General features: G+C 63.1%; 46 protein-coding genes, 1 pseudogene and 1 riboswitch. Of the genes and pseudogenes, 26 read left to right on the forward strand and 21 right to left on the reverse strand.

Annotation, left to right across the window (positions count from 1 at the left end):
* Nucleotides 1-213 precede the first annotated feature (213 nt).
* Nucleotides 214-879 carry a hypothetical protein gene (locus NKH43_RS30250; RefSeq protein ID WP_502896311.1) on the reverse strand — a complete coding sequence of 222 codons (666 nt, stop codon included), beginning with the start codon at nucleotides 877-879 and terminating at the stop codon, nucleotides 214-216.
* 874 nt (nucleotides 880-1,753) lie between these two features.
* Here NKH43_RS30250 and glmM point away from each other — a divergent pair.
* From glmM to serA, 5 genes are all read left to right on the forward strand, one after another.
* The gene (glmM, locus tag NKH43_RS30255) at nucleotides 1,754-3,106 is read left to right on the forward strand and encodes a phosphoglucosamine mutase (protein WP_352494163.1); all 1,353 of its coding nucleotides are present in this window, start codon (nucleotides 1,754-1,756) and stop codon (nucleotides 3,104-3,106) included.
* A gap of 226 nt (nucleotides 3,107-3,332) precedes the next feature.
* Nucleotides 3,333-4,175 (forward strand): outer membrane protein, encoded by an 843-nt coding sequence (locus NKH43_RS30260; protein ID WP_352861257.1) that lies wholly within the window; start codon nucleotides 3,333-3,335, stop codon nucleotides 4,173-4,175.
* A gap of 235 nt (nucleotides 4,176-4,410) precedes the next feature.
* Nucleotides 4,411-5,160, forward strand: coding sequence for an outer membrane protein (locus tag NKH43_RS30265; protein WP_352861258.1), 750 nt, complete (start codon nucleotides 4,411-4,413; stop codon nucleotides 5,158-5,160).
* Nucleotides 5,161-5,348: 188 nt separating this feature from the next.
* The gene (locus NKH43_RS30270; RefSeq protein WP_352861260.1) at nucleotides 5,349-6,524 is read left to right on the forward strand and encodes a phosphoserine transaminase; all 1,176 of its coding nucleotides are present in this window, start codon (nucleotides 5,349-5,351) and stop codon (nucleotides 6,522-6,524) included.
* Nucleotides 6,525-6,712: 188 nt separating this feature from the next.
* On the forward strand, nucleotides 6,713-8,311 hold the full coding sequence (gene serA, locus NKH43_RS30275; protein ID WP_352480909.1) for a phosphoglycerate dehydrogenase: 1,599 nt from the start codon (nucleotides 6,713-6,715) through the stop codon (nucleotides 8,309-8,311).
* An 84-nt stretch (nucleotides 8,312-8,395) separates the two neighbouring features.
* On the opposite strand, the gene NKH43_RS30280 is transcribed toward serA, so the two are convergent.
* On the reverse strand, nucleotides 8,396-9,298 hold the full coding sequence (locus NKH43_RS30280) for a DMT family transporter (protein WP_352547151.1): 903 nt from the start codon (nucleotides 9,296-9,298) through the stop codon (nucleotides 8,396-8,398).
* Nucleotides 9,299-9,514: 216 nt separating this feature from the next.
* Here NKH43_RS30280 and NKH43_RS30285 point away from each other — a divergent pair, with 216 nt between their 5' ends.
* Nucleotides 9,515-10,813, forward strand: a complete 1,299-nt coding sequence (locus tag NKH43_RS30285; protein WP_023680654.1) for an adenylosuccinate synthase — start codon at nucleotides 9,515-9,517, stop codon at nucleotides 10,811-10,813.
* 74 nt (nucleotides 10,814-10,887) lie between these two features.
* Nucleotides 10,888-12,594, forward strand: coding sequence for a hypothetical protein (locus NKH43_RS30290; RefSeq protein ID WP_352861262.1), 1,707 nt, complete (start codon nucleotides 10,888-10,890; stop codon nucleotides 12,592-12,594).
* 32 nt (nucleotides 12,595-12,626) lie between these two features.
* Here the strand turns inward: NKH43_RS30290 and NKH43_RS30295 are convergent, their stop codons facing one another.
* From NKH43_RS30295 to NKH43_RS30310, 4 genes are all read right to left on the reverse strand, one after another.
* Nucleotides 12,627-12,926, reverse strand: a complete 300-nt coding sequence (locus NKH43_RS30295; RefSeq protein ID WP_023721029.1) for a CcdB family protein — start codon at nucleotides 12,924-12,926, stop codon at nucleotides 12,627-12,629.
* Nucleotides 12,926-13,108, reverse strand: a complete 183-nt coding sequence (locus NKH43_RS30300) for a type II toxin-antitoxin system CcdA family antitoxin (RefSeq protein ID WP_502900341.1) — start codon at nucleotides 13,106-13,108, stop codon at nucleotides 12,926-12,928. The genes NKH43_RS30295 and NKH43_RS30300 overlap by 1 nt, the downstream gene beginning before the upstream one ends.
* Before the next feature lie 117 nt (nucleotides 13,109-13,225).
* Complete coding sequence (locus NKH43_RS30305; protein WP_352861265.1) at nucleotides 13,226-15,049, reverse strand: ABC-F family ATP-binding cassette domain-containing protein; 1,824 nt, start codon at nucleotides 15,047-15,049, stop codon at nucleotides 13,226-13,228.
* Between the two features lies 1 nt (nucleotide 15,050).
* Complete coding sequence (locus NKH43_RS30310) at nucleotides 15,051-15,695, reverse strand: thiamine diphosphokinase (protein ID WP_023721026.1); 645 nt, start codon at nucleotides 15,693-15,695, stop codon at nucleotides 15,051-15,053.
* Nucleotides 15,696-15,822: 127 nt separating this feature from the next.
* A riboswitch (TPP riboswitch) is annotated at nucleotides 15,823-15,937 on the forward strand.
* Nucleotides 15,938-15,980: 43 nt separating this feature from the next.
* Between NKH43_RS30310 and thiB the strand changes: the two genes are divergently transcribed.
* The 4 genes from thiB to NKH43_RS30330 all read left to right on the forward strand — a co-directional run bounded on the left by thiB (nucleotide 15,981) and on the right by NKH43_RS30330 (nucleotide 21,359).
* Entirely contained in the window at nucleotides 15,981-16,994 is a 1,014-nt protein-coding gene (thiB, locus tag NKH43_RS30315) for a thiamine ABC transporter substrate binding subunit (protein WP_352861267.1), read from the forward strand.
* 233 nt (nucleotides 16,995-17,227) lie between these two features.
* The gene (gene thiP / locus NKH43_RS30320; protein WP_352861269.1) at nucleotides 17,228-18,847 is read left to right on the forward strand and encodes a thiamine/thiamine pyrophosphate ABC transporter permease; all 1,620 of its coding nucleotides are present in this window, start codon (nucleotides 17,228-17,230) and stop codon (nucleotides 18,845-18,847) included.
* Complete coding sequence (thiQ, locus tag NKH43_RS30325; RefSeq protein ID WP_023721024.1) at nucleotides 18,844-19,635, forward strand: thiamine ABC transporter ATP-binding protein; 792 nt, start codon at nucleotides 18,844-18,846, stop codon at nucleotides 19,633-19,635. The genes thiP and thiQ overlap by 4 nt, the downstream gene beginning before the upstream one ends.
* A gap of 317 nt (nucleotides 19,636-19,952) precedes the next feature.
* Nucleotides 19,953-21,359 carry a M48 family metalloprotease gene (locus tag NKH43_RS30330; protein ID WP_502906523.1) on the forward strand — a complete coding sequence of 469 codons (1,407 nt, stop codon included), beginning with the start codon at nucleotides 19,953-19,955 and terminating at the stop codon, nucleotides 21,357-21,359.
* Nucleotides 21,360-21,372: 13 nt separating this feature from the next.
* Here the strand turns inward: NKH43_RS30330 and NKH43_RS30335 are convergent, their stop codons facing one another.
* A complete protein-coding gene (locus NKH43_RS30335; protein WP_031194549.1) occupies nucleotides 21,373-22,230 on the reverse strand; it encodes an RNA polymerase factor sigma-32 in 858 nt (285 codons plus the stop codon).
* Nucleotides 22,231-22,558: 328 nt separating this feature from the next.
* On the opposite strand from NKH43_RS30335, the gene NKH43_RS30340 reads away from it, so the two are divergent.
* The 3 genes from NKH43_RS30340 (at nucleotide 22,559) to NKH43_RS30350 (ending at nucleotide 24,904) form a co-directional block, all read left to right on the forward strand.
* On the forward strand, nucleotides 22,559-23,332 hold the full coding sequence (locus NKH43_RS30340; protein WP_352861273.1) for an amino acid ABC transporter substrate-binding protein: 774 nt from the start codon (nucleotides 22,559-22,561) through the stop codon (nucleotides 23,330-23,332).
* Between the two features lie 121 nt (nucleotides 23,333-23,453).
* The gene (locus tag NKH43_RS30345) at nucleotides 23,454-24,134 is read left to right on the forward strand and encodes an ABC transporter permease subunit (RefSeq protein ID WP_352861275.1); all 681 of its coding nucleotides are present in this window, start codon (nucleotides 23,454-23,456) and stop codon (nucleotides 24,132-24,134) included.
* A complete protein-coding gene (locus NKH43_RS30350) occupies nucleotides 24,131-24,904 on the forward strand; it encodes an amino acid ABC transporter ATP-binding protein (RefSeq protein WP_352861277.1) in 774 nt (257 codons plus the stop codon). Before NKH43_RS30345 ends, NKH43_RS30350 begins: the two co-directional genes overlap by 4 nt.
* A gap of 75 nt (nucleotides 24,905-24,979) precedes the next feature.
* On the opposite strand, the gene NKH43_RS30355 is transcribed toward NKH43_RS30350, so the two are convergent.
* The 7 genes from NKH43_RS30355 to NKH43_RS30385 all read right to left on the reverse strand — a co-directional run bounded on the left by NKH43_RS30355 (nucleotide 24,980) and on the right by NKH43_RS30385 (nucleotide 32,976).
* Nucleotides 24,980-25,561: a CarD family transcriptional regulator gene (locus tag NKH43_RS30355; RefSeq protein WP_006327799.1), complete on the reverse strand. Its 582-nt coding sequence runs from the start codon at nucleotides 25,559-25,561 to the stop codon at nucleotides 24,980-24,982.
* A gap of 367 nt (nucleotides 25,562-25,928) precedes the next feature.
* On the reverse strand, nucleotides 25,929-26,267 hold the full coding sequence (fdxA, locus tag NKH43_RS30360) for a ferredoxin FdxA (RefSeq protein WP_023721018.1): 339 nt from the start codon (nucleotides 26,265-26,267) through the stop codon (nucleotides 25,929-25,931).
* A 148-nt stretch (nucleotides 26,268-26,415) separates the two neighbouring features.
* Complete coding sequence (locus NKH43_RS30365; protein ID WP_023721017.1) at nucleotides 26,416-26,802, reverse strand: RNA-binding S4 domain-containing protein; 387 nt, start codon at nucleotides 26,800-26,802, stop codon at nucleotides 26,416-26,418.
* Nucleotides 26,803-26,814: 12 nt separating this feature from the next.
* A complete protein-coding gene (locus NKH43_RS30370; protein WP_352861279.1) occupies nucleotides 26,815-30,231 on the reverse strand; it encodes a helicase-related protein in 3,417 nt (1,138 codons plus the stop codon).
* A 398-nt stretch (nucleotides 30,232-30,629) separates the two neighbouring features.
* Entirely contained in the window at nucleotides 30,630-30,929 is a 300-nt protein-coding gene (locus NKH43_RS30375; protein WP_352480898.1) for a hypothetical protein, read from the reverse strand.
* A gap of 32 nt (nucleotides 30,930-30,961) precedes the next feature.
* A complete protein-coding gene (gene phbB / locus NKH43_RS30380; protein ID WP_023721015.1) occupies nucleotides 30,962-31,687 on the reverse strand; it encodes an acetoacetyl-CoA reductase in 726 nt (241 codons plus the stop codon).
* A gap of 104 nt (nucleotides 31,688-31,791) precedes the next feature.
* Complete coding sequence (locus NKH43_RS30385; protein ID WP_352480897.1) at nucleotides 31,792-32,976, reverse strand: acetyl-CoA C-acetyltransferase; 1,185 nt, start codon at nucleotides 32,974-32,976, stop codon at nucleotides 31,792-31,794.
* A gap of 278 nt (nucleotides 32,977-33,254) precedes the next feature.
* Here NKH43_RS30385 and phaR point away from each other — a divergent pair, with 278 nt between their 5' ends.
* Nucleotides 33,255-33,863 carry a polyhydroxyalkanoate synthesis repressor PhaR gene (phaR, locus tag NKH43_RS30390; RefSeq protein WP_023721013.1) on the forward strand — a complete coding sequence of 203 codons (609 nt, stop codon included), beginning with the start codon at nucleotides 33,255-33,257 and terminating at the stop codon, nucleotides 33,861-33,863.
* A gap of 127 nt (nucleotides 33,864-33,990) precedes the next feature.
* On the opposite strand, the gene NKH43_RS30395 is transcribed toward phaR, so the two are convergent.
* On the reverse strand, nucleotides 33,991-34,437 hold the full coding sequence (locus tag NKH43_RS30395; RefSeq protein WP_023721012.1) for a hypothetical protein: 447 nt from the start codon (nucleotides 34,435-34,437) through the stop codon (nucleotides 33,991-33,993).
* A 101-nt stretch (nucleotides 34,438-34,538) separates the two neighbouring features.
* Between NKH43_RS30395 and NKH43_RS30400 the strand changes: the two genes are divergently transcribed.
* On the forward strand, nucleotides 34,539-35,192 hold the full coding sequence (locus NKH43_RS30400; protein ID WP_352494173.1) for a TetR/AcrR family transcriptional regulator: 654 nt from the start codon (nucleotides 34,539-34,541) through the stop codon (nucleotides 35,190-35,192).
* A 42-nt stretch (nucleotides 35,193-35,234) separates the two neighbouring features.
* Here the strand turns inward: NKH43_RS30400 and NKH43_RS30405 are convergent, their stop codons facing one another.
* On the reverse strand, nucleotides 35,235-36,383 hold the full coding sequence (locus NKH43_RS30405; RefSeq protein ID WP_023721010.1) for a citrate synthase: 1,149 nt from the start codon (nucleotides 36,381-36,383) through the stop codon (nucleotides 35,235-35,237).
* A 91-nt stretch (nucleotides 36,384-36,474) separates the two neighbouring features.
* On the opposite strand from NKH43_RS30405, the gene NKH43_RS30410 reads away from it, so the two are divergent.
* The 6 genes from NKH43_RS30410 (at nucleotide 36,475) to NKH43_RS30435 (ending at nucleotide 44,730) form a co-directional block, all read left to right on the forward strand.
* The gene (locus NKH43_RS30410) at nucleotides 36,475-37,563 is read left to right on the forward strand and encodes a citrate synthase/methylcitrate synthase (protein WP_352480894.1); all 1,089 of its coding nucleotides are present in this window, start codon (nucleotides 36,475-36,477) and stop codon (nucleotides 37,561-37,563) included.
* Between the two features lie 201 nt (nucleotides 37,564-37,764).
* The gene (locus NKH43_RS30415; protein WP_023721008.1) at nucleotides 37,765-38,547 is read left to right on the forward strand and encodes a 3-hydroxybutyrate dehydrogenase; all 783 of its coding nucleotides are present in this window, start codon (nucleotides 37,765-37,767) and stop codon (nucleotides 38,545-38,547) included.
* A 26-nt stretch (nucleotides 38,548-38,573) separates the two neighbouring features.
* On the forward strand, nucleotides 38,574-39,704 hold the full coding sequence (locus tag NKH43_RS30420; RefSeq protein WP_352861293.1) for a patatin-like phospholipase family protein: 1,131 nt from the start codon (nucleotides 38,574-38,576) through the stop codon (nucleotides 39,702-39,704).
* A 377-nt stretch (nucleotides 39,705-40,081) separates the two neighbouring features.
* Nucleotides 40,082-41,293 carry an efflux RND transporter periplasmic adaptor subunit gene (locus tag NKH43_RS30425; RefSeq protein ID WP_352861281.1) on the forward strand — a complete coding sequence of 404 codons (1,212 nt, stop codon included), beginning with the start codon at nucleotides 40,082-40,084 and terminating at the stop codon, nucleotides 41,291-41,293.
* Nucleotides 41,294-41,295: 2 nt separating this feature from the next.
* A complete protein-coding gene (locus NKH43_RS30430) occupies nucleotides 41,296-44,472 on the forward strand; it encodes an efflux RND transporter permease subunit (RefSeq protein WP_352861282.1) in 3,177 nt (1,058 codons plus the stop codon).
* A 99-nt stretch (nucleotides 44,473-44,571) separates the two neighbouring features.
* Nucleotides 44,572-44,730: a DUF3309 family protein gene (locus tag NKH43_RS30435; RefSeq protein WP_023678456.1), complete on the forward strand. Its 159-nt coding sequence runs from the start codon at nucleotides 44,572-44,574 to the stop codon at nucleotides 44,728-44,730.
* A gap of 37 nt (nucleotides 44,731-44,767) precedes the next feature.
* On the opposite strand, the pseudogene NKH43_RS30440 reads toward NKH43_RS30435, so the two are convergent.
* Nucleotides 44,768-45,746, reverse strand: a pseudogene (locus tag NKH43_RS30440) (SDR family oxidoreductase).
* Between the two features lie 97 nt (nucleotides 45,747-45,843).
* Here NKH43_RS30440 and NKH43_RS30445 point away from each other — a divergent pair.
* Complete coding sequence (locus NKH43_RS30445; protein WP_352861286.1) at nucleotides 45,844-46,755, forward strand: LysR family transcriptional regulator; 912 nt, start codon at nucleotides 45,844-45,846, stop codon at nucleotides 46,753-46,755.
* Here NKH43_RS30445 and NKH43_RS30450 read toward each other — a convergent pair.
* The 4 genes from NKH43_RS30450 to NKH43_RS30465 all read right to left on the reverse strand — a co-directional run bounded on the left by NKH43_RS30450 (nucleotide 46,713) and on the right by NKH43_RS30465 (nucleotide 49,822).
* Nucleotides 46,713-47,894, reverse strand: coding sequence for an MFS transporter (locus NKH43_RS30450; protein WP_352861288.1), 1,182 nt, complete (start codon nucleotides 47,892-47,894; stop codon nucleotides 46,713-46,715). The two genes, NKH43_RS30445 and NKH43_RS30450, sit on opposite strands and share 43 nt — an antisense overlap.
* A gap of 169 nt (nucleotides 47,895-48,063) precedes the next feature.
* Nucleotides 48,064-48,525 (reverse strand): cupin domain-containing protein, encoded by a 462-nt coding sequence (locus tag NKH43_RS30455; protein ID WP_352861289.1) that lies wholly within the window; start codon nucleotides 48,523-48,525, stop codon nucleotides 48,064-48,066.
* Between the two features lie 165 nt (nucleotides 48,526-48,690).
* Complete coding sequence (locus NKH43_RS30460; protein WP_023721000.1) at nucleotides 48,691-48,999, reverse strand: DUF1244 domain-containing protein; 309 nt, start codon at nucleotides 48,997-48,999, stop codon at nucleotides 48,691-48,693.
* 25 nt (nucleotides 49,000-49,024) lie between these two features.
* Nucleotides 49,025-49,822 carry an N-formylglutamate amidohydrolase gene (locus NKH43_RS30465; RefSeq protein WP_352861291.1) on the reverse strand — a complete coding sequence of 266 codons (798 nt, stop codon included), beginning with the start codon at nucleotides 49,820-49,822 and terminating at the stop codon, nucleotides 49,025-49,027.
* 286 nt (nucleotides 49,823-50,108) lie between these two features.
* On the opposite strand from NKH43_RS30465, the gene NKH43_RS30470 reads away from it, so the two are divergent.
* The 3 genes from NKH43_RS30470 (at nucleotide 50,109) to NKH43_RS30480 (ending at nucleotide 53,280) form a co-directional block, all read left to right on the forward strand.
* Nucleotides 50,109-50,555, forward strand: a complete 447-nt coding sequence (locus NKH43_RS30470) for a DUF1036 domain-containing protein (RefSeq protein WP_245278666.1) — start codon at nucleotides 50,109-50,111, stop codon at nucleotides 50,553-50,555.
* Complete coding sequence (gene pyk, locus NKH43_RS30475) at nucleotides 50,552-51,982, forward strand: pyruvate kinase (RefSeq protein ID WP_352494178.1); 1,431 nt, start codon at nucleotides 50,552-50,554, stop codon at nucleotides 51,980-51,982. Before NKH43_RS30470 ends, pyk begins: the two co-directional genes overlap by 4 nt.
* A 215-nt stretch (nucleotides 51,983-52,197) precedes the next feature.
* Nucleotides 52,198-53,280 (forward strand): NAD(P)H-dependent flavin oxidoreductase, encoded by a 1,083-nt coding sequence (locus NKH43_RS30480; RefSeq protein WP_352494179.1) that lies wholly within the window; start codon nucleotides 52,198-52,200, stop codon nucleotides 53,278-53,280.
* The last annotated feature ends 83 nt before the right edge of the window (nucleotides 53,281-53,363 follow it).

Consider the following 53,363-nt stretch of genomic DNA (forward strand, 5'->3'; position numbering starts at 1 on the left):
ATCGTCCGGGACCAAAAACCATGGCAAACAGCTTGACAGCCAAGACAGTCGCTCTGTCCTGCCGGACATCTCCCCCACGAGGGGGAAGATCGCTAGAGCGGCGGCCGACTGCGCGCGGATGCCGCCTCTTCTGAACGCGCGGCAGCATGCAGCAACAAAAAAGCCCGCGAACCTTGCGGCTCGCGGGCTCATGTCGTCGGATGATGGCGCTGGTCAGCTCTTCAGCTTGGCGTTGCAGAGGCTGTAGAAGCCGCCGCCCTTCTGGATCCACCTGAGGCCGCCCAGCGTGTTGGCGTCCTTGTTGGCGTAATACAGGTCGAGGCAGGTGTGCATGCGGCCCTTGGCCGGGGTCTCGGTAGCGTATTTCTTGGAGATCGCCGTCGGGAATTTCACGCCCTGGGGGGCGGTGATGGTCGGCGCTTGCGGATCGCCGGTGTACTTCGCATCGGGAGCCGGCAGGGTGTCGTCGTCGTCGGCTGCGCCGGCGCCGCATTGGCTCTTGCGGAAGTCGTTCCACTTCATGCCGTTCAAAGTATTCCCGGACTTGGCGGCCTGATATTTGGCGCTGCAATCAGCCATGCTGAGGCCTTTGCCGGTATCGGTCGCGGCAGCTGTCGTCGCCTTGGCAGGTGCCGCGGCAGGTTGTGCCGCTGCAGTTGCGCCGGCGGCGCATTCACTCTTGCGGAAATCGTTCCATTTCATGCCGTTGAGCGTGCCGGCAGCCTTGGCGGCCTGGTATTTGGTGCTGCATTCCTTGGCCGTCAGGCCCGGCGCAGCGTCGTCGGCGGTGGCTGCCGCAGCCTTGGTCGTGGCGGCGGGTTGTGCGGCTGCCGTCGCGTCGGCGGCGCACTGGGTCTTGCGGAAATCGTTCCACTTCATGCCGTTCAGCGTGCCGGCGGCTTTTGCCGCCTGGTACTTGGTGCTGCACTCCTTCGCCGTCAGCCCAGGCGCCGCATCGTCGCCGGCGGCTGCCTTGGTGGTGTCGGCGGCCTTGGCCGTGGCTTTGGCTGGGGCGGGATCGGTCGTAGCGGCGGTGGCATCGGTGCCGCATTGGGCCTTGCGGAACTGGTTCCAGTTCTGCCCGCCAAGCGTTCCCGCATCCTTGGCCGCGTTATACTTGGTGCTGCACTCGGCCATGGTCAGCGCATTGGCAGGCGCCGCCAGGAATAAGGTCGCGACGGCAAGGCCCGTCAAAGTGGCAAGTCGATGGATGAGCATGCGTTTTCTCCCTATGGCGGTTCATGATATGTCCCAGTGCAGCAATAGCGCTCAACGGCTGGTTGCGCCAGATGCTAAGTAGCGTAGAGACAATTTAGAAGTGCATTCTTTTCTTTAAGGTGATGAATTCGTTGCCGGGACTGTTTCCCAGCCAAGTTCGTCCGGGTGCATTGCACGGAGAGCGCGCATATGGCTCGTTCCCAGCGAGTACACTGCGTCGCATGACAGCCAGTCAAATCGGCGGGTGCGACGGACCTGAGCCTATCTCTGTCTGAAGCAGCGCGATGCGGATTCGGGTTCAAGGCCACACTGTCACAAACCAAAGGATCCAGATGAGGTTTGAGGCTGACGTTTCTGATGCTGCTGCCGCAACAAGGGCTCGAAACTTGAAAATCAACACACTAGCGTGACGCAAAACACACAAGACAACAATTTTCTAAGGATTGGTCGTCCATAATCATACAATGTGATGACAGAGCTCGGCCGATTTTATGGCATGAGATGCTCGGAAAGAACCATCGGGAAGCTGGCTAGCATGGCAGGACATTATTTCGGTACGGACGGTATTCGTGGGCGCGCCAACAAGTTTCCAATGACGGCGGAGGTCGCCATGAGGGTCGGCATGGCCGCCGGCCTCTCGTTCCAGCGCGGCAGCCACCGCCACCGCGTCGTGCTCGGCAAGGATACCAGGCTTTCCGGCTACATGATCGAGAACGCGATGGTGTCCGGCCTGTGCGCCGCCGGCATGGATGTCTTCCTGCTCGGCCCGATCCCGACGCCGGCGGTTGCAATGCTGGTGCGCTCGCTGCGCGCCGATATAGGGGTGATGATCTCTGCCTCGCACAACCCCTATTACGACAATGGCATCAAGCTGTTCGGCCCCGATGGCTACAAGCTGTCCGATGAGATCGAGGAGCGTATCGAGGGGATGCTCGACAAGGATATCGAACTGGCGCTTGCCGATTCTGATGGGCTCGGCCGCGCCAAACGCGTCGACGGCGTGCATGACCGCTATATCGAATTCGCCAAGCGCACGCTGCCGCGCTCGATGTCGCTGTCGGGCCTGCGCATCGTCGTCGATTGCGCCAATGGCGCCGCCTACAAGGTGGCGCCCGACGCGCTATGGGAACTCGGCGCCGAGGTCGTTGCCATCAATGTCGAGCCCAACGGCTTCAACATCAACAAGGAATGCGGCTCGACTCATCCGGCCGGCCTGCAAAAGAAGGTGCACGAGGTGCGCGCCGATATCGGCATAGCGCTCGACGGCGATGCCGACCGCGTCGTCATTGTCGACGAGAACGGCGCGATCGTCGATGGCGACCAGATCATGGCGCTGATCGCCGAATCCTGGCACCAGAGCGGGCGGCTGGCCGGCGGCGGGGTCGTCTCGACGGTGATGTCCAATCTCGGCCTCGAACGCTTCCTCGGCGACATGAACCTGCAGTTGCATCGCACCAAGGTCGGCGACCGCTATGTCGTCGAGCACATGCGTGCCCATGGGCTCAATGTCGGCGGCGAACAGTCGGGCCACATCGTGCTGTCCGATTTCTCGACCACCGGCGACGGCCTCGTCTCGGCGCTCCAGGTGCTCGCCTGCATCAAGCGGCAGAACCGGCCGGTCAGCGAATTGTCGAAGAAGTTCGAGCCGGTGCCGCAGCTGTTGAAGAACGTGCATATTTCCGGCGGCAAGCCGCTGGAGGAGGCGCCGGTCAAGGCAGCGATCGAAGATGCGCGCCATCGCCTCGGCAAGGCCGGGCGCTTGGTCATCCGGCCATCCGGCACGGAGCCGCTCATCCGTGTCATGGCGGAGGGCGACGACCCGCAGCTTGTCGAGTCCGTGGTCAACGACATCGTCGAGGTCATTTCGGAAACGCGCAGCGCCGCCTGATCTCCCTCCAATATCAGTTCAAAAAGCCCGCCTTGCCGGCGGGCTTTTTGTTGGATCGCCTGTCAGTCCTGCAACAGCAACGGCCGCCAGAATCCTCGGATTTTAGAGGTTCGTGGTTAATCGATACGGTTAAACGCCTTTTAACCTTTCCGATTCATTATCCACAACTGAGGTCAATCATATTTCGGGCGCGTTCGCCGTTCGAGGGTTCTCAGGGGTGATAAGCATGTTCAACACAGCAAGAATGGCTCTCCTGGCCGCGCTGTTTGCCGGCGTCGGGCCGGCATTCGCCGCCGATTTCGTCGAGCCGCCGGTGGTCGAGGAGGCGCCGCCACCGATCGCCTACGAGCCGCCGGCCGAGTATGGCGGCTGGTATATCCGCGGCGATATCGACTATCACTGGTCGAAGTTTCGCGGTGGCGACTATATCACCTACGGTGTAGCGCCCCAGAATCCCGGCAAGTTCGATACAGGCAAGCTGGATGGCGCCTTCTCGGCCGGTGGCGGTGTTGGTTACCAGATCGACGAGCATTTCCGTACCGATCTCACCTTGGACTGGATGAGCAAATCCAAATTCCGCGGCTCGACCAACGGCTTCTGCGGCGTATTACAAACCCCTTGCACATCCGTCGACACCTCGTCCTATTCGGCGCTGCTGCTCTTGGCCAACGCCTATGTCGACATCGGCACCTGGCATGGCGTCACGCCTTATGTCGGCGCCGGCATCGGCGGCGCCTGGGTCAAATGGGATGATCTGCACAACGTCGACGATGACGGCGAGTTCGAGCATCATGGCGGTAAAGGCTGGCGTTTTGCATATGCTGCCATGGCGGGCGCATCCTACTGCCTGACCGACCGCGTCAAGCTCGATGTCGGCTACCGCTTCAGCCACATCAATGGCGGCAAGATGTTCGACTATGCTTCAGATAGCAATGTCGGCCCAGGCTATGACCGAGGCATCAACGTGCACGAAGTGCGCGGCGGCCTGCGCTACCAGTTCGGCAGGTCGGACTGTGCTCCGCCCCCGGAGCCCTATGTTCCGGAACCCGAGCCTGTCTACACGAAGTAGTCGCTTCGAAATCGAGGAATTCGTCGACCGCCCGGCTTAAGTCGGGCGGTTTTCGTTTGGCTGCCTAAAGATGCCGCGGCGCTCTGTAATACCGTCCAGCCCGAAGAGCGAAAGCCGCTCAAATCAACCGCTAACGCCTTGTTATCCTTAACCTGCACTTAACCACTATGGTTAACAATGCTTCCTGAAACGGCGCGTGCGATCGCGAATGCGCCAAGTTCGGGAGCCGGGGACCATGACATTCAAATCGCCTGTAGTGCTGGCGCTTGCAGCAATCGTCCTGATGCCGCTCACGCCGGCGCTTGGCGCCGACTACGATCCGCCGGTCTATGTCGACCAGGCGCCGGATTATGTGCCGGTCGAGGTTGGCTCGGGATGGTATCTGCGCGGCGATGTCTCCTATCTGGTGCAGAAGAGCTTCAAGGATGAGGATTTCGCCTTCACGCCCGCGAGGTTCGACGAAAAGGAAGATCCCATCTTCGCCAGCATTGGCTTCGGCTACCATTTCAATGACTATCTGCGCGCCGATCTCAATGTCGGCTATCTTCCCGGCAACAAGATCGACGTCGGCTATAACGACGGAACGACCGTGGCATCGGCGACCCTGAAGAACTATGCCTTCTCAGGCATACTCAATGGCTATGTCGACCTTGGCACCTATGTCGGAATCACACCTTATCTCGGCGCTGGTATCGGTGTCGTCCAGAGCAAGCGTCGCCTCTCGGCGAGCTACTTCACCGACAATGCAAACCCCGCCGACGATTTCGTCCTGCGTGACAACAAGACCCAATACTCCTTCGCCTACACGCTGAATGCCGGCCTTGCCTACCAAGTGTCCAAGAACGTCTCAGTCGATCTGGGCTATCAGTATTTTTCCGCGCCAGACGCCGAATATGTGACTGCCGAGAGCCTGACTTCTTTTCCGATCCGCAAAGGAATCAACAATCATCAAGTCAAAGTCGGACTACGCTACGATCTCTGGTAGGCTCGATCGAAGCCGAGGCGTTAACAATGGCGGGTCGTAGGCCCGCCGTTTGCTTTTTCGCTCCGGGCGCTGGCAATATCCTGACAGCGACGAAAACTTTCCCCTTGACGCCGAAAGCCTGAACGCATATCGCCGTCCGTGGGCCACCCCTCCCCAACGAGGGGCCACTATCTGGAAGGATAGCCACGATGACGACGCAGACGAAGCCCGGACTCCGTCCGGCAAATCCCAATTTTTCCTCAGGTCCCTGTGCAAAACGTCCCGGCTGGTCGGTCGCGGCGCTCAAAAATGCCGCGCTCGGACGCTCGCATCGCGCCAAGATCGGCAAGACCAAGCTCGAACAAGCGATCGAGCTGACGCGGGAAAATCTGCAGGTTCCGGCAGACTATCGCATCGGCATCGTGCCGGCCTCGGACACCGGCGCGGTCGAAATGGCGCTGTGGTCGCTGCTCGGCGAACGCGGCGTCGACATGGTCGCCTGGGAGAGCTTCGGCTCCGGCTGGGTCACCGATGTGGTCAAACAGCTGAGGTTAGCCGATGTGCGCAGGTTAGAGGCCGACTACGGCGCGCTGCCCGACCTGACGAAAATCGACTTCGACCGCGACGTGGTCTTCACCTGGAACGGCACGACGTCGGGCGTGCGCGTGCCGAACGGCGATTTCATCCCGGCCACCCGCAAGGGCCTGACCATTTGCGACGCTACTTCGGCGGCCTTTGCGCAAAAGCTCGATTTCCGGAAACTCGACGTCGTTACCTTCTCCTGGCAGAAGGTGCTGGGCGGTGAGGGCGCGCATGGCATGTTGATCCTCAGCCCGCGCGCCGTCGAACGGCTGGAAACTTACAAGCCGGCCTGGCCACTGCCGAAGATCTTCCGCCTCACTTCCGGCGGTAAGCTGATCGAGGGCATCTTCAAGGGCGAGACTATCAACACGCCGTCGATGCTGTGCGTCGAGGACTATCTCGACGCGCTGCATTGGGCGAAGTCGATCGGCGGCCTCGATGGGCTGATCGCCCGTGCCGACGCCAATGCCGCCGTGCTCGATGGCTTTGTCAGGAAATCTTCCTGGCTCGGCCATCTTGCAGCCGACCCGGCGACGCGCTCGAACACTTCGGTCTGCCTTTCCTTCACCGATCCGGATGTCGCTGCACTCGACGCCGACGGACAGGCTGCGTTCGCCAAGGCAATTGTCTCGGCGCTCGACAAGGAAGGCGTCGCCTATGACATCGGCGCCTATCGCGATGCCCCGCCCGGCCTGCGCATCTGGTGCGGCGCGACGGTCGAGGCCTCCGACCTCGAGGCGCTGCTGCCTTGGCTGGACTGGGCCTTTGCGGCGCAAAAGGCGTCGCTGAAGGCAGCCGCCTGATCCCTCTCCCTCGAGGGGAGGGTGGCCCGAAGGGCCGGGTGGGGTCGCCTCCACCCGCTCAAGGACACGAGCTCAACGATCCACCATCCAGAAAGATTCGGCCGCATCCGGCCGCACCGACCCCACCCCGGCGCTTCGCGCCGACCCTCCCCTCAAGGAGGGACGCCAATCGCAAAGGACCAAGCCAAATGCCTCGCGTTCTCGTCTCGGATAAACTTTCCACCACCGCCGTGCAGATCTTCAGGGATCGCGGCATCGACGTCGACTATTTGCCGGATCTCGGCAAGGATAAGGAAAAACTGCTCGAGGTGATCGACCAGTATGATGGGCTGGCCATCCGCTCGGCGACAAAGGTCACGGAGAAGCTGATCAACGCCGCGACCAGGCTGAAGGTCGTGGGCCGCGCCGGCATCGGCGTCGACAATGTCGACATCCCGGCGGCGAGCCGCAAGGGCATCATCGTGATGAACACGCCCTTCGGCAATTCGATCACCACTGCCGAGCATGCGATCGCCATGATCTTCGCGCTGGCCCGCCAGATACCGGAGGCCAACGCCTCGACCCATGCCGGCAAATGGGAAAAGAACCGCTTCATGGGTGTCGAGATCACCGGCAAGACGCTGGGCATCATCGGCTGCGGCAATATTGGCTCGATCGTCGCTACGCGCGGCGTCGGCCTGAAGATGCATGTCATCGCCTTCGATCCGTTCCTGTCGGACAGCCGCGCCGAGGAGCTCGGCGTCGAAAAGGTCGAGCTCGACGAGCTGTTCGCCCGCGCCGACTTCATCACGCTGCACACACCGCTCACCGACAAGACGCGCAACATCATCGATGCCGCGGCGATCGCCAAAATGAAGACCGGTGTGCGCATCATCAATTGCGCGCGTGGCGGGCTGGTCGTCGAGGCCGACCTGATCGCGGCACTGAAAAGCGGCAAGGTGGCAGGCGCCGGCATCGACGTGTTCGAGGTCGAACCGGCGGAGTATAATGAACTGTTCGGCATGGAGAATGTCGTGGCGACGCCGCATCTCGGCGCGTCGACCACCGAAGCGCAGGAGAATGTCGCCCTTCATGTCGCCGAGCAGATGTCCGACTATCTGATCAAGGGCGCCGTTTCCAACGCCATCAACATGCCGTCGATCACCGCCGAAGAGGCGCCGCGGCTGAAACCTTTCGTCAAGCTTGCCGAAGTGCTCGGCGCCTTTGTCGGCCAGGTCACCGAGGATCCAATCAAGGAGGTCGAGATACTGTTCGACGGCTCGACCGCGACGATGAACACGCGCGCGCTGATCAGCGCCACCCTTGCCGGGCTGATCCGGCCGCAGGTCTCCGACGTCAACATGGTGTCGGCGCCGATCATGGTGAAGGAGCGCGGCATCATCGTCGCCGAGGTCAAGCGCGACAAATCCGGCGTGTTCGACGGCTATATCAAGCTCACGGTCAAGACCGAGCATAGGACACGCTCGATCGCCGGCACCTGCTTCTCGGATGGCAAACCGCGCTTCATCCAGATCAAGGGCATCAATCTCGACGCCGAGGTCGGCCAGCACATGCTCTACACGACGAATGCCGATGCGCCTGGGATCATCGGCCTGCTCGGCACGGTCTGCGGCGAGAACGGCGTCAACATCGCCAATTTCCAGCTCGGCCGCAACCGGCCGGGCGGCGATGCCATCGCATTGCTCTATCTCGATGCGCCGTTCCCGGAAAAGGTGTTGGCGCAGGTGCGCTCGCACAAGTCGATCGACTCGGCCAAGCGGCTGCACTTCGACGTCGGCGTGGCCTGAAATTCGGTCGCCCCGTGTGCAGCAGCACGCGGGGCGCTTCCACGGTCGTTGATGGACCGCAGTGAAACGTCGCGGCAAGCGACTTCATTCAGCGGCGGATATCGCCGTCTTCCGTCCGCTGTATTCGGCGAGGCCGATGCCGCCGAGCACCAGCGCGAGCGCCAGCGCCTGATAGAGCTGGAATGTCTCGCCGACGATCAGCACCGACAGCAGCGTACCGAAGATCGGCACCAGGTTGATGAACAGGCCGGCACGGTTGGCGCCGATCAGCTCGTTGCCCCTGATATAGAAGATCTGCGATATGACCGAGGCACCGATGGCGGTATAGAACGCGACCGCCCAGCCGCGTGCATCGGGGACGATGACCTTGCCGGCGGCAATCTCCCACAGGAAGAAAGGCAGCGATGTGATGAGTGCGGCAACCGACAGCGCCAGCATCAGGCTCTGCCAGCGGATGACTGGCTTCAGCCGCAACCCCACCGAATAGAACGAGTAGCAAAGCACGGCGACCAGCATGATGGCGTCGCCGAAGTTGAGATCCAGCCTGAGAAGCTGGCGTGGATCGCCATGGCTCGCCGTCACCGCGACACCGGCGATGGTCAGCACGACGCCGATGACCTGCACGCCATTGACGCGCAGGCGAAAGAGCACAAAATTGGCGATGATGATGACGATCGGGATCGCCGCCTGCTCGATCGAGACGTTGATCGCCGTGGTGTAGTTGAGCGCCGTGTAGAAGATCGTGTTGAAGAAGGCGAAGCCGCAAGCGCCGAGCCCGCCAAGCAGCAACCAGTGCCTGCGCACCACCGGCCAATCTTGGCGCAGCGTTGCCCAGCCGATCGGCAGCAAGATCAGAACCGCCAGCAGCCAACGCAGGAAGACCAGCGTCATCGGCGAGATATGACCGACCGCCAGCTTCCCCGCCACGGAGTTGCCGCCCCACAGCAAGGTGGTGAACAGCAGGAACAGATAGGCGGCTCGATGCATCGTGAAGTCCCGGCCAGGCGGAGAGAAATGCGCGGTCGATGCGGGCCTATTGCGGCAGCTCGCGCAAGTAAATGATGTCAAAGGCGAAAATTGTTGTGCCTCGGAGCGTTTTGGGCGGCAAAGAATGGTCGCGCTCGCCCGGTCTTGACGCTATAGAGGCCTGTCGTTTCGAACCGTTTCAAGCTGCCTGGCGCGGCATCTCAAGGGAAAAGAAGCATGGCCAATGTGGTGGTCGTCGGCTCGCAATGGGGCGATGAGGGCAAAGGCAAGATCGTCGACTGGTTGTCCGAGCGCGCCGACGTTGTCGTGCGCTTCCAGGGCGGCCACAATGCCGGCCATACGCTGGTCGTCGATGGCAAGGTCTACAAGCTGTCGCTGCTGCCGTCCGGCGTGGTGCGGCAAGGCAAGCTGTCGATCATCGGCAATGGCGTCGTCTTCGATCCGCACGCTTTCGTCGCGGAGGTGGCGAAATTGAAGGCGCAGGGCGTCGAGGTGACGCCGGACCGCCTGAAAATAGCCGAAAACACCGCGCTTATCCTGTCGCTGCACCGGGAGCTGGACGGATTTCGCGAGGACGCCGCTTCCAATTCCGGAACGAAGATTGGCACGACCCGTCGCGGCATCGGTCCGGCTTACGAAGACAAGGTGGGCCGACGCGCGGTCAGGGTGATGGATTTGGCGGATTTGGAAACGCTGCCCTTGAAGGTCGACAGGCTGCTGACGCACCACAATGCGCTGCGCCGTGGGCTCGGCCATGCCGAGGTCACGCATGAGGCGATCATGAGCGAGCTGATCTCGGTCGCCGACGAGATTCTGCCCTATATGGACCGGGTCTGGAAAATCCTCGATGACAAGCGCCGCGCCGGCGAGCGCATCCTGTTCGAAGGCGCGCAAGGCACGCTGCTCGACATCGACCATGGCACCTATCCGTTCGTTACCTCCTCCAATACGGTTGCCGGCCAGGCCGCTGCTGGATCCGGTGTCGGCCCGGGCGCCATCGGCTATGTGCTCGGCATCACCAAGGCCTATACGACGCGCGTTGGCGAAGGCCCGTTTCCGACCGAACAGAAGAACGAGATCGGCGAGTTCCTGGGCACGCGCGGCCATGAATTCGGCGTCGTTACCGGCCGCAAGCGCCGCTGCGGCTGGTTCGATGCCGTGCTGGTCCGCCAGGCTGTCGCCGTCAACGGCATCAAGGGCATTGCGCTGACCAAGCTCGATGTGCTCGATGGGCTGGACGAGATCAAGGTCTGCACCGGCTACCGCCTCGACGGCGAGGCGATCGATTACCTGCCGGCCAGCCAGGGCGCGCAGGCGCGCGTCGAACCGGTCTACGAGACGCTGGAGGGGTGGAAAGGCACCACCGCCGGCGCGCGCAGCTGGAACGACCTGCCGGCCCAGGCGGTGAAGTACGTCCGCTACATCGAGGAGCTGATCGGCGCGCCGGTCGCACTCCTTTCCACCAGCCCTGAACGGGACGACACGATACTTGTGACCGATCCGTTTCAAGACTAGTTTCTCAGCCTTTCCGGGCATTGCGGCTGATTTGCGGGGGCCGGCCCAGAAACAAAATGCAGGTCGACTGAAGCATGGTAGATTTTGTTTCTGTTCTGAAAAAGACGCTCGACAATCTCGGCGAGCCGTCGGCGGAGGTGCGCGCCAGGGTCTACGACAAGGCTCGTTCGACGATTGCGAAGAAGATTGCCGAACGCGATCCACCACTTGCGCCGTCGGACGTCTCCAGGCAGAAGCGTGCACTCGAAGATGCCATCGCAAGCATTGAGCGAGAGTATGGCAAACCGGCGCCGGCATCCGATCCGCTGGCGGAGCTGGAGGACATCTTCTCCTCCATCGACCGCAACAAGAACCAGCCCAGCCATGTCCGCCAGCCGGCCAAAACCGAGCCGGCCAAGACCGAGCCGGCAAAGACCGGGCCGGCACAGACTGAGCCGGCGTGGCAGCCCACGCCCGCCAAGGCGGCGCCGAACTGGCAAAAGCCGCAGCCCGTCACTCTTTCTCAGGAGCGCGCTGGTCCGCCGCCGTCCGACATGGATCTTCCGACAGCCGATGACCAAGACGGGGTTTTTCGGGGCGATGACTTTTCCAACGACGGCGACCCCGCGGAGGACAGGTTCCAGCGGCTCCATCCTGCCGAGCGCAGGCGCAGCTATGGCGGTGTGATTGCCGCTGCCGTCGCCTTGCTGGTCATTGCCGGTGGCGGTTACGGCATGTGGCTGAACAAGGATGCGTTCGGCAGCATGCTCGGCCTCGACGGGACCAAAACCGTCGCCACCGAACCGCTGGTAAAGCCAGCCCCGGCCAAGCCGGTGGCCGATGCGGCCGTCCCGGCCGCCGCGCCTCCGACGGAGGCCGGCGAAGGCGCGAAGTTCACGCAGCGCCTGACGCCCGAAGGCCACGAGGTCGATCCCGGCCCCGCGGCCGGGCAGGCGGGCATCGGCGAAGGCGAATCCGTCGCCGCGCTGACCACGCCGCCGTCGGCCGCACAAACGCCGACCAGCCCGGTACCCGCCGCGCCGGCACCGGCCGCGCCCGCAGACGCGCAAGCCACGGCCAATGCTCCAGCAGTCGACGGGTCCGCTGCACCAACTCCCGCAACGCCGCCCGCCAACGGGGCGGCAGCGCCGGCCGATGCTGCAGCTGTCCCGCCAGCACCTGCAGCGGCCGCCACACCGCCCGTGGCGGCAGCTGCACCGACGGTAGTTCCGCCGGAAGCCGCGCTGGCCGTCGGCCAGAAAGCGATCTTCTACGAGGAGCGCACCAGCACCGCTCAAGGCTCGGCCGAGCCCGGCAATATCGTCTGGTCACTGGTGCAGGAATCGCCCGGCGGCGACCTGCCGCCCGAGCCGGCGATCCGCGCCGAGGCGACCATTCCAGGCAAGGATATCCAGTTGCGCATGACGATCCGTCGCAACACCGACCAGACACTGCCGGCCAGCCATATCATCGAGATGATCTTCCTGACGCCTGACGGCTTCGAGGGCGGCGGCGTCGACAACATCCTGCGTGTCGCCATGAAGGGCTCCGAGCAGGATGCCGGCAGTCCGCTGATCGGCATCCCCGCCAAGATCGCCGACGGTTTCTTCCTGGTTGCGCTCAACGATACCAAGGCGGATGAAGACGCCAATCTGACCTTGCTCAGGGGCCAGGACTGGATCGACGTGCCGGTCGTCTACAAGACCGGGCGGCGGGCGCTGCTGACGATGGAAAAGGGCATTCCGGGCGAGAAGGTGTTCGACGAGGCGCTGAAGGCCTGGCAGACAAAGACAGCGGGTTGAGGCCGCTCACCAGCCCAACCCCTCTTTGGGGCTCAGAAGCCTTGGAACAACATGTCGATTGCGCTCACGATGTCGTCGTGATGGCGAGAAAGGTTTCCTTCGGCAATGGGCAATTCAGATGTCATCAAGGCTGACATGAATTGAGTGACCATGACATGGTCCTTACCGTTGATTGTGAAGATAGGATTTAGCCGGCGGCCCGGCACTGGGGCCTTATTGGCCGGCATCAGCGGGACGACTACCTTAGTGTCGAGCCGTCCCAGAAGGTCGGACTGGACATCGAGAAGATAACCGTCGCCTTCGGCACTCTGGTAGAAATCATAACGCGCCATCAAAACAGCCGGTGCTTGGCCAGAGGCAAGCCGTTGCGCCTGACATAGTCATTGGAACTCTCGATCGCTTCCTTGTTTTCCTCCTGCCATCGCCGGGTTTTTTCGGCCGAAATCGCCTTGGCGATACCCTCTTCTGCAGCGCGGGATATATTGATACCCAACGCCTTGGCGTCCTCGATCAATCCGGAGTCGATCGATGTATTAACCGACTTTCTTTGGGTTTTTGGATTCGATCGAAGCATGGAGCCGCTCCCATTTATGCGCATAATGTAGGCGCATATGAGCGTGCATGCAATCTCTCATCCCTCCATCTCTTCCCGCAGCATCTCGAGTTCCAGCCATTCCTCCTCGAGCGCTGCCAGCGTGACGCGCTCCTTGTCGAGCGCGGCAATCGTCTTCTGGAACGACGCCGGGTCGCGCTCGTAATAGGCCGGATCGGCGATGTTGTTCTCCAGCCGCGAGATCGAGGCCGACACCGCCTCGATCTTCTTGGGTAAGGTTTCCAGCGCGAATTTCTGCTTGAACGACAGTTTCTTGGCCGGGCCCCTGCTAGCGGCCGCTTCGCTCCTGCTTGCCGCCGTCGCCTCGCCGGTCTCTGCCTTCGGCCGCGCCTTGCGGTCGTCCAGCCTGGTGCCGCCGCGCTGCGCCAGCATATCGGAATAGCCGCCGGCATATTCGATCCAGCAGCGGCCGTCGCCATCCGGCGCGATGATGCTGGTCACCGTGCGGTCGAGGAAATCGCGATCGTGGCTGACCAGGATCACCGTGCCGGCAAAGCCGGCGACCAGTTCCTGCAGCAGCTCCAGCGTCTCCATGTCGAGATCGTTGGTCGGCTCGTCGAGCACAAGCAGGTTTGCCGGCCGCGCCAAAACGCGGGCGAGGATCAGCCGTGCCCGCTCGCCGCCCGAAAGCTCGCGCACCGGCGTGCGCGCCTGTTCCGGCTTGAACAGGAAGTCCTTCATGTAGGACACGACGTGGCGCTGCTCGCCATTGATGACAAGGTTCTCGCCGCGCCCGTCGGTGAGATACTGCGCCAGTGTCTCCTGCGGATCGACGGCCTCGCGCTTCTGGTCGAGCGTGGCGATCTCCAGGTTGGTGCCGAGCCGCACCGTGCCTGCGTCCGGCTTCAATTCGCCGGTCAGCATCTTCAATAGCGTCGTCTTGCCGGCGCCGTTCGGCCCGACCAGACCGACGCGATCGCCGCGCTGGATGCGTGTCGAGAATCCCTTGACCACGGTCAGATCGCCAAAGCTCTTCTCGATGTTCTTGGCCTCAATCACCAGCTTGCCGGATTCGGCGGCGTCGCTGGCTGTCATCGTCGCCGCACCCTCGGCGCCACGATGACCGCGAAAGCGCTGGCGCATGGTCTGCAACTCACCGAGCCGGCGCATGTTGCGCTTGCGCCTTGCCGTCACGCCATAGCGCAGCCAGTGCTCCTCGCGCACGATCTGGCGGCCGAGCTTGTGCTGCTCGCGCTCTTCCTCCTCCAACACCGTGTCGCGCCATTCCTCGAAATAGGCAAAGCCCTTATCGAGACGGCGGGTCTGGCCGCGGTCGAGCCAAATTGTGGCGCGTGACACGCGTTCGAGAAAACGGCGGTCATGCGAGATGACGACCAGGGCCGAGGAGGTGCGGGCAAGCTCCTCCTCCAGCCATTCGATAACCGAAAGGTCAAGATGATTGGTCGGCTCATCGAGGAGAAGAATGTCGGGCTCGGGCGCCATGACGCGGGCGAGTGCCGCGCGCCGCGCTTCGCCGCCGGAGAGGTCGTTCGGCCGTTCTTCGCCGGATAGGCCGAGATGCTCCATCAGATAGGTCGCGCGGTAGGGATCGTCGGCGGGCCCGAGGCCTGCCTCGACATAGGCGCGAACGGTCGCAAAACCGTCCATATCGGGCATTTGCGGCAAATAGCGCACGGTCGCCGAGGGCTGGCGGAAGACTTCGCCGTCCTGCGGTTCGATCAGCCCGGCAGCGATCTTGAGGAGCGTCGACTTGCCAGAGCCGTTGCGGCCGACCAGGGCGATCTTGTCGCCAGCTGACGCCGTCAGGGCGGCACCGTCGAGCAGCGGCGCGCCGCCAAAGGTCAGCTTTATCCCGTCGAGATTGAGAAGCGGCGGCGCCATGTCAGCTTTCAGGTAGGGGAAAAGGATGCGCGAGCAGCAGCGCGCGGCCGCTGGCCAGCGCGATTTCCAGCCGGCCCTTGACCTCGTTGGAGATGGTCAGCGACGAGCCGAAGGCAACCTCGACATGGGCGAGCGGCCATTTGGCGCCGGTGACTGTCAGGCCGGCGAGATCCGAAAAGCCGAGCACCGAAAACAGCGTACCGTCGACATAATCGAAGCCAGTCTTTCCAGGCAGCAAAGGAATGCCTTCCTGTGCGCCGCTGGTCAAAAGCACTTCCGTTCCGCCTTCCGCCAGCCGGACGCTGAGCGCCAAATGCAGGAAGATGTGGTCGGTGCGTTTGCCGCCGAAGGCGCCTGCGAGCACAAGGCTGGTCGCACCGCGTTCGAGCGCGGCGGCGATAGCGAGTTCACCGTCGGTCTTGTCCTTTTCGGCGGGAAACACCTGCCGTGGCACGGCGGCCAGATCCTCCGGCAAATCGGCAGGCACGGAATCGAAATCGCCGACCCAGAGTTCCGGCATCAGGCCCAGCATAAGGGCATGGCCGATACCGGCATCGGCAGCGATGACGCGGGAGCCTTCGACCTGGCGGTCGAGCAGCGGCGTGCGGATGAGATCGCCGCCAAGCAGGATGGTGAATGTGCTCATATCTCGTGGCCCTTACCAGCCCTGCCCCGGAAACGGAAGATGAAACGGCAGATGAAACAGGACGCCGCGCTTTGGATGCCCGGCAAACTTCCGCTTGCGCAGCACTTCGGCCGGGCCTATGTGTCGAAACGCTCTAACGGGGTGCCGGACGCGATCTTCGCGGACCGGCTGAGAGGCAAGACTGCCAACCCGCTGAACCTGATCCGGTTTGTACCGGCGGAGGGATTAGACGTTTCGGACAGCCCGACGCCTCAATTCCTTTCAACGCGAACGAAGGAGGCGCCGATGCGCAGTTTTTTCCACTCTCTTGTCTCGATTATCCTGCTTGCGGCATCCGCGCTTGCCCTACCGGGGCAGGCATCGGCACAGGATAAGCTGACCGTCTATACCTATGAAAGCTTCACCGCCGATTGGGGTCCGGGACCGGCGGTGAAGAAGGCCTTCGAGGCCGAGTGCAGCTGCGTCGTCGAATTCGTCTCGGTCGCCGACGGCGTGGCACTGCTCAACCGTGTGAAGCTGGAAGGGGCCGCGACCAAGGCCGATATCGTGCTTGGCCTCGATACCAATTTGACGGCGGACGCCAAGGCAACCGGCCTGTTTTCGCCGCATGGCGCCGTGACGGACGTCAGTGTGCCGGGCGGCTGGCGCGACGATATCTTCGTGCCGTTCGACTATGGCTATTTCGCTGTCGTCTACGATAGCGAAAAACTGAAGAGCCCGCCGAAGAGCCTCAGGGAATTGGTCGAGGGCGATGCCGGCGACAAAATCGTCATCCAGGATCCACGCACCTCGACGCCGGGCCTTGGCCTGCTGTTGTGGGTCAAGTCGGTCTATGGCGACAAGGCGCCGGAAGCCTGGGCCAAACTCAAGGCAAAGGTGCTCACGGTGACGCCGGGCTGGAGCGAGGCCTACGGCCTGTTCACCAAGGGTGAGGCGCCGATGGTGCTGTCCTATACCACTTCGCCAGCCTACCACATGGTTGCCGAAAACACCTCGCGCTACCAGGCGGCGTCCTTCGAGGAAGGCGAATATCTGCAGATCGAGGTCGCTGGGATCACCACCAAGGGCGCGAAGAACCCGCTGGCGAAAAAGTTCATCGCCTTTATGACCGGGCCGAAATTCCAGGACGTCATTCCCGAAACCAACTGGATGTTCCCGGCCGGCAAAACCGACAAGCCGCTCAATCCGGCGTTCGACAAGCTCGTCAAACCGACCAAAACCTTGCTGTTCAGCTCGGAAGAGGTCGCCGCAAATCGCAAGGCCTGGGTCGACGAGTGGCTGGCGGTGATGAGCAAGTAGCTCGGATAGAAAGATGATCGCCCTACGGCGCCCCCCTCTGTCCTGCCGGACATCTCCCCCACAAGGAGGGAGATTGGCCGTCATGCCGGCTTTCGCCAATCTCCGACATTGCCGGAATGAGCGGAGCGCTGAACCTGCCAATCTCTCCCCATGTGGGGGAGATGTCCGGCAGGACAGAGGGGCGCGCGAAGGAACGCAATCCTCGCTAAGAATCTCGAATCTGGTGGTCTAGCGTGCAACGCGCGCCATCATCGGATACCCGCGTCGCTGCCGGCATCGTCGCGCTCGCCGCCATCGCGCTGCTGATCGGCGGGGCATTCGCCGGGCTCGTCGTCGAAGCCATGCGCGACCTGTCGGGCGCCGCCTCCGCCTTTGATTCCTATCTCCTCCGTGTTGCCCGCTTCACGCTCTGGCAGGCTCTGTTGTCGACCCTGCTCTCCGTCGCACCGGCGCTGTTCGTCGCGCGCGCCCTGTCGCGGCACCCACAGTTTTTCGGGCGAGGCTTTGTCCTGCAGCTTTTCGCCGTGCCGCTGGCGCTGCCGGCCATTGTTGCCGCACTCGGTGTCTTGGCACTTTATGGCCGCGCCGGGTATTTCGCCGGCTTGCTCGGTGCGATTGGCGGCCAGAACTGGCCCGGCATCTATGGCCTATCGGGTATTCTCGTCGCCCACGTCTTTTTCAACCTGCCGCTGGCAACGCGACTGTTCCTGGAAGCGTTGCAGACGGTGCCGGCTAACCAATGGCGGCTGGCGAGCCAGCTTGGCATGGGTGCTGCGCCGGCCTTCCGGCTGATCGAATGGCCGGCGTTGCGTGCGGCCCTGCCGGGCGTTGCCGGGCTCGTTTTCATGCTGTGCATCACCTCCTTCACCATCGTGCTTACGCTCGGCGGCGGGCCGCGCGCGACGACGCTGGAGGTTGCCATATACCAGGCGCTGCGTTTCGACTTCGACCCGGCGCGGGCGGTGACGCTGACCTTGTTGCAGATTGCCCTGACCTTCGTCGTCGTGCTGGCACTGACGCGGCTTGGCGCCAGTATGACCGGCGACGCCAATCTGCCGGTAGCCCCGCGCCGGTATTTTTCAGCCGGTGCGGCCGAGACCGTGCTGAACGCACTGGTGATCGGGCTGGCACTGCTGTTTGTCGCCGGACCGATGGCGGCTACGCTGTCGGCCGGGCTTGGCGCCGATCTCGGCCGCCTGGCCGGCGAGGGCGCGGTGCGGCAAGCGACGGCGACCAGTGCCGTGCTCTCCCTCCTATCGGCGCTGCTCTCCTTGGCGTTGTCGCTGTCGCTGGTTATGGCGCGCCGGGCGCTGGCGCTCACCCGGCGGACCGGCAGGCGGACGCTGCTCGAACACCTGGCCGACACCGGTGCGGGGTTCGTCCTGGTGGTGCCGCCCATCGTCATCGGTGCCGGCTGGTTCCTGCTCCTGCGCAGCGTCAGCGATGTCTTTGCGATCGCCCCTGTCATGGTGGTTGTGGTCAATGCGGTGATGGCGATGCCGTTCGCCATCCGCGCCATCCGCCCCGCCTATGACGCGGCGAGCGAACGCCACGAACGGCTCTGTGCACAGCTTGGCATCTCGGGCTGGAACCGGTTGCGTCTGGTCGACTGGCCGTCGCTGCGGCGGCCGCTCGCCACCGGCTTCGCCTTCGCCATGGCGCTGTCGCTCGGTGATCTCGGCGTCATTGCGCTGTTCGGCAGCGATTCCGTGCAGACATTGCCCTATCTGTTGCTGGCGCGCATGGGCAGCTACCGCACCGAGGATGCGGCCGGCCTGGCGCTGCTGCTCGGCCTTGTCTGCCTGGCGCTTGTGCTGACCGCGGACTGGCTGGGAAGGAGGGAGAAATCATGATGCCGATCAGCCCGGAACGGTCGATTTCGGTCGAAAAAGGCGCGGCCGTGCGGCTCGATAATGTCTCGTTCAGCTATGGTGAAACGCCGCTTATATTCGATGTCGATTTCCCGGCGTCGGAAATCACCGCCATCATGGGGCCGAGCGGTTCGGGAAAGTCGACGCTGCTCAATCTGGTGGCCGGTTTCGAGGCGCCGCGGTCAGGCCGCGTGCTCATCGGCGGCGCCGACGTCAGCACTGCGCCGCCATCAGCGCGGCCGGTATCGATGGTGTTCCAGGAAAACAACCTGTTTGCCCATCTGTCCCTCGAGCAGAATGTCGGGCTCGGCCGCTCGCCTTCGCTCATGCTGAGCGAGGCTGACCGCGCCGCAATCGCCGCAGCGCTGAAGCGCGTCGGCCTTGCCGGCAAGGAAAGCCGGCTGCCGCGCGAACTCTCCGGCGGTGAGCGGCAGCGCGTCGCGCTCGCTCGGGTCCTGGTGCGCGACCGGCCGGTGTTGTTGCTCGACGAGCCGTTCGCTTCGCTCGGACCGGCACTGCGCGACGACATGCTCGACCTGGTCGCCGACGTCCATTCGGAGCAGCGCATGACGGTGCTATTCGTCACGCACCAGCCGGACGATGCGCGCCGTATCGGGCAAAACATGGTTTTCCTGGATGGTGGCACGGTTGCCGCGACGGGCACCGCGGCCGATTTTTTCGTCGGGGCTGGACCGGAGGCATTCCGACGCTATATCGGCTCGGGTCCGTTTGCGGCTGGATCACGAGATGTTGCCCGGAAGCGGACATAATTTATGGTCAAACCGGCGGAAGGCGAAGCGGCGCTTGCTTGCCATGGTCGAGGTAGTGTGGCTAGGTCCGCCAGGAGCTGGTCCGGCTTAGACCGTGATTTGCCCTTGCTGCCTCGTATCTGTCGGACGCACGAAGGACGCCGTAGCACTTGATTTTGCGCGTGATGCTTTCCGGAAATCGCGCCCGATTTTCACGGTCACGTGCCAGGACTTGAAAGGAAGCCGATCTGCCGACCGGCATCGACAATCGGAGGGTGAAACCGCTGGCGCGCTTTCTGGCGCTGGCCGGTCTTGCCGTGGCGCTGGCAAGCTGCCAGATGTTCACGCCTCCCGACGTGCAGGAATCAGGCTTTCAGCCCTCAGACAAGCCGATCACGGTCGACAATGTCGCCGCCAACGGCAAGCTCGCCCAACTGGCGAAGGCGCAGCACCCGCGCATCCTCGCCACCTATGGCGGAGAATATTCCGACCCCAAGCTCGAGCGCATGGTGGCCAAGATCGTCGGCAGACTGACCGTAGTGTCGGCCAACCCGACCCAGACCTACCGCATCACCATCCTCAACTCGCCCAACGTCAATGCCTTCGCGCTGCCGGGCGGCTATCTCTACATCACCCGGGGCCTGCTGGCCTTGGCCAACGATTCAGCCGAGCTTGCCGCCGTCATTGCGCATGAGATGGGCCACGTTACGGCCAATCACGGCCTGCAGCGCCAGCAGCTGGAAGCCGAAGAGGGGTTGGCGACCAAGGTCGTTTCGGATGTGCTCGGCGACAACCCGACGGCCAAGGCGGCGCTGATCCGCGGCAAGCTGAGGCTGGCCCAGTTCTCGCGCAATCAGGAGCTGGAGGCCGACGCCATCGGCATCAAATCGATCGGCGAAGCCGGTTTCGATCCCTACGCTGCCGGCCGCTTCTTGCAGTCGATGTCGGCCTATACCGATTTCCGCTCGATCAGCGGCGCCACCGACGCCAGCCTCGACTTCCTGGCGACGCACCCCAACACGCCGCAGCGTATCGACCTCGCGCAGCGCCACGCCCGCCAGTTCGGCGCGCCCGGTGTCGGGTCGCGCGATCGCGATTCATTCCTTTCCGGCGTAGACGGGCTGCTTTACGGCGACACACCGGAGGAAGGCTATGTGCGCGGCGAAACTTTCCTGCATCCTGGCCTCGGCGTGTCGTTCTCGGCGCCCAACGGCTTCATCATCGACAATTCGGCAGCGGCGGTGACGGCGACAGGCCCGGGCGACATCGCCATCCGCTTCGACGGCGTTTCGATCGACAAGGGCCGCTCGCTGACCGACTACATCCGCAGCGGCTGGGTTGCCGGCCTCGACGACAGCAGCGTGCGCCAGGAGACGATCAACGGCAACGAAGCGGCAACCGCGCATGCTGGCGCCGATGGCTGGCAATTCGATATTGCGGTGATCCGCGCCGGCGGCCAGGTCTACCGCTTGCTGACCGCGGCGCCTTCGGCCAGCACCTCGCTGAGCACGGTGGCGCGCTCGGTCAGCGGCTCGTTCCGCATCCTGAGTGCTGCCGAGAAGGCGGCGTTGAAGCCGCTGCGTATCCGCATCGTCACGGTGCAGCCCGGCCAGACAATGGGCTCCCTGGCCGCACAGATGGTCGGCGTCGACCGCAAGCTGGATTTGTTCAGGGTGCTCAACGCGCTGTCGCCGGGCGCCGCCGTTTCGGCCGGCGACAAGGTCAAGATCGTCACCGACAAATAGCAGCCGACGCGATTCAGGCTGCGAGAAATTCCGGGTTCTGCTTCACCAGCGCCGCCTTGAGCTTTTCCATGGCGCGCGCCTCGATCTGCCGGACACGTTCCTTGGAGATGCCGAGCGTCTCGCCGAGCGCTTCGAGCGTCGCGCCCTCGTCGCTCAGCCGGCGCTCCTCGATAATCCTGAGTTCTCGCGCATTGAGCGCGCCGAGCGCCGTCTTCAGCCAGACAGAGCGGCGTTCGACATCGATCGTGTCGCCGACGACCTCGTCGGGCAGCGGGTCATCCGAAACCAGGAACTCCATCCGCTCGGTTGCGCCCGCATCGTCGGCAAGCGGCGTGTTGAGCGAGCTGTCGGGTGCCGAAAGGCGGGAATCCATCATCGCCACATCGGCTTCGGAAACGCCGAGAGCCGCCGACACTTCGCGGTAAAGCGTGGCATTCGACGTCTGCTCGGCGCCGTTTGCCAGGCGGGCGCGTAGGCGCCGCAGGTTGAAGAACAGCGCCTTTTGCGCCGAGCTGGTGCCGCCGCGCACGATCGACCAGTTGCGCAGGATATAATCCTGCATCGAGGCGCGGATCCACCATGTCGCATAGGTCGAGAACCGCACCTCGCGCTCGGGCTCGAAACGGGCGGCGGCCTCCAGCAGCCCGACATGGCCTTCCTGGATCAGGTCGCCCAGGGGAAGGCCGTAGTGGCGGAACCGCGACGCCATGGAAATGACCAGCCGCATATGGGCGACGGTGATGCGGTGCAGCGCGTGCTGGTCATTGTTCTCCTTCCAGCGCAGCGCCAGGAGATGCTCTTCGTCGCGCTCCAGGTAAGGGGCTTTCATCGCCGCGCGAACCATGGTCCGTCCTGCACTGTCTTGCATCATGCCGCGCTCCTGCTTCAGGCGTTGCGGTGCGATCGCTGAATCGTGAGTTGACGCCGATGGTTGAAATGGCGGCGCCGCGCCCTACAACAGCCAAGAACGTGCGATGCGGGGGAATGTTCCCCCGGACTGTCATGCCGATTGCGCTGTTCCAGGCGATTCGCCATTGGCCTTGATTCAGCCGGGTGGCGCCGGGAGGTGTTGGTTGAGAATGGGATTTCAAGAGCGCGAGATTTTTGAAATTTAGTTTCTTATTTTGGCATCGCGCGTCTGTCATTTTCCGGCACTCGCAACGACGCCGGACATCGGCCAAGGACGGGATCACAGAAAAATGAAATCGCTCAAATCGCTCATTGTCGCCGGAACGCTGCAGGTCCTGGCCATCGCCGCCGGTCATGCCGGCGCCAATCTCGACCAGATCAAGCAGTCCGGCGTCTTCAAGATCGGCACGGAAGGAACCTATGCGCCCTTCACCTATCATGATGCTTCCGGCGCGCTGGTCGGCTTCGACGTCGAGATCGCCCGGGCCATCGCCGAGCGCCTCGGCGTCAAAGCCCAGTTCCTCGAAGGCAAATGGGACGGGCTGATCGCCGGTCTCGATGCCAACCGCTACGATGCCGTCATCAACGAGGTCGGCATCACCGAGGCGCGCAAGGCCAAATATGATTTCTCCGATCCTTACATCGCCTCCAAGGCGGTGCTGATCGTGCGTGGCGACAACACCGACATCAAGGGTTTCGCCGATCTCAAGGGCAAGAAGGCGGCGCAGTCACTGACCTCGAATTTCGGCAAGCTGGCTGAAACCAATGGCGCCGAGCTCGTCGGCACCGACGGCTTCGACCAGTCGATCCAGCTTCTTCTCACCGGCCGCGCCGACGCCACCATCAACGACAGCCTGTCCTTCCTCGACTTCAAGAAGCACAAGCCCGACGCCAATGTGAAGATTGCCGCGCAGGAAGAAAACGCCGACTATTCCGGCGTCATCGTGCGCAAGGGCGATCCGGAACTGGTGGCCGCCATCAATAAGGCGCTGGCCGACATCAAGGCCGACGGCACCTACCAGAAAATCGCCGATACCTATTTCGGCCAGGACGTTTCGAAGTAAGCGGCTTTTCTCGCGTGGGCCGAATGCCGGCCCGCGTCGTTCATGTCGCGGCGAGCTGTCTTTGACGGCCCGCCGCTTTCGCGTGATATGAGCGACGGCAATCTGGCAAGGAGGAGGCTTCGTGCCGCACTGGCTGCAATTGATGCTGGAATCCCTGCCTACGCTGCTGTGGGCTGCACTGATCTTCACCGTGCCGTTGACGCTGCTGTCGTTTGCGTTCGGTCTTGTCCTCGGCCTGGTCGTGGCGCTTGTCCGGCTGTTCGGTCCCAAACCGCTGGTCGCGGTGGTCCGGTTCTACGTCTGGATCTTCCGCGGCACGCCGCTTCTCGTGCAACTGTTCCTTATCTTCTACGGCCTGCCATCGGTCGGCATCCTGCTCGACGCTTTTCCGGCAGCACTGATCGGCTTTACCTTGAACATCGGCGCCTATTCGTCGGAAATCATCCGCGCCGTCATCGGTTCGGTGCCGAAGGGCCAGTGGGAAGCGGCCTATTCGATCGGCATGACATGGGCCCAGGCAATGCGGCGCACCATTCTTCCACAGGCGGGGCGCGTCGCCGTGCCGCCGCTGTCCAACACCTTCATCTCGCTGGTAAAGGACACATCGCTCGCCGCCGCCATTACCGTGCCGGAGATGTTCCAGGCGGCGCAGCGTATCGTCGCCACCACCTATGAGCCGCTGATCCTCTATGTCGAGGCAGCGGCTCTCTACCTGGTCATGAGCTCCGTGCTGTCGGCCTTGCAAGCCCGATTGGAAACGCGGCTCAACCGCTATGGCGGCTTCCTGGAGGCGCGCTCGTGATCGGCCTCACCAACATCGAAAAGCGCTTCGGCGACAATTTGGTGCTGAAGGGTGTGACCGTCACTATCGAGGAAGGCAGCGTCACCGCGCTTGTCGGGCCATCGGGAGGCGGGAAAAGCACGCTTTTGCGCTGCATCAACCTGCTCGAGCTGCCGACTTCAGGCACGGTGCGGATCGGCGACGATGCACTCGAATTCCACCCCGGCGGCAGGGTCTCGACCAGGGATATCCAGCGGCTGCGGCTGCAGACCGGCATGGTGTTCCAGAATTTCCAGCTGTTTCCGCATCGCACCGCGATCGAGAACATCATGGAGGGGCTGGTGACGGTGCTGAAATGGCCCAAGGAGCAGGCGCGTGAGCGGGCGTTGGCTCTGCTCGAAAAGGTCGGCATGGCGCACAAGGCCGACGCCTGGCCGGCGACGCTGTCAGGCGGCCAGCAGCAGCGCGTGGCGATTGCCCGGGCGCTGGCGCCGTCGCCGCAAGTGCTGCTCTGCGACGAGCCGACCTCTGCACTCGATCCGGAACTGGCGCAAGAGGTGGTCGACGTGCTCGGCAGGCTCGCCAGCGAGGGCACGACCATGGTGATGGCGACGCATGATCTGCGGCTCGCCTCCAAGATCGCGCGGGAAGTGGTGTTCCTCGATGCCGGCAACATCGTCGAACAAGGGCCGGCCGCGGTGCTGTTCAGCAACCCGGAGCGCCAGCGGACCAAGCGGTTCATCGCGACGCTGAAGCAGGAGGCGGAAAGGGAGGGCGGTGGCGAAGGTTAGCAATGCATTCGCCGGTCAGCCAAAACAAAAAACCCGGCGCGAGGCCGGGTTTTTCTGAATTCGAAGGCGAAAAGCTCAGGCAGCCTCTTCCTGCTCGGCTTCCTCGTTGTCGGCCTTGGCGCCGCGCTTCGGGCCCTTGTTGAGGTTTACCTCGATAAGGCGCACCGCTTCGGTCTCCGACATGCGGTTGACGGCCGCGATCTCGCGGGCCATGCGGTCGAGGGCCGCCTCGTAGAGCTGGCGCTCGGAATAGGACTGCTCCGGCTGGTTGTCGGCGCGATAGAGGTCGCGCACCACTTCCGAGATCGAGATCAGATCGCCGGAGTTAATCTTGGCATCATATTCCTGGGCGCGGCGCGACCACATGGTGCGCTTGACGCGGGCGCGGCCCTGCACGACCTTCAGCGCGCGCTCGACATAATCCTCTTCCGACAGCTTGCGCATGCCGATCGAGGTCGCCTTGGCGACCGGCACCTTGAGGCGCATCTTGTCCTTCTGGAAGTCGATGACGAACAGTTCCAGCTTGTGGCCCGCGACTTCCTGCTCATCGATCGAGACGATCTGGCCGACACCATGCGCCGGATAGACGATGTACTCGCCGGTCTTGAAACCGTGGCGCGCTGCGGTGGACTTCTTCTGCGGGGTGATCGTTGCCATTACGCCCTGAACTCCTTGTTGTGGTACCGGCATCGTGCCGGCCCGAACTCGTGCGACCGGTGTGACCGGTCCTTAGCCACACAACGATGAACTCACCGGAAGGCCAGGACCGGCAAATCGCAACATTGCGACCGCCTGCCCCAGATCGCTCTGGTCCGGATTGAGAAATTCACCTTTCAGTGATTTGGGGCGTTTGCGCCATAAATCGACGTTGTGTCACCGGCATGTTGGGCTGATATAACACAAAAAGTCGGAAGAATCAAGGTTTTGCTGCACGCGCGAAGGCCATGCGCCATCGCCGCCTGTCAAGGCAGTTAATGTATCACGTCTGTTACGCCGCGTCAGGCTGCCGCAATCAGCGCTCTCGTTAATCGCCTTCGCCGGGCTCCGGGGAGAAATATTTCTCGAATTTGCCAGCTTCCCCGTCGAAGGATTTGGCGTCGGCCGGGGGCTCCTTCTTGGCGGTGATGTTGGGCCATTTATCGGCATATTCGGTGTTGATCTGCAGCCATTTGTCGAGGCCCGACTCGGTGTCGGGCTTGATCGCGTCGGCCGGGCATTCCGGTTCGCAGACGCCGCAGTCGATGCACTCGTCCGGGTGGATGACGAGCATGTTCTCACCTTCGTAGAAACAGTCGACCGGACAGACCTCGATGCAGTCCATGTATTTGCATTTTATGCAATTGTCGGTCACGACATAGGTCATTGGTCGGCTCCGGGACGTCCCATTTTGTTGGGCTTTTTTGGTGAGGTAACGCCTTTGTCCGCCGCTGGCAAGGGCAGCCCTTGCCAGCGGTGCCGGGGTTTCCGGAATGGAATTCCAGAGGCCCGGCAAAGCGGAAGTTCGACCTTGCTCAATCGTCGCCGAGCAGGTGGTCGGTCTGGCGGCGTTCCTTCTTCGTCGGGCGACCGCTGCCGGCCTCGCGCAACGGCGGCACCGCATCCGGAAGCGCCTCGCCCTTGGGCGCGGGGGGCGGCGACATGTCCTCGTAAAGCAGGCGGGCTTCTTCGGCCGGGCCGCGCCGTGCGCCGGTGCCAAGGACTTTCCAGACGAAGATCCGCCGCTCGAGCGTGATGGTCAAAACGTCACCCGGCCGGACCGTATCGGATGCCTGCGCTGCTTTGTCGCGATTGATGCGGACGCGTCCGGTGACGACCAGCTTGGCTGCCAGCGTGCGTGATTTTACCGCGCGCGAGAAGAACAGCCACTTGTCGATGCGCTGGCGGGCATCAGTGACCATCGGACGAACAGCTTACTTCTTCAGCTGGTCGCGCAACGCGGCGAGCTTGGCGAAGGGCGAGTCCGGATCGAAGCGGACCGGGCGTTCCTCACGCGGCTTTGGCTGGAAGGCGGGCTTTGCGCCTTGGGCGCCGCCTTTGCCGTCCTGCCGTCCAGCCTTCCAGTCGGGCCGGTTTTCGCGCCGGTCGAGGCGTTCGCCTTGCGGCTTGCCGGCGCGCTGCTCTGCCGCCTCGCCTTGCGGCTTGGGCTTGAACTTGCTGCGGTCGAAGCGTGGCTTGCCGGCGCCGTCGCGCTGATCGTGGCGCCCTTGACGGGCGGGCCGGTCGCCCGGCGTCGGTTGCCCGCCGGCATCTACCGGCGCATCGCTGCGGCCGTCCGGCGCAGCTTGACCATTGCGCGGGCGACTGTCCCGATGATTGTCCCGGGGGCGGTTGTCATGCTGGCGATGACGCGGGCGCTGGTCGAAACGACCCTGCCGCCACAACAGCACAGGTTTTGGCTCCTCGGCTTCTGGGGCAGCTTCGCCGGCGACGGCTTCCGCCGTTGCTGCAGGTTCGGCCGGCGATGCTTCCATAGTGTCGGAAACCGGCGGCTCTGCCGGTGCCGTAGCCTCAGTTTCCGCCCCAAGTTCCGTCCTTGGCTCAGCCGCTGGTTCTGCAGCCGCTTCGGCGGCGGGCTGGGTCTCTTGCGTGACTTCTGCCGCAGCTTCAGGGGCTGGAGCTTCCGGCTGGTCTTCCGCGACAGGCTTCGCCGCCGCTTCGGTCACGGCTTCGGCCGCCTCCGCAACAGGAGCCGCATCCGACACAGGCTCCGAAGCCTCCGCCGAAACCTCCGCCGGCGGCTCTGCCGCGGCAGCTGCTTCCGCCATCCTCGCCTGCTCGGCTCGCGTTGCCTCTTCCGCCGCCTGCTTTGCAGCGGCCGCTTCACGCGCGGCATTGTCCTGTGCTTCGAGCCGCGCCTTGACCTCGGCCGCCGGCTTGGCATCGGCGCGATAGCCGAGCCCCTTCAGGATTTCTTCCATGTCGTCGGCGGTGGCGCCGAGGATCGACATCATCGGCGGCGTCACCATGAAGGACTGACCGTCATAGGCGCCGTCGGGGCGAGGTCCGAGGCCCGGCTTCCAGTTGGTCGCCGGCCGGATCAGGTCGGCCAGCCGTTCGAGAATATCGACGCGTACAGCACGCCGGCCAAGATTGCGGTAGCCCGCCAGCTTGTAGAAGGTCTTGTCGAAGGTTGGATCGATGACCACCGAGGTGCGGCCGGAGGCCAGTGCGTGAACGACATCGCCGAAGCCGGGCTTGTCCTTGCCGTCGTTTCTCAGCGCCCACAGCATCGTTATCAACCCGGCCGGCGCCGGCTTGATCAGCGCCGGCACGAAGACATGGTAGGCGCCGAAGCGCACGCCGAGACGGCGAAGCGCCGCGCGGCCCTCCTGGTCGAGCGACTTCATCTCGTCGGCGATGTCGCGACGGTTAATGAGGCCGAAATGCTCGACGAGCTGGAAAGCGATGCCGCGGCCGATGCCGGTGATCTGCTCGGCATTCTTGAGATCGACCAGCGGCTTCAGCAGGGATTCGATCTGGAAATTGACGAAGCGCTCGGCGCGCGCCGCAACCTTGTCGCGGGCCGGGCCGGTGAGTTGCTCGTCGGCGAGCAGAACGAGACGCGGCTTCAAAGCGTCTTCGCCAGCGACCAGCGTGCCGATCGGCGCGCCGATCCAGCGCAGCGTGCCATCCGAACCCAGCGCGATGTCGCCATTGGCCGAGGCGCCGAAGCGTTCGGCACGCGCCTCGAACTCGGCGGCAAGCGCCTTCTGCGCCGCCGCCCGCACCGCCTTGGCGTCCTCGCCGCCGGCGCTCTGGTCGGCGGTGAAGCGGAAACCCTGCAACTCGCCGACGTGATGGCCTTCGACGAGGACGGTTCCGGTTGGGCTGATTTCGGCTTCAGGCATCGTGTTTTCTCTAAGGCGCCGCATGAGGACGGAAGTCCTGCGGTCTACAAAACGTTTCGTCAACCGCTCATGCAGCGCATCCGACAGTCTGTCTTCGATTTCGCGCGTCTTTTCCTGCCAGTGTGCCCGATCGGCCAGCCAGCCGGGCCGGTTGGAAACGAAGGTCCATGTGCGGATCTGGGCAATCCTGTGCGATAGCGTGTCGATATCGCCTTCAGTGGTGTCGGCGCGGCGCACCTGCTCGGCCATGTAGTTCTCGTCGACATGGCCGTGCCTGGCAAGGTCCATGTAGATGGAGGCGATCAAGTCGGCGTGCTGGGCCGGCGCGATCTTCCTGTAGTCGGGCAGCGCGCAGGCTTCCCACAGCAGCGCCACCCGCCTGGCGTCGGTGGTGAGTGCCCGGATGTCCTCGTCGCGCGACAGATGCTCGAGCGCCTGCGCGTCCACGGCCGGCAGTGCGCGCGTCAGGCCTTCGACCGGGGCGTTGGTCTCGATCGAGCGCTTCAGCGCATCGAGGTTGGCGAAATCGAAATGCGCGGTACGCCACTGCAGCACTTTCACCGGATCGAAATCATGCGCCTCGATCTTCTTGACCAATTCCTCATCCAGCGGATCGACCTGGCCGGTGACGCCGAAGGTGCCGTCGCGCAGATGCCGGCCGGCACGGCCGGCAATCTGGCCGAGCTCGGCCGCGGTCAGGTTGCGGTACTGGTAGCCGTCGAATTTGCGATTCTGGGCGAAGGCGACGTGGTCGAGGTCGAGGTTGAGGCCCATGCCGATGGCGTCGGTGGCGACGAGGTAGTCGACATCGCCCGACTGGAACAGCGCCACCTGGGCGTTGCGGGTGCGCGGGCTGAGCGCGCCGAGCACGACGGCGGCACCGCCCTGCTGGCGGCGGATCAGCTCGGCGATGGCATAGACCTCGTCGGCCGAGAAGGCGACGATCGCGGTGCGCCGCGGCAGGCGGGTCAGCTTCTTCGAGCCGGCATAGGCAAGATGCGACAGCCGTGGCCGGGTCACCACCGACACGCCCCGCAGCAGGCGCTGCAGAATGCCGTGCATGGTGGCCGCACCCAGCAGCAGCGTCTCCTGGCGGCCGCGCAGATGCAGGATGCGATCGGTGAAGATGTGGCCGCGTTCGAGATCGCCAGCGAGCTGGACCTCGTCGATGGCAACGAAGGCGGCGTCGGTCTCGCGCGGCATCGCTTCCACCGTGCAGACCGAGTATTTCGCGCCCGCCGGCTGGATCTTTTCCTCGCCGGTGATGAGCGCAACCTTATGGGCGCCGACCTTCTCGCAGACGCGCGTATAGACCTCGCGGGCAAGCAGCCTGAGCGGTAGGCCGATGACGCCGCTCTCATGCGCCACCATGCGTTCGATGGCGAGATGGGTCTTGCCGGTATTGGTCGGGCCGAGCACGGCCGTCACGTCTCGACCCGACAGGATCAGCGGTTCAGTGTGTTTCGGATGGATGTTCATCGGCCTGGAAATAAGGCTCTCTGCCTCGCATTGTCGGGAGCGCGCCCATATTGGCCGCGTATGACAGGCGACACATAGGGATTTCGGGCGCGAAGCGAAAGCGGAATGTGCCGAGGGCAGGCTGATTGGTCGGTTCGAAGCCAGAAATCTGTTCCCGATTAACAGTTGGAACGAGTCTGGAACGAATCAGCGACGAATCACTGACTCGCGCTGATTCAGGTTTTGTTCACGGCTACATCTGGGATTTCTGCCGGCGAGTCTCACCACATGCTGAATCACAGAAACTGGCCCGATTCATGCAGGCGGCATTCAAACGAGCACCACCGTTAACCTTTGCCGGTGAATGATCGTGGCCGGCCAATCTGCTTCGCCCAACATTATGAAATTATTGATGTTTCCTAATGCGCTTTAATCATTTCGAGGGTGTTTTCGGCTCTCGCCGTTAACGTTCCGCTCAAAGCCGGAACGAATCGGCGACGAATCAGCGATAGGCAAAGTTTCTTGGTTTGTTCACCGCAACATGTTGTGTTGTGAACAGCTTTTCCACCGAGAATCCACAGGCTGCCGGGCAGTTTTTGCACAGGCTGCGCAGCGGCCGTTAACCTTTGCGTGCCGGATTGGGGCAGCGTGCTGAATCGAGATCTTGCAACGGGAAGACCGCTATAGAAACGGGCCGTTTTGCAGGCCCGTTCGTCCAAGCGCGTATCTATCTCAACGTAAAGATAAACGGTCAGGCGATGTACTGCCCGCCATTGGCTGATATGGTCGAGCCGGTGATGAACCCGGCATCGTCGGAAGCGAGGAAGACGACGCAGCGCGCGATCTCCTCCGGCTCGCCGAGACGGCCGACCGGGATCTGCGGAAGGACACGCTCGTTGAGCACCTTCTCGTCCATCGCTTTGACCATCTCGGTGGCGATGTAGCCGGGGCAGATGACGTTGACGGTGATGCCGGCGCGCGCGCCTTCCTGGGCCAACGCCTTGGTGAAGCCGATATCGCCGGCCTTCGAGGCCGAATAATTGACCTGGCCGACCTGCCCTTTCTGGCCATTGATCGAGGAGATGGTGATGACGCGGCCGAATTTGCGGTCGCGCATGCCGCCCCACAACGGATGCGTCATGTTGAAGACGCCGGAAAGGTTGGTGTCGAGGACCTCTTTCCATTGCTCGCGCGTCATCTTGTGGAACATCGCGTCGCGCGTGATGCCTGCATTGTTGACCAGCACCGATACGGGACCGAGATCGGCCTCTACCTGTTTGATGCCGGCAGCGCAGGCCTCGTAGTCGGCAACCGACCATTTGTAGACCGGGATGCCGGTCGCTGCCTTGAACTTTGCTGCCGCTTCCTCATTGCCGGCGTAGTTTGCGGCAACCGAATAGCCGGCGCTTTTCAAGGCGACCGATATCGCCGCGCCGATGCCGCGCGACCCGCCTGTGACGATTGCAACCTTTGTCATGTGTCCTCCCGGGAAATGCAGATGACTGAGCGTTGAAGCGGTAGGTTTTGCCCTCTATTCCCTACTCGCTTTGCGCCAGTATCCTATTCGTATCGCTTATCTCATCACAATGCTTCCACGCACATGGCAACGCCCATGCCGCCGCCGATGCACAGCGTGGCAAGACCTTTCTTGGCACTTCTGCGACGCATTTCGTAGACCAGCGTGTTGAAGATGCGGGCGCCCGAGGCGCCGACCGGATGGCCGATGGCGATGGCGCCGCCATTGACGTTGACGATGGACGGGTCCCAGCCCATGTCCTTGTTGACGGCGCAGGCCTGCGCGGCGAAGGCCTCGTTGGCTTCGACCAGATCGAGGTCGCCGACCGACCAGCCGGCCTTGGCCAGCGCCTTGCGCGAGGAGGGGATCGGTCCCGTCCCCATGATCTGCGGGTCAACGCCGGCGGTCGCCCAGGAAACGATACGCACCAGCGGCGTGATGCCGCGCCTTGCGGCTTCCGCTTCGGTCATCAGCACCACGGCGGCGGCGCCGTCATTGATGCCGGAAGCATTGGCTGCTGTCACCGTGCCGTCTTTGTCGAAGGCGGGCTTGAGCTTGGTCATGGCGTCGATCGTCGCGCCATGGCGGATGTACTCGTCCTGGTCGACTATCGTGTCGCCCTTCCTGCCCTTGACTGTGAAGGCAACGATCTCGTCGTTGAATTTTCCGCCTTTCTGCGCAGCCTCGGCCTTGTTCTGGGAAGCCAGTGCGAACTGGTCCTGGTCGTCGCGGGTGATTTGGAACTGGCGGGCGACGTTCTCCGCCGTGTTGCCCATATGATAACCATAGAAGGCATCGGTCAGGCCGTCCTTGATCATGGTGTCGATCAGCTTGAAATCGCCCATCTTGACGCCACCGCGCAGATGCTGCGCATGCGGAGCCATCGACATCGATTCCTGGCCGCCGGCAACGATGATTTTTGCATCGCCCTGGGCGATCTGCTGCATGCCGAGCGCGATGGCGCGCAGGCCGGAGCCGCAGAGCTGGTTCAGGCCCCAGGAGGTCGCCTCCTGCGGCACGCCGGCGGCCATGGCCGCCTGCCGCGCCGGGTTCTGCCCTTGAGCCGCGGTCAGGATCTGGCCGAGAATGACCTCGTCCACCTCCTTGCCGTCGACGCCGGCGCGGGCAAGCGCTTCCCTGACGGCGACGGCACCCAGTTCATGAGCTGGCGTGTTGGCGAAGGCGCCGTTGAAGGAGCCGACAGGCGTGCGCGCCGCACTGGCGACAACGATGGCGTTGGAAGCGGACATGTTCTTCTCCAGACTTTCGGGGAGCGATTTCGGGTGCCGTCGGGGACTTTTCTTGCCCTTTCCACAACCCGAGTCAAACCCGAAATGGGCATGGCGTTCCTCCGCGGCAAGCAGGCCGCGCGTCGCTGCGATGACGGCCCATCCGTGCTGCGCAGCATAAAATGTTCCCGCACTGCACAAACAGCTTGGATTCATGACGCTTTTGCGCATATCCTTTAACAAGGCGCAATCGTTACCGGCGGCTTACTTAAGCTGGCCGGTGTCCGGGGAGGATGCAGATGGCCGCGAAAGACGAACCTATTGTTATCAAGAAATATGCCAATCGCCGTCTCTACAATACGGGCACCAGCACCTATGTGACGCTCGAGGATCTCGCAGAAATGGTCAAAAAAGGCGAGGACTTTACTGTCCAGGACGCCAAGACCGGCGACGACATCACGCATCCGGTGCTGACCCAGATCATCTTCGAGCTGGAGAACAAGGACGGGCAGAACATGCTGCCGATCCCGTTCCTGCGTCAGCTCATCGCCTACTACGGCGACCAGATGCAGATGATCGTGCCAAGCTTTCTCGAACAGTCGATGCTGGCCTTCTCGAAGGAGCAGGAACGCTTTCGCGAGCAAATGAAAGATGCCCTCGGCAAGTCGCCGATGGACATGATGAAGATCGCGACGCCGATCAAGGTGCTGGAGGAGCAGACTCGGCGTAACATGGAAATGTTCCAGAACGCCATGCGGCTGTTCACGCCGTTCCCGCCTGCGGGGTCTGCGCCGGCAGCAGCACCGGCCGAACAGGCCAGGAAAGAAACACCGGAAAAACCGGACGACCTTCAGGAGCTGAAGGAGCAGATCGCCGCGATGCAGCGCAAGCTCGACACGATGTCGTGACTGCCGGCCGGCGAAGCGCCGGCCCAAAATTTCCCTCAGCAGGCCTGTGTCAGAAAACATCTTCGCCTCGAAGGTGAAGATGTCATCCACGCTCTATTTTGTGGCACGCTCTATTTCGTGGCATGCCCTATTTCGTGGTCACCGTCACCAGAGCGGTAACAGGTTTGCCGTCTACTAGAATGGGCCGGTGATGATCATCGGCAAGAAGCACGCCGATCACGTGTCTGCCGGCGGCATCCGGGCAATGGCCGAAACGGGCCTTGATAAGATCACCGCCAAAGTCGCTGTTCATGCTGTTGTACGGCTTGCCGGGGATGTTGCAGGTGTCTCCGTTGGGATCGATCTTCATATGCACGTGGCCGCATTGCTTGATTTCCCCGCACTCACCCGCAGTGAGCAGCCTGAAGTTGCTCCTGACGACAACGCCTATCGCCTTCTCAGGAGAATTGCCCAGTTCGACAACTGAACCCGCCGTCGGCCAGACGACTTCCAGGGTGGGCCGATCCTCGGCCTCGGCAGATACGAGCGACAATAAGGAGAAAGCGAGGGCAGTCGTTGCGGTGATGCGAAACATGGTAACCTCCGTTGCGATGTAAACATTGATTACATACGCAGCGCTCGAACACAAGGGAAATAATCAGTGATTACATTCCGCTCTCGTGCTATTTGACTGAGATGACCAAGACAACTGATTCCGACGAAGCCGGAGATGCCAAGCGATACCATCACGGCAATCTCGTCGAGGCCTTGATCACGGCAACCGTGGAGATCATCGAGGAGCGGGGAGCCGAGCATGTGTCCGTACGCGAGGCCGCAAAACGTGCCGGCGTTTCGCCCGGCGCGCCATTCCGGCATTTTCGATCGAAAACAGCGCTGCTCACCGCGGTCGCCGAACAGGCCATGGATCGGCTGACAAAGGCCGTTGCCAAGGCGCGGTCGAAAATCGACAGCGCAGATCCCATTGAGGCCTTCGAAGCAATCGGACAAGGCTATCTGGAATGGGCAATTAGCAACCCCACGCATTTCCAGATCATCAGTTCCCGAACCCTGATTGATTTTGAAGGGTCGGACAGCCTTCGTGATCAGAATGAGGCTATTCGGCGGACGATGATCGACTTGCTGACGCAAGCGCAACAACAGGGTCGGCTTGCTCCCGGCACCGACTTTGATCATCTTGTGCTTGCCGCGCGTGCACTCGTTTATGGGTTGGCACGCATGGCGATCGATGGTCATTTCCGGGAATGGCATCCGTCCGAGCCGCCAGCCCTGGCCGCGCAGCGGGCTCTCCGACTTTTCATGAGCCGGATGACCATTCCATCTAAAGCTTAATCCGCCAGCACCCAAAAAAAGGGCCCGCGATTGCGTCGCCAGCTAATGGAACTCCGGCAGCGGTCCCTGGTAGCGGGCGCGTGGTCTGATCAGGCCGCTGCTTGTCACCTGCTCCACGGCATGCGCGGCCCAGCCGATGCTGCGGCCGAGCGCAAACAAGCGAAACGGCGCATCGGACGGCAAACGGAGGCTGCGCGTCAGCGCGGCCAAGGCGAAATCGACGTTCGGGCGCATGCCCGTTGCCGCAAAGGCCGCATCGCAAAGCCGTAACAGCCCATCATCGACATCGATCGCGGCCAGCAACGGTTCCGCACGCGGATCGCCGTCGGGATAAAGCGGATGGCCAAATCCGGGCAGTGGCCTGTCGTGACCGAGCCAGCGTCCGACAGCCGCATCCGGCCCCAATCTCTGCGCATCCTCCGCCAGCATCATGACCGCCTCCGCGGCGCCGCCATGGCGCGGACCGGAGAGCGTGGCGAGGCCAGCAAGCAGGCAGGCCGAAACAGGTGCACCGGTGGACGCGGCGACCCGCGCGGCGAAGGTCGATGCGTTCAGTTCGTGATCGGCCAACAGCACCAGCGAGCGGCGGATCAAGTCTGCGCCGGCTGCATCGAGGGACCAGCCCTGCGCCAGTCGTTCGTGCACGGCACCGATTCCGCGAACCGCGCCGAGCGCCTGGGCCAGAGCGGCGATGGCGCCGGCCGCATCGTGGTTGAGCGAAGCCGCCCTGCGGCCGAGCGAAGGCCGGCCCTTGGCCGCCAACGCGGCCAATTCCGCGAAGGCAGCCGGCCGGCCAGTTGCGCCGTTGCCATGGCGGCTCGCCGACACGAACGACACTGGTGCGTCAGATGCCCAAAGCAGGTTTGCCGTCTGCTCCAGCGTGGCAGTCTCGCAGAGTGCAACCGCATCCTGGCCACGATAGACGAGGCGGCCGTGCAAAACGGTCGAGATCGTGGTGGCGATCGCCGGCTCACCCCAGGCAATTGCACTTTCGGCGATTGCCTGGGGATTTCGGCCGCGCGCCCGGCGGCTCGCCAGCGCCGCGATGTCGTCGGCGCGATACTGGCTGCGGCGTGGGTCGGCCCGATCCGGCCGCATGCCGATGCGTCCGCGGCTGACATAGGCATAGAGCGTCTGGGCGCGCACCTTGAGGCGCTCCAGGGCTTCGTCCCGCGTCAGCCACTCAGTCATGTAAACCTGGCACGTTGATTCGGTTGATCAAGATTGATGGTCCAGCCGCCAACCCTTATCTACGACCCGGAAAGGGTCAAGGAGAAAACCAATGGCGAATGGGCTCGATGATGTGGTGGTGGCAGAAACGGTGCTCTCCGATGTCGACGGTCTTGGCGGCCGCCTGACCATCCGGGGCCATTCGTTGCCGGAACTGGCAGGCCGCTGGAAATACGCCGACGTGGTTCGGCTGCTGTTCGACGGCTCTTTCGACGATCTTCCCGGCGAAAAGGAGCTGGCGAAAGCGATCGGCCGGGCGCGCAGTGAAGTGTTCGAGCGGATCGAACCCTTGCTGCCGTTTCTCGCATCCCTCGATATCTACAGCGCGATGCGCGCCGGCATTGCCCTACTGCCGGACGGCGACAAATTGCCGGACGCGCTCAGGCTGGTTGCGGCACCTGCCGTGCTGACGCCGGCCTTGCTGCGCTTGCAGCGCGGCGAAAGCCCAATTGCGCCTGATCGCAAGGCCGATCATGCCGCCGACATGCTGCGGATGCTGACCGGCATGGCGGCCTCGCCGAAGTTGGCGAAAGCGCTCGATACCTATCTTGTGACGGTTTGCGACCATGGCCTCAACGCATCGACCTTCGCCACGCGCGTGGTCGCCTCGACGCAGGCGGGGCTTACTTCGGCGGTGCTGGCCGGACTCGGAGCGCTCAAGGGGCCGCTGCATGGCGGCGCGCCAGGTCCGGTGATCGAGATGCTGGATGCGATAGAGGCGCATGGCGACGCCGCCATCTGGCTGCGCGACGAGATCGCGCGCGGCCGCCGCATCATGGGCTTCGGGCATCGCATCTACCGTGTGCGCGATCCGCGTGCCGACGTGCTGAAAGCGGTGGTGCGGCAACTCGGCGCCGAGGGCGAAGCCGGCCACCGGCTGGCGTTTGCCGAAAGCGTGGAGCAAGCGGCGCTTGAAGTGCTTCGCATCGCCAAGCCGTCGCGCTCGCTCCAGACCAATGTCGAGTTCTTCACAGCACTTCTGCTGGAGGCCGCGGGCTTTCCGAAAGAGGCGTTCACCAATGTCTTTGCTGCCGGGCGCGTCGCCGGCTGGATCGCCCACGCCCGCGAGCAGCAGACGAGCGGACGGCTGATCCGGCCGCAGTCGCGCTATATCGGGCCGGTGCCGGACCTCGTCGCCTAAGGATTTTCCCCCGCATGCTTTGCGGAAACCGGCCCCGCTACAGCCGGTGCCAGACACTCTCTCGTCAAGGTGAGAGAGGTCCTCATGACAAAAATTTCATGTCATTGCTCCACACATCCGCTGTTCTTGGGTGGCAGAGAGCCTATATGCTGCAGTGCAGCATGGTTCCGCGGGAGCCCGCCTCGAAAGGAATAAGCCGCCTTGACCGCCAGAAAAACCGCCATCGTCACCGGTTCCACCTCGGGCATCGGCCTGGCCATTGCCCACGCGCTCGCGGCCGAAGGCTGCAACATCGTCGTCAATTCCTTTTCCGACACCGCCGACGACCACGCCATCGCCGACGCAATTGCGAAACACCACAAGGTCCAGACCGCCTATGTCAAGGCTGACATGTCGAAGCCGGCCGAGTGCCGGGCTCTGGTCATGAAGGCAGCCGAGACATTCGGCTCGGTCGACATCCTGGTCAACAATGCCGGCATCCAGCATGTCGCGCCGGTGGAAAGCTTCCCGATCGAGAAGTGGGATGCGATCATCGCCATCAACCTGTCATCGGCCTTCCACACCATCGCCGCCGCCATCCCGTTGATGAAACAGGCCGGTGGCGGCCGGATCGTCAACGTCGCCTCGGCCCATGGGCTGGTGGCCTCGCCGTTCAAGTCGGCCTATGTCTCGGCCAAGCACGGCATTATGGGCCTGACCAAGACGGTCGCCCTGGAACTGGCGCGCGACAAGATCACCTGCAATGCCATTTGTCCCGGCTATGTGCTGACGCCGCTGGTCGAGGCGCAGATCCCCGACCAGATGAAGGCCAACAAGATGGACCGCGAGACTGTGGTCCGCGAGGTCATGCTCGAAAAGCAGCCGACCAAGGAGTTCGTCACCGTCGAGCAGGTTGCGGCGGCGGCAGTGTTCCTGTGCTCGGATGCGGCAGCGCAGATCAACGGCACGCACATCTCTGTCGATGGCGGCTGGACCGCTCAGTGAGCCGTCCAGCGGTCAAGGGTCACGCCATGCCGAAAAACGGCAAGGCGGAGGAGCCAAAGAAGATCAACATCGCGCTGCAAGGCGGGGGTTCGCACGGGGCGTTTTCCTGGGGCGTGCTCGATCGGCTGCTCGAGGACGGGCGCCTCGATATAACGGCGGTTTCGGGCACCAGCGCCGGCGCCATGAATGCCGTCGCGCTGGCCGACGGCTTCGTTCGCGGCGGCGTCGAGGGCGCACGGCGGAAACTTGATGATTTCTGGCGTGCGGTGGCGGCAAAGGGCCGCTTCAGCCCAGTGCAGCGCATGCCGTGGGACGTCGCCTGGGGCAATTGGTCGATCGAGAACACGCCCGGCTATTTCCTGTTCGACACGATGTCGCGGGTATTTTCGCCCTATGTCGCAAATCCGCTCGCCATCAATCCGCTGCGCGACGTGGTCGAACGTGAGATCGATTTCGACAATGTGCGCGCCTGCAAGTCGATGGAACTGTTCATTTCCGCTACCAATGTCGAGACCGGCCAGTTGCGGGTCTTCTCGGACGGCGAGATCGACCTCGACACTGTGATGGCGTCGGCCTGCTTGCCGCAATTGTTCCGTGCCGTCGAGATCAAGGGCGTGCCCTATTGGGATGGCGGTTATGGCGGCAACCCGGCACTGTTCCCGTTCTTCAAGACGGCGGCCACCGAGGACGTGCTTTTGGTGCAGATCAATCCGGTGGTCCGCGAGGGAACGCCGAAGAGCGCCAATGAGATCCAGAACCGCATCGACGAGATCACCTTCAATGCCGGGCTGTTGCGCGAATTCCGCTCGATCGCCTTCGTCAAGGAACTGATCGCCGCCGGCCGATTGCCGCACGGCGAATATCGCGACATCCGCATGCACCGCATCGATGCCGACGAAGCGTTCAAGGATCTGTCGGCATCGTCCAAGGTCAATGCCGAATGGGCGTTCCTTGCCTATCTGCGCGACCTCGGCCGCACCGCAGCCAGTGATTGGCTGGAAGAAAATTATGACGCCGTCGGCAAGCGGCCGACGATCGATCTGTCCGGCGAACTCGGCGGCGGCTTGAAGCCGGTGACCGGGCCGGCGCCGGGCCGGCGGGTCAAGGAATTTCTTGCGGCGCGCAAGCAGCCCGAGGCCGCCCGCCGTCCGGCCTAGAACGATTCATCCTTTCGGAAACGCCGAACCGCTCTATCTTTTTTGACGCAATTCCGGACGGAAAACCGTTTCACACTTTTTCTGGAATTGTTCTGGCTCCCCCGCAAAGCAGATGACATCGCAATCTGTCCAATCATCCTGACACTTGCTGCCATACCGCTGTTTTGGCGATCAACAGCCGATGCTGCAGCCGCATCTTTGCGGACAAAGCAACAATCCATCAACTTTTCTGACTATATTGCGATGCAACTTTGAGGTAGAAGCGCGCTTCGCCGATCACGGCAATTTGAATACGGCCTCGCGCGCACCCATATCGGCGACGCGCCCCAAGTAGAAGATGCGGCCTGGCCGAACCCCGCGCACTGGAAAAAATGACGATGCCGAAATTCAGGTTTCACAAGCTTGCAGCCATTGTTGTGCTCATCGGGTTCGCCGGCTGGATGGCGACAGGCGAATTCTCGTCCGTCGGCAGCGCGTCCGCCGACAACAAGCCCAAGGCAGGAGAGGTCGAGCAGCCCAAGGCAGCCGACTCAGGCAAGCCCCAAACTGGCGAACAGGGAGCTGCCAAGCCGGGGACTGCCGAGGCAGAACAGCCCAAGGCGCCGTTGCGCACGGTCGCGGTCATAACCCCGCCGCGGCGTACCTATGCACGCGCTATCCGCATTTCCGGACTGACCGAAGCCGATAAACGCGCCGTCCTGGCGACACGCGTAGCAGGCGTCATCAACAAGCTGCCGGTCAAGCAGGGTCAACACGTCAAGACCGGCGACCTCGTGCTGATGCTTGCCGCCGAGGAAAAAATCTCGGCGGTCGACAATGCCAAACAACTTGTCGTGCAGCGTGAGGCGGAACTGGCTGCGGCCTTGCGGTTGATGAAAACCGGCAATCTGCCGACGCTGCAGCTCGATACGGCCCGCTCCAACCTGTCGCTGGCCAAGTCGCAACTGGACGCCGCGCAAGCCGAGCTCGACCGCAACGAGGTGAAGGCGCCCTTCGACGGTGTCATCGACCGGGTGCCGGTGGAGCTTGGCAGTTCCGTCATGCAGGGCGGCGAGGTGGCGACCATTCTGAAGCTCGATCCGGTGATCGCCCGCGGCGAAGTCAGCGAGCGCGATCTCGGCTATCTGAAGATCGGTGACGAAGCCAATGTGCGCCTGGTCAGTGGCCAGACCGTCAAGGGTACGGTGCGCTACATCAGCCGGGATGCATCTTCGGCAACCCGTACCTTCCGGGTTGAAGTCGCTATCCCCAATGCCGATGGGTCCGTACCGGCCGGCATGACGGCAGAAATTGCGCTCAGCGCCCAGCCGACCGACGCCGTGATGCTGCCGCGATCGGTGGTGACGCTCGGCGACAAGGGCGACCTCGGCATCCGCGCCGTCGACAAGGATGACAAGGTCGTGTTCTTCCCGATCGATCTGGTCGACGACACGCCGACCGGCCTGGTGCTCGGCGGCATTCCGGCCGACGCCCGCATCATCGTCGCTGGCCAGGAGCTGGTGGAGGAAGGCGAAGTGGTCAAGCCGGTCGAGGCCGACCAGGCGACCATTCAAAAGCTGTTGGGCGAAGCGACGACCGGGACGCAGTAATCATGGACATCGTCAAACTTGCAATCAGCAATGCCCGGCTGACCATTGCGGTCCTGGTCTTTCTCATCCTTGCCGGTGCGGTCGCCTACCAGTCGACGCCGAAGGAAGCGGAACCCGACGTTCCGATTCCGATGATGTATGTCAGCCTGATCTATCAGGGCATCTCGCCGGAAGACTCCGAACGCCTCCTGCTGCGGCCGATGGAAGCCAAGCTGAAGAGCCTGAAGGGCCTCAAGGAGATGCGCTCGGCCGCCTTCCAGGGCGGCGGTTATGTGCTGGTCGAATTCCAGCCACAGACGGATCTCGCCACTGCGCTGCAGGACACGCGCAGCAAGGTGCAGGACGGCAAGGCCGACCTGCCGCAAGCGGCTGAGGAGCCCGTGGTCTCCGAGGTCAACATCTCCGAGTTCCCCGTCCTGGTCGTGACGCTGTCGGGCGAGGTGCCCGAGCGCGTGCTGACGGCGGCGGCGCGCGAGCTGCGCGACCGCATCGAGGAAGTGCCTGGCGTGCTCGAGGGCTCATTGCAGGGTGCGCGCGACGACCTCGTCGAAGTGGTCATCGATCCGATGAAACTTTCGTCCTACGGGCTGCAGCTCGACCAGTTGATCGGTGCGGTCGGCGCTTCCAACAGTCTTGTCGCCGCCGGCAACATCGAAGGATCCGAGGGCAAATACGCAGTCAAGGTGCCCTCGCTTATCGAGACACCAGAAGATGTGGCGGCGCTTCCGGTCGTCGCCGGCCCCAATGCGGTGGTGCAGGCCAAGGACATTGCCACCATCCGCTCCACATTCAAGGACGCCGAGACGGTCACCCGCCTCGACGGCAAGCCGGCGATCGCCATCGAGGTGAAGAAGCGCATCGGCTCCAACGTGATCGATACGATTGGCAAGGTCAGGGAGGTGTCCGACGCCTTCATCAAGACGATGCCGGAGGGCATGCACGTCACCTACACGCAAGACAAGTCCGTCTTCGTGAACCAGTTGCTCGGCGACCTGCAAAACCACGTGATGATCGCCGTCATCCTGGTGTTCATCGTCATTCTCTACGCGCTGTCTGGCCGTGCCTCGCTGCTGATCGGATTGGCCATCCCCTCGTCCTTCCTGATCGGCATCCTGTTGCTGGCAATGATGGGCTACACGATCAACATGATCGTGCTGTTCAGCCTCATCCTGGCGGTCGGCATGCTGGTCGACGACGCCATCATCGTCACCGAATTCGCCGAGCGCCGCATGAGCGAGGGCATGCCGAAGGAGCAAGCGTTCGCGCTTGCCGCCAAGCGCATGGCCGGCCCGGTCATCGCGGCGACGATGACGCGCATTGCCGCCTTCTCGCCGCTGTTGTTCTGGCCGGGCATTATCGGCGACTTCATGAAATACATGCCGATCACGCTGATCGTGACGCTCTCGGCCTCGATGCTCTATGCGCTGGTCTTCGCGCCGACGCTGGGCGCGATATTTGCCAAGGCGCCCGCCCATCACCCCGACGACAATCGCGACGGCTGGTACATGGCCGTGGTCAAACAGGCGGTGCATTATCCCATCACCGTGCTTGTCCTCACTGTGGCGCTGTTGTTCGGCGTCGGCTACGCCTATTCGAAATTCGGCGCCGGCGTCGAATTCTTCCCGAATGTCGAGCCTGACTACGGCCTGCTCTATGTCCACGCCCGCGGCAATCTTTCGCTTGCCGAAATGGACGCGGCCACCAAGACCGCGGAAAATCGGCTGCTCGGTTGGCCGGGCGTGAAGTCTGTCTATACCCGTGTCGGCAAGACGCAGGGCGGCGGCCAGGATGTTCCGGAAGACGTGGTTGGCGTGATCCAGTACGAATTCGTCGACTGGCGCGAGCGTAAATCGGCGAACTCAATCCTGGACGAACTGCGCGGCGTTATGGCCGGCATTCCCGGTGTCGACGTCGAGGTTCGCGTGCCGGAAGCCGGCCCGCCTACCGGCAAGCCGATCCAGATCAGGCTTTCGGCCGTAGATCCGAAGGGCCTTGACGACAAGGCCCGCGCCGTCGCCGCGCGCATTGCCAAGGTGCCCGGCGTCATCGATATTTCCGACGGTCTGGCGCCGCCCGGCGTCGACTGGGCGCTTGAGGTAGATCGCGCCAAGGCGGCGCAGTACGGCATCAGCCCAACCGCGGTCGGGACGGTGGTGCAATTGGTGACCAACGGGCTGAAGCTCAGCGAGTACCGGCCCGCCGGCGCCGATGATGCGGTCGACATCAGACTGCGTCTGCCCGAGGATCGGCGCACGCTGTCGACGCTCGACGAACTCAGGGTGCAGACCGCGCAAGGCTCGGTGCCGATCTCGAACTTCGTTGTGCGCAAGCCGGAGCCGACGGTCGGTATCCTCAACCGCATCGACGGCGCGCGAACGGTGGTCGTCCAGGCCAACGTCGCTGCCGGCGCCCAGGTGGCTGCCGTCCAGCAGGAGGTCACCAAAGCTGTCGCCGACATGAACCTCGGCAGCGGCATTCGCTGGAAGCTTGCCGGTTCCAATGAGGACAGCGCGGAGGCCGGGGCCTTCCTCAGCAAAGCCTTCGGTGCCGCGATCTTCCTGATCTTCATCGTGCTTCTGGCGCAGTTCAACAAGTTCACCAGCGTCTGGCTGGTGCTGTCCTGCGTGGTCATGGCGACGATCGGCGTGTTCCTAGGGCTGCTGCTGACGGGAGAGGCATTCGGCATCGTCATGTCGGGCATCGGTGTCATCGCGCTGGCCGGCGTGGTGGTGAACAACAACATCGTGCTGATCGACACCTATGACCGGTTGCGCGAAGAGGGCTGGGACAAATACGAAGCCGTTCTGCAGACCTGCCGCGAACGTGCCCGCCCGGTGGTGCTGACGGCGGTGTCGGCGATCCTCGGCGTGCTGCCGATCGCTTTCGGCCTCGGCCTCGAAATCTTCCATCACGAGACGACGATCAACGCGCCGTCGACGCAATGGTGGATTTCGCTGTCGTCGGCGATCGTCTTCGGCCTGTCCTTCGCCACCGTGCTGACGCTGGTGGTGACGCCGTCAATGCTGATGGTGTTCACCCGCGCCAAGGTAAAACCCGGTGCGCGTCGGGGCTGGTTCAGTCGCGTGTTGGGGCGCGGCAAGGCCGAGATCTCGTCGGAAGGCCTGGAGGCCGATCTGGGCGCCGAACCGGCGATCGCCTTCCCGAAGGCCGCCGAATAGAGGCTGAATCGCCGTTCTGATCAAGCAAAGGCCGCCCGGGAACAATGGGCGGCCTTCTGCATTGTTCCGTCATTGCAACCTCAAAGCGAGGATTTTCTGATGACGATAAGCACCATTCTCATCATTATCCTTATTCTTATCCTGATCGGCGCGGTTCCGGCGTGGCCGCATTCGCGGTCCTGGGGTTACGGACCATCCGGCATCGTCGGCGTCATCCTGATCGTCGTCCTGGTGCTGCTGTTGATGGGCCGGATCTGACCGCAATCATTGGTCCCCGACAAGCGGCGGATGACCGTCAGGCCATCCGCCTTTTTTCAGATTGCTTCTGCGCTGCCTTCACCGTGGCGATACCGATTGTCTTCAAGCGCTTCCGACACTGCATTTTCCAGCGGCGTGTGGGGGATCGCACCGATAATGCCTTCAAGCCTGCCTGAAACCAGCCGGTGCGGCTCGAAGCGGAGATAGGACATCGAAACGATCTCGCGCCACATCGCCACAAATGGGCTGCCGGCACGCAGCACCCACCACGGCATCGACGTCAGTTTCAACGTGCGCCCGAGCGCCTTCTCAGCGGCCGCCTTGATCTCCAGATCGGTCACCGCATGGCCGGGAAAGTTCAGCGCCTCGTAGGAGCCGAGCTTGTCGAGATTGTCGGCCAGTCCGACGAAAGCCTTGGCCAGGTCGGGCAGATAGGCCCATTCATGCACGAGATCGACCGGCCCTGGGGCGGTATAGACGCCCTTGGTCATCTTGGCGGCAACGACCAGATCGAACCACGATCCGCTGCCGGTGCCGCCGAAGAAGTCACCGGCGCGCAGCAGGATGGTGCGCACCCGACCCGCGTCGGCCTCGCGGCGAAACAGGTCTTCCATGGCAACGCGGATGCGGCCCTTTTCCGTCGTCGGACGAAACGGCGTGTCCTCGGCGATCACCGCGGGCATCGGCGAGCCGTAATTGTAGACGGTGCCCGGGAAGAGATGCAGTGCGCCATTCGCCCGGCAGGCAGCCATCACATTCTCGGCCATCGGCAGGCATTTGCTCCAGTCGGTGTAGAGCGGGTTGAGGCCGTTGAAAATGATATCGACGCCTTCGGTCGCGCGGATCAGCGCAGCACGGTCGAGCGCGTCGCCAGCGATCGCCGTGGCGCCTTTGAGTTCCGCCGGCACCTTGCCGCTGCGGGTGACGGCACGGACATCGTAGCCGGCATTAATGAAGGCCTTGGCCACCGTGCGGCCGAGCCGGCCATTGGCGCCGAGAATTGCGATCTTGGTCATTGTTTGTCTCCATGTTTGCGTATGACCCAATATGATATGATCTCCTCGCAAACGAATGGAAATTGACGAAAGCTGGCGGTCTGATATTCGATTTTGAATGGATATAGACTGGAACCTGATCAAGAGTTTCGTCACGGTGGCGGAGACCGGGAGCCTGTCGGCCGCCGCGCGAAAGCTTGCCGCAAGCCAGCCGACACTCGGCCGCCACATCGCCGAGCTGGAGCAGGCGCTCGGCGTCACCTTGTTCCGGCGCGGGCGGCGCGGCTATGCGCTCACGGAAGCGGGCAGCACGCTTTTTGAACGGGGCCGCGCGGTGAGCGAGCAGGCGAGCGCATTTTCGCTGCTGGCCCTGGGATCGGTCGAAGCGATCGAGGGCACGGTGCGCATTGCCGCCAGCGAGGTGGTGGCGGCCTATGTGCTACCCGAGATGACGGCGCGGCTTGCCGTCGAGGAACCCGGCATCGAGGTTGAGATCGTCGCTTCGAACCAGGTCGAGAATCTGCTGCGTCGCGACGCCGACATTGCCATCCGCATGGTCAAGCCGGCGCAGAATGAACTGGTCGCGCGCAAGGTGACCGATATTCCGCTCCGCGCCTGCGCGGCAAAATCCTATCTCGACCGGCGTGGCCGTCCGCGCGAGGCCCGCGATCTTGCCGAGCACGATCTGGTCGGCTTCGATCGCAGCGATGAAATCATTCGCGGCTTCGCTCAATTCGGCGTCGCGCTCACCCGCAATGCCTTCCGCTTCAGGACCGACAATCAGATCGTGCTTTGGGAAGCGGTGCGGACGGGAAACGGCATCGGCTTTGGCCAGCAGCCGCTGGCCGAGCGCGATGCACTGGTGGAAATCGTGCTGCCGGACCTCCCGCTGCCGACGCTGCCGGTGTGGCTGGCCATGCACCGCGACGTGCGTACCAGCGTGCGCATCCGCCGCGTGGCGGATTTCCTCTACGAAGAGTTGAAGCGCTATTCAGCCGGTGCTGCCTCGGCAGCGAATTCGGCACGGTGAGCGAGGCCAGCCATCACCAACACGACGATCAGTAGCCCAGAGAGAGCGACGAAGATCGGGCCGAAGCTCGAGTGTTCGGCGATGAAGCCGATCGCCGAAGGCGCCACCAGGATGCCTGAGTAACCCATTGTGGTGACGACGCTCATGCCGGTGCCGGGCGCCATGCCCTCCTGGTTGCCGCCGGCCGAAAAGATGATCGGCACCATATTGGCAATACCCAGGCCGCAAAAGGCAAAGGCGGCAATGGCCAGCCACGGCGAGGGAGCCAGCCCGGCCACCAGCATGCCGGCTGCAGCGGCAAGCGCCGACGCGCGCAACGTCGTAACGGCACCGAAACGGTTGCGGACGCCATCGCCGAGAAAGCGCATGACGGCCATGACGCCGGAAAAGGCGGCATAGGCCAGGCCTGCGATAGCAAGATCGGCGCCGAGCTCCTGCCTGAGATACAGCGCTGCCCAGTCGAGCACCGCGCCTTCGGAGATCATCGTCAGCAGCGCCATCAGCCCGACCAGATAGACAAGCGGGTTTGCCGGCAGGGCGAATTTGTGATGCTCGGCGACCGGACGCTTGTCCTCGGCGATCAGGTAGCGGATCGCTACCGCGATGACAGCAAAGGCAAGCGCCGTCACCATCGTCGCATGCGCGAGATGACCATAGTTCTGGATGGCGAAACCGCCCAAAGCGCCGCCTGTGAAACCGCCAAGGCTCCAGAAACCGTGCGAGGACGACATGATGGCGCGGGACAGCCGCCGTTCCACCGCCACCGCATTGGCATTCATGGCGACGTCCATGCCGCCGATCGAACCGCCGAAGATGAACATGGCGATGGCCGCCAGGGGCACATTGGGGGCCAGAGCCACCATCAAAAGACCGAAGCTGCCGGCAAGTCCGAACCAGCGCAGCACGGTGCGCGAGCCATGCTTCGAGATCAGATGGCCGCACCAGGTCATGGCGGTGACGGCGCCGGCGCCGAACAACAGGATCAGCAGGCCGAGCGTGAATTTGCTGATGTCCAGCCGGGTCAGGAACACCGGGATCTGCGGCGCCCAGCTGCCGGTCAGGAAGCCGTTGGCGAGGAAGATGCCGGCCACGGCCCAGCGTCCACGAATCGCGATTTGCGTGATTTTCTGCGCGTCCATCGGGTAGAATCCGGTCCGGAAATGGCTTTGCGCGGCAAATTAGATCGATTCAATTCACAGTCAAGCGCTCTTCGCCGAAAGTGCTTGGACCAGACGGCGCCACAAGGCGCCGGTGGACGCTACGTCCTCTCGTGTCGGCCAACCACCTCGGTGGTCCACTCCAAAATCTCTACGGCTCGGGATAAGGCGCGCCATCCTTGTGCACAAACCGGCCGTCGGCGTTGGTGCTCATCATGTCGATGTCGGAGCAGGTGGTTACGTCGGCGGGCCAACGCGAACCAACTTCGAGATAGATCGCAACTGCGCCCGATTTGTTGATCATGTGATGGCCGTTGCCGGAGCCTTTCGGAAAGGCCGCGCAATCACCCGCGCGCAGCACCGTCTCGCCGGCATCTTCGACGAGCGTCAGCTCGCCTTCGAGCACGTAGACGAACTCGTCTTCGTGCGAATGCCAGTGGCGCTGGCTCGACCAGTTGCCCGGCGGCAGGCGCATGAGATTGATGCCGAAGTCGGTGAGCCCGCCGGCGTTGCCCAGCCGCTGCCGCACGCGTTTGGCACAGGGTGCATCGAACGGAGGTGGATAGGATGAGCCCTTGCGTCCGGGTACGTCGGCGACGTCGATCTTAGGCACGGCAGTCCTCCCATTTGGGGCAAAAACCATTCGTGAAGGTCGTTCAGTGCGATGGATTGTGACCCTGGAACGGTTCATCGTTTCACGGAAACGCCGAACCGTTCCATCCTTTTGTCTTGACGCAATTCCGGACGGAAAACCGTTCACACTTTTCCTGGAATTGCTCTAGTGGTCCCTGGGGCGTCTTGCCTCGAACTCGGCCTTCTTGGCATCGGAGGCCTCGATCTGGTTCAGTGCCTGCCACTCGGCATAGGCCATGCCGTAGATGATCTCGCGCGACTGGTCCTTGCTGAGTTCGACACCCTCGGCTTGCGCCGCATCGCGGTACCAGTTGGACAGGCAGTTGCGGCAGAAGCCGGCGAGGTTCATCAGGTCGATGTTCTGCACGTCGGAACGCTCGCGCAGATGCGCGACCAGCCGGCGGAAGGCAGCGGCTTCGAAATCGCGCTTTTGTACGTCGCTGAGTTCGGTCATGGCTTGTTGGCCTCCTTGGCCTCCATCATGCCGGCCCGGTGCGCGAGCCGAATATTTTCACTGCATGTATATCGGCACGTCGATCTATCGCGTCAACGATCGGCGCCAGCCGTTCGGCCCAGGCGAGCGCACCCTTCCGGTCGGCGATCAGGTCCTGGCGGATCTCGATAAGCGCATGGGCAAAGCCGTTGACGATAGCGTGCCTGAACATGGTATCGCCGCGCAGTGCGCCGTCATAGGGTTCGTTGTCGCCGACGACGAGGCTCTTGTCCTCGGCGAGCATGTCGATCAGCGGCCGCGCAACGCGATCGTCGAGATCCCATAATATGCCGACATGCCACGGCCGCACGAAGCCCTGCATGGTCGGTGTGAAGGAATGCACCGAAAAAATGAAGGGCGCCTGCGCCGACGCTTGCGCCACCGAGACGATCATGGCGCCGACGGCGTCATGATAGGGGCGGTAAAAGCGATCCAGCCGTCTTTCGCGTTCCTCCGGCGCCATGGGATAATTTCCCGGGATGACGGTGCCGTCATAGAGCTGGCGAATCAGCGTTGGATCGCCCTCGCCGCGATTGGGGTCGATCAGCAGTCGCGAAAAATTGGCAAGCACCGCCGGAAGGCCGAGCAGACTTGCGAGTTCGCGGGTTACAGTCTCGACGCCGATGTCGTAGGCGATGTGGCGGTCGAACTCCGCCGCGGGCAGGCCGAGGCTGCCATACTCCTCCGGCAGGTCGCGGCGGGCGTGATCGGCCAAAAGCACCATGCCGCGCTTGCGGTCGCCTTCGACGATGTCGAAAGGCGCGAAAACTGTGGATCGGGTCATTGGTGGGAAAGGTCTGTTCGCTGGCTTCAGGGGAGGGTGGTATCGTCATTCCACGAAGGGAACGCTTGCGCAATGCCGTTGTTTGGCCACGGTTTCTGCCAAAAAACTGAGCAGGGGCGACCGCAAGCGCGTCAGAGCCTTCTAAATCGATTGGAATTGGATAGATCGGCGCGTTGACATGCGTACGGACTTTTCCGAAAAGGGGCGTTGAGAGATGCAAATGTGGTTCTTGAGGGGTTTCAGGATGGGTTTCGCCGGCAGGCTGCGTGTGCGCCATGCCTTGGCCATGCCGCTCCTGATACCGGCCATGGGCCTTTTTGTGGTGATTTCGGCCTCGCCGGCACGCGCCGATTTCCGCGTCTGCAATGCCACGCAGAACTTGGTCGGCGTCGGCATCGGCTATCGCGCCAAAGCCGGCTGGATCACCGAAGGCTGGTGGCACATCGAAGGATCGAGCTGCAAGACGCTGATCGAGGGACCGTTGTCATCAAGGTTTTACTATCTTTATGCAGAAGACGCCGAGCGCGGCGGACGCTGGGATGGCCCGATCAACATGTGCGTGGCCGAAAAAGAGTTCAAGATCGCCGGCGTTACCGATTGCGTCGCCCGAGGCTTTCAGCGCGCCGGATTCCAGGAATATGACACGGGCGAGCAGGCAAGCTGGATGGTCCAGCTGACTGACGAGCCCGCAACGGATGGCGCTCCAGCCGCCCCGGGAACAAACAGTCAATGAGACGCAGCCGCAAGGTCAAGATCCTCGCCACCATCGGTCCGGCCTCCTCGTCCGAGGAGATGCTGAAGAAGCTGTTCGAAGCCGGCGCCGACGTGTTCCGCATCAATATGAGCCATACCGATCATGAATTGATGCGGACGCTCGTCGGCCGCATTCGTGCCGTCGAGGAGGCGGTCGGCCGGCCGATCGGCGTTCTCGCCGACCTGCAAGGGCCAAAGCTGCGCGTCGGCAAATTCGCCAACGGCAAAGAGGTGCTGACCGTCGGCCAGACCTTCACGCTCGACGACAATCCCGAGCCCGGCAATTCGACGAGGGTCTACCTGCCGCATCCCGAAATCCTGCGTTCGGTCGAGGCTGGTCATCGCCTGCTGATCGACGACGGCAAGCTCGAGCTCAAGGCGGTCAGCAGCAACGGCAAGGCGATTGTCTGCACCGTCGTCGCCGGCACGATCATTTCCGACAAGAAGGGCGTCAGCCTGCCCGACACCGACCTGCCGGTCGGAGCGCTGACGGAAAAGGACCGCCGGGATCTCGACGCGGTTCTGGCGACCGGCGTCGACTGGGTGGCACTGTCCTTCGTGCAGCGGCCCGAGGACCTGGCCGAAGCACGCAAGATCGCACGCGGCCGGGCGCTGATCATGGCCAAGATCGAAAAGCCGCAGGCCGTCGCCCGGCTGGCCGAGATCATTGAACTTTCGGATGCGCTGATGGTTGCCCGCGGCGATCTCGGCGTCGAGATGCCGCTCGAAGCCGTGCCTGGCATCCAGAAGCAGATCACTCGCGCCGCGCGCCGTGCCGGCAAGCCGGTGGTGGTCGCCACGCAGATGCTGGAATCGATGATCACCGCGCCGGTGCCGACACGCGCCGAGGTGTCGGACGTTTCGATCGCCGTGTTTGAAGGCGCCGACGCGATAATGCTTTCGGCGGAGTCCGCCGCCGGCGCCTATCCGGTCGAGGCGGTGGCGATGATGAACCGGATCGCCACCAAGGTCGAAACCGACCCGACCTATGCCGGCATCATCAACGCGCAGCGCTCGGAACCGGAAGCGACGGGAGCCGACGCCATCTCGCTCGCCGCCCGCGAAATAGCCGAGACGCTTAAGCTGTCGGCGATCATCACCTATACCGCGTCCGGCACAACCGGCTTGCGCGCCGCGCGCGAGCGGCCGCAAGTGCCGATCGTGGCGCTGTCGCCGATCCTCAACACGGCGCGGCGGCTGTCGCTGCTGTGGGGCACGCATTGCGTCGTTTCTCCCGATGCCATCGACCTCGACGACATGGTCGATCGCGCCTGCCGCATCGCTTTGGACGAAGGCTTCGGCAAGCCCGGCGACCGCGTCATCATCACGGCCGGCGTGCCGCTGAGGACGCCGGGCTCGACCAACATGCTGCGCATCGCCTATGTCGGATCGGAAGTCGGCCGCTAATGTCGGCTGCGGCTGCCGGATGGGCCGGCTGCATGGCGCGTCGTAAACGCGGCGCCAGCCCGGCGCATCGACCGCAGTCGGGTTAGGATCGACGCCGAACTCCGCCAGCTTGCATCAGCCTGTGGCCGGCCGTGAAGCGGTTCGAAGGCCCTATCCGACTTGAGCTGGAAGTCAGTTAAGGTAATCTCTCCTGGGAGAAAGAGGAGGGTGATCCAATGTGGATGCGCACTGATCTTCTGGAACTCCTCGGCATTGAACACCCGATAATCCAGGCGCCGATGAGCGGCATCACCACGCCGGAACTCGCGGCGGCAGTCAGCAATGCCGGGGCGCTTGGCTCGCTCGGATGCGGCATTCTGCCTGCGGCGGCTATCCGCGAGCAGCTCACGGCGACACAGCACGCCACCAATCGTCCGATCAACGTCAACTTCTTTGCGCACCCGGCGCCGGCACGCGATGATGCGGCAGCTCAAAGTATGCGAGACCGCCTTCGCGGCTGCTATGAGGAGGTCGGCCTCGGACCGGTGCCCGAGCCGGGCGAACCCTTCCCCACCTTCGATCGTGAGCGTCTCGAAATTGTGCTCGAGCTTCGCCCGAAGGTGGTCAGCTTCCACTTCGGCCTACCCGACACCGCAATTGTGCAGCAGTTGAAAGCCGGCGGCTGTATTGTCCTGTGTTCGGCTACCACCGTCTCGGAAGCGCGCCAGCTTGAGGCAGGAGGGGTGGACGCCATTATCGCGCAGGGATACGAGGCGGGTGGGCATCGCGGCACATTCACTGGCGACCCTGCTATCGGCACAGCCGGCACTATGGCCCTCGTACCACAGATTGTTGATGCCGTGCGGGTGCCTGTAATTGCTGCCGGCGGTATCTTCGACGGTCGCGGCATTGCTGCCAGCTTTGCACTTGGTGCATCTGGTGTGCAGATCGGCACGGCTTTCCTGGCCTGTCCTGAAGCCAATGTGCAGCCAGTCTATCGCGTAGCATTGCGCTCGGCCAACGACGAGAGCACGTCGGTGACTCGCTGCTTCACTGGCCGCCCAGCGCGCGTGGTGCGCAACCGGTTTGTGATGGAAATGGCTGGTGAGGAAGATGCTGCGCTGGCGTTTCCGCTACAGGCGAGTCTGGTCATGCCGCTTTCAATGGCAAAGGATGAAAGCAAGCGGGCTGACTTCTTGCCTATTTGGGCCGGGCAGGGCGTTGCGAAGCTGCGGGAGATGCCGGCCGCCGCCCTTGTGGAGAAACTCGTCACGGAAGCAAGCGGCATAGATCGGGCCGATAGGGGAGTAGGGGAGTAGGGGAGTAGGGGAGTAGGGGAGTAGGGGAGTAGGGGATTAGGGGATTAGGGGAGTAGGGGAGTAGGGGAGTAGGGGAGTAGGGG

The sequence above is a fragment of the Mesorhizobium sp. M1163 genome (genome assembly GCF_040318415.1).
GTDB lineage: Bacteria > Pseudomonadota > Alphaproteobacteria > Rhizobiales > Rhizobiaceae > Mesorhizobium.

What these genes read in the sequence shown, in the direction of transcription:
- NKH43_RS30370 (WP_352861279.1), bottom strand. Translation starts at nt 30,231, where the DNA reads ATGAACATCCATCCGAAACACACTGAACCGCTGATCCTGTCGGGTCGA.
- NKH43_RS30460 (WP_023721000.1), bottom strand. Translation starts at nt 48,999, where the DNA reads ATGACCGAACTCAGCGACGTACAAAAGCGCGATTTCGAAGCCGCTGCC.
- fdxA (WP_023721018.1), bottom strand. Translation starts at nt 26,267, where the DNA reads ATGACCTATGTCGTGACCGACAATTGCATAAAATGCAAATACATGGAC.
- pyk (WP_352494178.1), top strand. Translation starts at nt 50,552, where the DNA reads ATGAGACGCAGCCGCAAGGTCAAGATCCTCGCCACCATCGGTCCGGCC.
- NKH43_RS30470 (WP_245278666.1), top strand. Translation starts at nt 50,109, where the DNA reads ATGCCGCTCCTGATACCGGCCATGGGCCTTTTTGTGGTGATTTCGGCC.
- NKH43_RS30435 (WP_023678456.1), top strand. Translation starts at nt 44,572, where the DNA reads ATGACGATAAGCACCATTCTCATCATTATCCTTATTCTTATCCTGATC.
- NKH43_RS30270 (WP_352861260.1), top strand. Translation starts at nt 5,349, where the DNA reads ATGACGACGCAGACGAAGCCCGGACTCCGTCCGGCAAATCCCAATTTT.
- NKH43_RS30330 (WP_502906523.1), top strand. Translation starts at nt 19,953, where the DNA reads ATGTTCACGCCTCCCGACGTGCAGGAATCAGGCTTTCAGCCCTCAGAC.
- NKH43_RS30480 (WP_352494179.1), top strand. Translation starts at nt 52,198, where the DNA reads ATGTGGATGCGCACTGATCTTCTGGAACTCCTCGGCATTGAACACCCG.
- phbB (WP_023721015.1), bottom strand. Translation starts at nt 31,687, where the DNA reads ATGACAAAGGTTGCAATCGTCACAGGCGGGTCGCGCGGCATCGGCGCG.
- NKH43_RS30430 (WP_352861282.1), top strand. Translation starts at nt 41,296, where the DNA reads ATGGACATCGTCAAACTTGCAATCAGCAATGCCCGGCTGACCATTGCG.
- phaR (WP_023721013.1), top strand. Translation starts at nt 33,255, where the DNA reads ATGGCCGCGAAAGACGAACCTATTGTTATCAAGAAATATGCCAATCGC.
- NKH43_RS30295 (WP_023721029.1), bottom strand. Translation starts at nt 12,926, where the DNA reads ATGGCGCGTTATGATTTCTACCAGAGTGCCGAAGGCGACGGTTATCTT.
- serA (WP_352480909.1), top strand. Translation starts at nt 6,713, where the DNA reads ATGCCTCGCGTTCTCGTCTCGGATAAACTTTCCACCACCGCCGTGCAG.
- NKH43_RS30385 (WP_352480897.1), bottom strand. Translation starts at nt 32,976, where the DNA reads ATGTCCGCTTCCAACGCCATCGTTGTCGCCAGTGCGGCGCGCACGCCT.
- NKH43_RS30465 (WP_352861291.1), bottom strand. Translation starts at nt 49,822, where the DNA reads ATGACCCGATCCACAGTTTTCGCGCCTTTCGACATCGTCGAAGGCGAC.
- NKH43_RS30410 (WP_352480894.1), top strand. Translation starts at nt 36,475, where the DNA reads ATGGCGAATGGGCTCGATGATGTGGTGGTGGCAGAAACGGTGCTCTCC.
- NKH43_RS30405 (WP_023721010.1), bottom strand. Translation starts at nt 36,383, where the DNA reads ATGACTGAGTGGCTGACGCGGGACGAAGCCCTGGAGCGCCTCAAGGTG.
- NKH43_RS30400 (WP_352494173.1), top strand. Translation starts at nt 34,539, where the DNA reads ATGACCAAGACAACTGATTCCGACGAAGCCGGAGATGCCAAGCGATAC.
- NKH43_RS30310 (WP_023721026.1), bottom strand. Translation starts at nt 15,695, where the DNA reads ATGAGCACATTCACCATCCTGCTTGGCGGCGATCTCATCCGCACGCCG.
- NKH43_RS30305 (WP_352861265.1), bottom strand. Translation starts at nt 15,049, where the DNA reads ATGGCGCCGCCGCTTCTCAATCTCGACGGGATAAAGCTGACCTTTGGC.
- NKH43_RS30340 (WP_352861273.1), top strand. Translation starts at nt 22,559, where the DNA reads ATGAAATCGCTCAAATCGCTCATTGTCGCCGGAACGCTGCAGGTCCTG.
- NKH43_RS30265 (WP_352861258.1), top strand. Translation starts at nt 4,411, where the DNA reads ATGACATTCAAATCGCCTGTAGTGCTGGCGCTTGCAGCAATCGTCCTG.
- NKH43_RS30335 (WP_031194549.1), bottom strand. Translation starts at nt 22,230, where the DNA reads ATGATGCAAGACAGTGCAGGACGGACCATGGTTCGCGCGGCGATGAAA.
- NKH43_RS30280 (WP_352547151.1), bottom strand. Translation starts at nt 9,298, where the DNA reads ATGCATCGAGCCGCCTATCTGTTCCTGCTGTTCACCACCTTGCTGTGG.
- NKH43_RS30425 (WP_352861281.1), top strand. Translation starts at nt 40,082, where the DNA reads ATGCCGAAATTCAGGTTTCACAAGCTTGCAGCCATTGTTGTGCTCATC.
- NKH43_RS30285 (WP_023680654.1), top strand. Translation starts at nt 9,515, where the DNA reads ATGGCCAATGTGGTGGTCGTCGGCTCGCAATGGGGCGATGAGGGCAAA.
- NKH43_RS30260 (WP_352861257.1), top strand. Translation starts at nt 3,333, where the DNA reads ATGTTCAACACAGCAAGAATGGCTCTCCTGGCCGCGCTGTTTGCCGGC.
- thiQ (WP_023721024.1), top strand. Translation starts at nt 18,844, where the DNA reads ATGATGCCGATCAGCCCGGAACGGTCGATTTCGGTCGAAAAAGGCGCG.
- NKH43_RS30290 (WP_352861262.1), top strand. Translation starts at nt 10,888, where the DNA reads ATGGTAGATTTTGTTTCTGTTCTGAAAAAGACGCTCGACAATCTCGGC.
- NKH43_RS30450 (WP_352861288.1), bottom strand. Translation starts at nt 47,894, where the DNA reads ATGGACGCGCAGAAAATCACGCAAATCGCGATTCGTGGACGCTGGGCC.
- NKH43_RS30365 (WP_023721017.1), bottom strand. Translation starts at nt 26,802, where the DNA reads ATGGTCACTGATGCCCGCCAGCGCATCGACAAGTGGCTGTTCTTCTCG.
- NKH43_RS30355 (WP_006327799.1), bottom strand. Translation starts at nt 25,561, where the DNA reads ATGGCAACGATCACCCCGCAGAAGAAGTCCACCGCAGCGCGCCACGGT.
- NKH43_RS30395 (WP_023721012.1), bottom strand. Translation starts at nt 34,437, where the DNA reads ATGTTTCGCATCACCGCAACGACTGCCCTCGCTTTCTCCTTATTGTCG.
- glmM (WP_352494163.1), top strand. Translation starts at nt 1,754, where the DNA reads ATGGCAGGACATTATTTCGGTACGGACGGTATTCGTGGGCGCGCCAAC.
- NKH43_RS30420 (WP_352861293.1), top strand. Translation starts at nt 38,574, where the DNA reads ATGCCGAAAAACGGCAAGGCGGAGGAGCCAAAGAAGATCAACATCGCG.
- NKH43_RS30250 (WP_502896311.1), bottom strand. Translation starts at nt 879, where the DNA reads ATGAAGTGGAACGATTTCCGCAAGACCCAGTGCGCCGCCGACGCGACG.
- thiB (WP_352861267.1), top strand. Translation starts at nt 15,981, where the DNA reads ATGCGCAGTTTTTTCCACTCTCTTGTCTCGATTATCCTGCTTGCGGCA.
- NKH43_RS30445 (WP_352861286.1), top strand. Translation starts at nt 45,844, where the DNA reads ATGGATATAGACTGGAACCTGATCAAGAGTTTCGTCACGGTGGCGGAG.